49 protein-coding genes, 2 tRNA genes and 2 pseudogenes (1 of these 53 running past the window's edge) are annotated in these 57,671 nt (G+C 67.5%); 26 read left to right on the top strand and 27 right to left on the bottom strand.

The features are described from left to right. From A5745_RS03425 to A5745_RS03395, 7 genes are all read left to right on the top strand, one after another. A protein-coding gene (locus A5745_RS03425) for a hypothetical protein (RefSeq protein WP_139329429.1) crosses the window boundary here: on the top strand, positions 1-1,452 show its 3' portion. The gene continues 945 nt to the left of window position 1, outside the view; only the last 1,452 of its 2,397 coding nucleotides appear in the window; its start codon lies off the left edge, out of view; its stop codon occupies positions 1,450-1,452. Next, entirely contained in the window at positions 1,449-5,090 is a 3,642-nt protein-coding gene (locus A5745_RS03420; protein WP_076115100.1) for a lipid II flippase MurJ, read from the top strand. The genes A5745_RS03425 and A5745_RS03420 overlap by 4 nt, the downstream gene beginning before the upstream one ends. A 64-nt stretch (positions 5,091-5,154) precedes the next feature. Next, positions 5,155-5,742, top strand: a complete 588-nt coding sequence (sigM, locus tag A5745_RS03415; RefSeq protein WP_076115099.1) for an RNA polymerase sigma factor SigM — start codon at positions 5,155-5,157, stop codon at positions 5,740-5,742. Positions 5,743-5,797: 55 nt separating this feature from the next. Then, positions 5,798-6,547 (top strand): hypothetical protein, encoded by a 750-nt coding sequence (locus A5745_RS03410; RefSeq protein WP_076115098.1) that lies wholly within the window; start codon positions 5,798-5,800, stop codon positions 6,545-6,547. A 90-nt stretch (positions 6,548-6,637) separates the two neighbouring features. After that, on the top strand, positions 6,638-7,636 hold the full coding sequence (trxB, locus tag A5745_RS03405) for a thioredoxin-disulfide reductase (RefSeq protein ID WP_076060044.1): 999 nt from the start codon (positions 6,638-6,640) through the stop codon (positions 7,634-7,636). 13 nt (positions 7,637-7,649) lie between these two features. Continuing rightward, positions 7,650-7,997: a thioredoxin gene (gene trxA / locus A5745_RS03400; RefSeq protein ID WP_076060043.1), complete on the top strand. Its 348-nt coding sequence runs from the start codon at positions 7,650-7,652 to the stop codon at positions 7,995-7,997. Positions 7,998-8,131: 134 nt separating this feature from the next. Further along, positions 8,132-9,352 carry an N-acetylmuramoyl-L-alanine amidase gene (locus tag A5745_RS03395; RefSeq protein WP_076060041.1) on the top strand — a complete coding sequence of 407 codons (1,221 nt, stop codon included), beginning with the start codon at positions 8,132-8,134 and terminating at the stop codon, positions 9,350-9,352. 17 nt (positions 9,353-9,369) lie between these two features. Here the strand turns inward: A5745_RS03395 and A5745_RS03390 are convergent, their stop codons facing one another. The 9 genes from A5745_RS03390 to rpmH all read right to left on the bottom strand — a co-directional run bounded on the left by A5745_RS03390 (position 9,370) and on the right by rpmH (position 15,800). Then, positions 9,370-10,101: an acetyltransferase gene (locus A5745_RS03390; RefSeq protein ID WP_076060039.1), complete on the bottom strand. Its 732-nt coding sequence runs from the start codon at positions 10,099-10,101 to the stop codon at positions 9,370-9,372. 284 nt (positions 10,102-10,385) lie between these two features. Beyond that, positions 10,386-11,369, bottom strand: a complete 984-nt coding sequence (locus tag A5745_RS03385) for a ParB/RepB/Spo0J family partition protein (RefSeq protein WP_076115097.1) — start codon at positions 11,367-11,369, stop codon at positions 10,386-10,388. A gap of 17 nt (positions 11,370-11,386) precedes the next feature. Next, positions 11,387-12,370 carry a ParA family protein gene (locus A5745_RS03380; RefSeq protein ID WP_076115096.1) on the bottom strand — a complete coding sequence of 328 codons (984 nt, stop codon included), beginning with the start codon at positions 12,368-12,370 and terminating at the stop codon, positions 11,387-11,389. Continuing rightward, positions 12,367-13,110, bottom strand: a complete 744-nt coding sequence (gene rsmG, locus A5745_RS03375) for a 16S rRNA (guanine(527)-N(7))-methyltransferase RsmG (protein ID WP_076115095.1) — start codon at positions 13,108-13,110, stop codon at positions 12,367-12,369. The genes A5745_RS03380 and rsmG overlap by 4 nt, the downstream gene beginning before the upstream one ends. Before the next feature lie 60 nt (positions 13,111-13,170). After that, positions 13,171-13,743 carry a R3H domain-containing nucleic acid-binding protein gene (locus tag A5745_RS03370; protein WP_076060073.1) on the bottom strand — a complete coding sequence of 191 codons (573 nt, stop codon included), beginning with the start codon at positions 13,741-13,743 and terminating at the stop codon, positions 13,171-13,173. A 77-nt stretch (positions 13,744-13,820) separates the two neighbouring features. Continuing rightward, entirely contained in the window at positions 13,821-14,975 is a 1,155-nt protein-coding gene (yidC, locus tag A5745_RS03365; protein ID WP_076115094.1) for a membrane protein insertase YidC, read from the bottom strand. Continuing rightward, positions 14,935-15,282 (bottom strand): membrane protein insertion efficiency factor YidD, encoded by a 348-nt coding sequence (gene yidD / locus A5745_RS03360; protein ID WP_076115093.1) that lies wholly within the window; start codon positions 15,280-15,282, stop codon positions 14,935-14,937. The genes yidC and yidD overlap by 41 nt, the downstream gene beginning before the upstream one ends. Beyond that, positions 15,279-15,635: a ribonuclease P protein component gene (rnpA, locus tag A5745_RS03355; RefSeq protein ID WP_076115092.1), complete on the bottom strand. Its 357-nt coding sequence runs from the start codon at positions 15,633-15,635 to the stop codon at positions 15,279-15,281. The genes yidD and rnpA overlap by 4 nt, the downstream gene beginning before the upstream one ends. 21 nt (positions 15,636-15,656) lie before the next feature. Further along, entirely contained in the window at positions 15,657-15,800 is a 144-nt protein-coding gene (gene rpmH / locus A5745_RS03350; protein ID WP_076060026.1) for a 50S ribosomal protein L34, read from the bottom strand. Between the two features lie 604 nt (positions 15,801-16,404). On the opposite strand from rpmH, the gene dnaA reads away from it, so the two are divergent. From dnaA to A5745_RS03305, 9 genes are all read left to right on the top strand, one after another. Next, positions 16,405-17,928, top strand: coding sequence for a chromosomal replication initiator protein DnaA (dnaA, locus tag A5745_RS03345; RefSeq protein ID WP_076060025.1), 1,524 nt, complete (start codon positions 16,405-16,407; stop codon positions 17,926-17,928). Between the two features lie 471 nt (positions 17,929-18,399). Continuing rightward, a complete protein-coding gene (gene dnaN, locus A5745_RS03340; RefSeq protein ID WP_076060023.1) occupies positions 18,400-19,599 on the top strand; it encodes a DNA polymerase III subunit beta in 1,200 nt (399 codons plus the stop codon). Next, entirely contained in the window at positions 19,600-20,742 is a 1,143-nt protein-coding gene (gene recF / locus A5745_RS03335; protein ID WP_076115091.1) for a DNA replication/repair protein RecF, read from the top strand. Then, on the top strand, positions 20,739-21,302 hold the full coding sequence (locus A5745_RS03330; protein ID WP_076060020.1) for a DUF721 family protein: 564 nt from the start codon (positions 20,739-20,741) through the stop codon (positions 21,300-21,302). The genes recF and A5745_RS03330 overlap by 4 nt, the downstream gene beginning before the upstream one ends. Positions 21,303-21,523: 221 nt before the next feature. Further along, positions 21,524-23,554, top strand: coding sequence for a DNA topoisomerase (ATP-hydrolyzing) subunit B (gene gyrB / locus A5745_RS03325; RefSeq protein ID WP_076060018.1), 2,031 nt, complete (start codon positions 21,524-21,526; stop codon positions 23,552-23,554). Between the two features lie 33 nt (positions 23,555-23,587). Next, on the top strand, positions 23,588-26,104 hold the full coding sequence (gene gyrA / locus A5745_RS03320) for a DNA gyrase subunit A (RefSeq protein ID WP_076060017.1): 2,517 nt from the start codon (positions 23,588-23,590) through the stop codon (positions 26,102-26,104). A gap of 69 nt (positions 26,105-26,173) precedes the next feature. Beyond that, positions 26,174-27,058: a DUF3566 domain-containing protein gene (locus A5745_RS03315; protein ID WP_076060015.1), complete on the top strand. Its 885-nt coding sequence runs from the start codon at positions 26,174-26,176 to the stop codon at positions 27,056-27,058. A 71-nt stretch (positions 27,059-27,129) separates the two neighbouring features. Then, a tRNA-Ile gene (locus A5745_RS03310) sits at positions 27,130-27,203 on the top strand. A 145-nt stretch (positions 27,204-27,348) separates the two neighbouring features. Further along, a tRNA-Ala gene (locus A5745_RS03305) sits at positions 27,349-27,421 on the top strand. 5 nt (positions 27,422-27,426) lie between these two features. Here the strand turns inward: A5745_RS03305 and A5745_RS03300 are convergent. After that, positions 27,427-28,575 (bottom strand): PPE family protein, encoded by a 1,149-nt coding sequence (locus A5745_RS03300; protein ID WP_076115090.1) that lies wholly within the window; start codon positions 28,573-28,575, stop codon positions 27,427-27,429. A 428-nt stretch (positions 28,576-29,003) separates the two neighbouring features. Continuing rightward, a complete protein-coding gene (gene cwsA / locus A5745_RS03295) occupies positions 29,004-29,438 on the bottom strand; it encodes a cell wall synthesis protein CwsA (protein WP_076115110.1) in 435 nt (144 codons plus the stop codon). A 136-nt stretch (positions 29,439-29,574) separates the two neighbouring features. On the opposite strand from cwsA, the gene A5745_RS03290 reads away from it, so the two are divergent. Further along, positions 29,575-30,123 (top strand): peptidylprolyl isomerase, encoded by a 549-nt coding sequence (locus tag A5745_RS03290; RefSeq protein ID WP_076060011.1) that lies wholly within the window; start codon positions 29,575-29,577, stop codon positions 30,121-30,123. 9 nt (positions 30,124-30,132) lie between these two features. On the opposite strand, the gene A5745_RS03285 is transcribed toward A5745_RS03290, so the two are convergent. After that, positions 30,133-30,558 (bottom strand): PH domain-containing protein, encoded by a 426-nt coding sequence (locus A5745_RS03285; RefSeq protein ID WP_076115089.1) that lies wholly within the window; start codon positions 30,556-30,558, stop codon positions 30,133-30,135. A 155-nt stretch (positions 30,559-30,713) separates the two neighbouring features. Then, the gene (gene crgA / locus A5745_RS03280; RefSeq protein ID WP_044509095.1) at positions 30,714-30,995 is read right to left on the bottom strand and encodes a cell division protein CrgA; all 282 of its coding nucleotides are present in this window, start codon (positions 30,993-30,995) and stop codon (positions 30,714-30,716) included. Positions 30,996-31,133: 138 nt separating this feature from the next. Between crgA and A5745_RS03275 the strand changes: the two genes are divergently transcribed. Both A5745_RS03275 and A5745_RS03270 read left to right on the top strand, forming a co-directional pair. Next, positions 31,134-31,877 (top strand): DUF881 domain-containing protein, encoded by a 744-nt coding sequence (locus tag A5745_RS03275; RefSeq protein ID WP_076115088.1) that lies wholly within the window; start codon positions 31,134-31,136, stop codon positions 31,875-31,877. A 20-nt stretch (positions 31,878-31,897) separates the two neighbouring features. Further along, positions 31,898-32,584 (top strand): aminodeoxychorismate/anthranilate synthase component II, encoded by a 687-nt coding sequence (locus A5745_RS03270; RefSeq protein ID WP_076115087.1) that lies wholly within the window; start codon positions 31,898-31,900, stop codon positions 32,582-32,584. On the opposite strand, the gene pknB is transcribed toward A5745_RS03270, so the two are convergent. From pknB to A5745_RS03250, 4 genes and pseudogenes are all read right to left on the bottom strand, one after another. Then, positions 32,562-34,439 (bottom strand): Stk1 family PASTA domain-containing Ser/Thr kinase, encoded by a 1,878-nt coding sequence (gene pknB / locus A5745_RS03265; RefSeq protein ID WP_076060002.1) that lies wholly within the window; start codon positions 34,437-34,439, stop codon positions 32,562-32,564. The genes A5745_RS03270 and pknB overlap by 23 nt on opposite strands. Continuing rightward, the gene (locus A5745_RS03260) at positions 34,436-35,749 is read right to left on the bottom strand and encodes a serine/threonine-protein kinase (protein WP_076060001.1); all 1,314 of its coding nucleotides are present in this window, start codon (positions 35,747-35,749) and stop codon (positions 34,436-34,438) included. Before A5745_RS03260 ends, pknB begins: the two co-directional genes overlap by 4 nt. Next, the gene (pbpA, locus tag A5745_RS03255; RefSeq protein WP_076059999.1) at positions 35,746-37,230 is read right to left on the bottom strand and encodes a D,D-transpeptidase PbpA; all 1,485 of its coding nucleotides are present in this window, start codon (positions 37,228-37,230) and stop codon (positions 35,746-35,748) included. Before pbpA ends, A5745_RS03260 begins: the two co-directional genes overlap by 4 nt. After that, positions 37,227-38,399: pseudogene (locus A5745_RS03250) on the bottom strand (FtsW/RodA/SpoVE family cell cycle protein); the annotation flags it as partial. The pseudogene A5745_RS03250 and the gene pbpA, both read right to left, overlap by 4 nt. On the opposite strand from A5745_RS03250, the pseudogene A5745_RS03245 reads away from it, so the two are divergent. Next, positions 38,391-39,032 (top strand): annotated as a pseudogene (locus A5745_RS03245) (alpha/beta hydrolase); the annotation flags it as partial. The pseudogenes A5745_RS03250 and A5745_RS03245 overlap by 9 nt on opposite strands. Before the next feature lie 7 nt (positions 39,033-39,039). Here A5745_RS03245 and A5745_RS03240 read toward each other — a convergent pair. The 3 genes from A5745_RS03240 to A5745_RS03230 are packed head-to-tail and all read right to left on the bottom strand — an operon-like array spanning position 39,040 to position 42,577. Beyond that, positions 39,040-40,356, bottom strand: coding sequence for an amidohydrolase family protein (locus A5745_RS03240; RefSeq protein ID WP_076115085.1), 1,317 nt, complete (start codon positions 40,354-40,356; stop codon positions 39,040-39,042). Further along, on the bottom strand, positions 40,350-41,534 hold the full coding sequence (locus tag A5745_RS03235) for a CoA transferase (protein WP_076115084.1): 1,185 nt from the start codon (positions 41,532-41,534) through the stop codon (positions 40,350-40,352). Before A5745_RS03235 ends, A5745_RS03240 begins: the two co-directional genes overlap by 7 nt. Before the next feature lie 35 nt (positions 41,535-41,569). Then, the gene (locus A5745_RS03230) at positions 41,570-42,577 is read right to left on the bottom strand and encodes a MaoC family dehydratase (RefSeq protein ID WP_076115083.1); all 1,008 of its coding nucleotides are present in this window, start codon (positions 42,575-42,577) and stop codon (positions 41,570-41,572) included. A gap of 18 nt (positions 42,578-42,595) precedes the next feature. Here A5745_RS03230 and A5745_RS03225 point away from each other — a divergent pair, with 18 nt between their 5' ends. Both A5745_RS03225 and A5745_RS03220 read left to right on the top strand, forming a co-directional pair. Further along, positions 42,596-43,765 (top strand): acyl-CoA dehydrogenase family protein, encoded by a 1,170-nt coding sequence (locus tag A5745_RS03225; RefSeq protein ID WP_254848485.1) that lies wholly within the window; start codon positions 42,596-42,598, stop codon positions 43,763-43,765. A gap of 112 nt (positions 43,766-43,877) precedes the next feature. Continuing rightward, the gene (locus tag A5745_RS03220) at positions 43,878-44,324 is read left to right on the top strand and encodes a CD225/dispanin family protein (protein WP_076115081.1); all 447 of its coding nucleotides are present in this window, start codon (positions 43,878-43,880) and stop codon (positions 44,322-44,324) included. 4 nt (positions 44,325-44,328) lie between these two features. On the opposite strand, the gene A5745_RS03215 is transcribed toward A5745_RS03220, so the two are convergent. Genes A5745_RS03215 through A5745_RS03200 form a run of 4 tightly spaced genes read right to left on the bottom strand, consistent with a single transcriptional unit; the run spans position 44,329 to position 48,647 of the window. Beyond that, positions 44,329-45,300 carry an enoyl-CoA hydratase/isomerase family protein gene (locus tag A5745_RS03215; RefSeq protein ID WP_254848484.1) on the bottom strand — a complete coding sequence of 324 codons (972 nt, stop codon included), beginning with the start codon at positions 45,298-45,300 and terminating at the stop codon, positions 44,329-44,331. Further along, entirely contained in the window at positions 45,297-46,814 is a 1,518-nt protein-coding gene (fadD4, locus tag A5745_RS03210; RefSeq protein WP_076115079.1) for a fatty-acid--CoA ligase FadD4, read from the bottom strand. The genes A5745_RS03215 and fadD4 overlap by 4 nt, the downstream gene beginning before the upstream one ends. A gap of 34 nt (positions 46,815-46,848) precedes the next feature. Then, positions 46,849-47,934 carry an S-adenosylmethionine:tRNA ribosyltransferase-isomerase gene (locus A5745_RS03205; protein ID WP_083662674.1) on the bottom strand — a complete coding sequence of 362 codons (1,086 nt, stop codon included), beginning with the start codon at positions 47,932-47,934 and terminating at the stop codon, positions 46,849-46,851. Beyond that, positions 47,931-48,647 carry an SDR family oxidoreductase gene (locus A5745_RS03200; RefSeq protein ID WP_076115078.1) on the bottom strand — a complete coding sequence of 239 codons (717 nt, stop codon included), beginning with the start codon at positions 48,645-48,647 and terminating at the stop codon, positions 47,931-47,933. The genes A5745_RS03205 and A5745_RS03200 overlap by 4 nt, the downstream gene beginning before the upstream one ends. Positions 48,648-48,703: 56 nt before the next feature. Here A5745_RS03200 and soxR point away from each other — a divergent pair, with 56 nt between their 5' ends. Beyond that, positions 48,704-49,171 carry a redox-sensitive transcriptional activator SoxR gene (gene soxR, locus A5745_RS03195; protein ID WP_076058188.1) on the top strand — a complete coding sequence of 156 codons (468 nt, stop codon included), beginning with the start codon at positions 48,704-48,706 and terminating at the stop codon, positions 49,169-49,171. 10 nt (positions 49,172-49,181) lie between these two features. Here the strand turns inward: soxR and A5745_RS03190 are convergent, their stop codons facing one another. The 3 genes from A5745_RS03190 to A5745_RS03180 all read right to left on the bottom strand — a co-directional run bounded on the left by A5745_RS03190 (position 49,182) and on the right by A5745_RS03180 (position 53,863). After that, positions 49,182-51,011 carry a phosphoenolpyruvate carboxykinase (GTP) gene (locus tag A5745_RS03190; protein WP_076058184.1) on the bottom strand — a complete coding sequence of 610 codons (1,830 nt, stop codon included), beginning with the start codon at positions 51,009-51,011 and terminating at the stop codon, positions 49,182-49,184. 171 nt (positions 51,012-51,182) lie between these two features. Next, complete coding sequence (locus A5745_RS03185; protein WP_139329427.1) at positions 51,183-52,754, bottom strand: hypothetical protein; 1,572 nt, start codon at positions 52,752-52,754, stop codon at positions 51,183-51,185. After that, positions 52,748-53,863, bottom strand: a complete 1,116-nt coding sequence (locus A5745_RS03180) for a hypothetical protein (RefSeq protein WP_076115077.1) — start codon at positions 53,861-53,863, stop codon at positions 52,748-52,750. The genes A5745_RS03185 and A5745_RS03180 overlap by 7 nt, the downstream gene beginning before the upstream one ends. Before the next feature lie 149 nt (positions 53,864-54,012). Here A5745_RS03180 and trmB point away from each other — a divergent pair, with 149 nt between their 5' ends. The 3 genes from trmB to A5745_RS03165 all read left to right on the top strand — a co-directional run. After that, positions 54,013-54,831 carry a tRNA (guanosine(46)-N7)-methyltransferase TrmB gene (gene trmB, locus A5745_RS03175; protein WP_076058180.1) on the top strand — a complete coding sequence of 273 codons (819 nt, stop codon included), beginning with the start codon at positions 54,013-54,015 and terminating at the stop codon, positions 54,829-54,831. Positions 54,832-54,842: 11 nt separating this feature from the next. Next, the gene (locus A5745_RS03170; RefSeq protein ID WP_076115076.1) at positions 54,843-55,553 is read left to right on the top strand and encodes an NYN domain-containing protein; all 711 of its coding nucleotides are present in this window, start codon (positions 54,843-54,845) and stop codon (positions 55,551-55,553) included. Between the two features lie 49 nt (positions 55,554-55,602). After that, positions 55,603-57,671, top strand: a 2,069-nt coding sequence (locus A5745_RS03165) for an MMPL family transporter (protein ID WP_076115107.1), incomplete at its 3' end; no start/stop codon positions are given.

The following is a 57,671-nucleotide window of genomic DNA, read 5'->3' as shown; positions in this document are numbered from 1 at the left end:
GCTGCGACGGTGTGGATGAACCGGTTACGTGCGCTGGCGCACCGCACCTGCGTCACCCCGCTGCCCTACGCGCAAGCCGACCTCGACGCCTTGCAGCGCGTCAACGATCAGGGGCTGAGCGGGATCGCCACCAACGGCGTCGGCGACATCGTCGACCACATTCTCGACGTCCCCTCCGCCCGCGGGGCCACCCTGCTGCCCGACGGCCCGTTGACCAACCGAGCGGTCGACTTGCTCAGTGCCAACGACAGCACCGTCGCCATCGCGGCAGCCGACCTGGCCGCCCAGGACTCCGCCAGCGACTTGCCCACGACCGTCGACACGAAACCCCGGCGATTGTCGCCCCAGGTGGTGCTGGCGCCGTTCGACCCGGCCGTCGGCGCGGCGCTGGCCGGAGCGGGGACCGACCCCACGGTGCCTACCTATCTGGACTCGTCGCTGACGGTCCGGCTCGCGCACGACTCGGAGACCGCCCGGCGCCAGGACGCGCTGGGTTCCATGTTCTGGCACTCCCTGCAGCATGACGCCGCGCCGCGCACCCAGATCCTGGTTCCGCCGGCGACATGGCACCTGCAGGCCGACGACGCGCAGGTGATCCTGACCGCGCTGGCCACGACGATCCATTCCGGCCTGGCGATACCCCGCCCACTGCCCGCGATGATCGCGGAGGCCGCGGCCCACAACGAGGCGCCGGGGCCGACGGACGCCTACCTGTCGGCCCGTGGCCGCTTCGGCGACGACGTGACCGCCGACATCGGTCACCAGGTTGGCAGGCTGTGGGGGCTGACGTCGGCGCTGACGACCGACGAGCGCACCGGCCTGACCGGCATCCAATACACCGCTCCCCTGCGCGAGGACATGCTGCGTGCGCTCAGCGAAGCGGAACCGCCGGACACCCGCAACCAGCTGGCCGCGCAGCGCCTAGCGGTGGTCGGCACAACCATCAACGACTTGTTCGGTGCCGTCACGATCGTCAACCCGGGCGGCTCCTACACCCTGGCCACCGAGCACAGCCCGCTCCCGCTGGCGCTGCACAATGGCCTCGCCGTCCCCATTCGGGTGCGGCTACACGTCGACGCCCCGCCCGGGATGAACGTCTCCGACGTCGGGCAGATCGAACTGCCGCCGGGATACTTGCCGCTGCGGGTGCCCATCGAGGTGAACTTCACTCAGCGGGTCGCCATCGACGTGGCGCTGCGGACGCCGGACGGCCTGCGGCTGGGCGAGCCGGTGCGCTTGTCCGTGCACTCCAACGCCTACGGGAAAGTGCTGTTCGCGATCACGCTGAGCGCGGCGGCGATCCTGGTGCTGCTGGCCGGACGGCGGCTGTGGCACCGATTCCGCGGCCAGCCCGACCGCGCCGACCTGGACCGGCCCGACCCACCCGACCACCGACCCGCCCGTTCGCGAGGCGAGATCCCCGATCGGGTCGATCAAGAGCACCGAGTATGAAACCCGCCTACCGGCGACCCCAGCCGCGGCCGGGTACCCGCGGACCCGCCTCGCCGCCGACTGGGCCGCTGCCCCCGGTGCCGGAGCTGGCACGGCGACGACCCGAACTGTCCGACGCCGCGCTGGTGTCGCGCTCGTGGGCGATGGCGTTCGCCACGCTGATCAGCCGGATCACCGGATTCGCCCGCATCGTGCTGCTGGCCGCCATCCTGGGCGCCGCGCTGTCCAGTGCCTTCTCGGTGGCCAACCAGCTGCCGAACCTGGTCGCCGCACTGGTGCTGGAGGCGACGTTCACGGCGATTTTTGTTCCGGTGCTGGCCCGTGCCGAGCAAGACGACCCCGACGGCGGCGCGGCGTTCGTGCGGCGCCTGGTCACGCTGACCACAGCGCTTCTGCTGTTTGCGACGGCGCTGTCGGTGGTCGCCGCACCGCTGCTGGTCCGCCTGATGCTCGGCCGCGCTCCTCAGGTCAACGAACCCCTGACGACGGCCTTCGCCTACCTGTTGCTGCCGCAGGTGCTCGCCTACGGCCTTACCTCGGTATTCATGGCAATCCTCAATACCCGCAACGTGTTTGGGCCGACGGCATGGGCGCCGGTCGTCAACAACGTCGTCGCGCTCGCAACCCTGGGTGTGTATCTGGCGGTCCCCGGTGAACTTTCGGTCGATCCCGTTCGGATGGGCAACGCCAAGCTCCTGGTGCTCGGCGTCGGCACCACCGCGGGCGTGTTCGCGCAGACCGCGGTCCTGCTGATTGCGCTGCGGCGCGAGCGGGTCAGCCTGCGCCCCCTGTGGGGAATCGACCAGCGGCTCAAGCGATTCGGCGCGATGGCCGCCGCGATGGTGCTCTACGTGCTGATCAGCCAGCTCGGCCTGGTGGTCGGCAACCAAATCGCCAGCACCGCAGCCGCTTCCGGACCGGCGATCTACAACTACACCTGGCTCGTGCTGATGTTGCCGTTCGGCATGATCGGTGTGACGGTGTTGACCGTCGTGACCCCACGGCTGAGCCGCAACGCCGCCGCCGACGACACCCGGGCGGTGCTGGCCGACCTGTCGCTGGCCACCCGACTGACCTTGATCACGCTCATTCCGATCGTGGCGTTCATGACCGTCGGCGGGCCCGCGATCGGCAGCGCACTGTTCGCCTACGGGCACTTCGGGGGGGTCGACGCCGGATACCTGGGTGCCGCGATCGCGCTGTCGGCATTCACGTTAATCCCTTACGGGCTGGTGCTTTTGCAGCTGCGGGTGTTCTACGCGCGCGAACAGCCGTGGACGCCGATCGTGATCATCCTCGTCATCACGGCCGTCAAGATCGTCGGCTCGGTGCTGGCCCCGCACCTCACCGGCGACCCCAAGCTGGTGGCCGGTTTCCTCGGGCTGGCCAACGGCATCGGTTTCCTCGCCGGCGCGGTCGTCGGCTACCAGTTGTTGCGGCGCGCGCTGCTGCCCCGCGGCGGCCACCCGGTCGGCGTCCGGGAGGTGCGCACGGTCCTGGTGACGGTTGCCGCGTCGTTGCTGGCCGCGTTGATTGCCCATGTGGTCGACCGGCTGCTGGGGCTGAGCGACCTGACGGCCCACGGCGGCGCCGCCGGTTCGCTGCTGCGACTACTGGTCCTGGCGACCATCATGCTGCCGATCATGGCCACGGTCATGGTCCGCGCGCGCGTCCCCGAGGCCCAGGCGGCGATGGGCGCCGTCAGTCGCCGGATCCGGGCGCGCAGCGGGCGCTGGGAGCAACCGCCTGCGCGTCGCACGGCGGCTGTACCGGATCGATCGTCTCACCGCCGGCCCGTCACGTACCCTGAGCAGAGGAATTCGTCCCCGCCGGGGGTAGGTGCGGTCCAGGAGCCGATCCGGCGCAGGCCTCCGGAGCGGGCCGACAGCGTCCGGATAGCGAAAGGACCGGAGGTGACCGACCGCCCAGTAGACAGCGCCGCATCCGGCCCCGCGTCAGGCGGCAAGTTACCGCGTCCGGTTGCCGACGACTTCGAGCCCGACATTCCGGCCCCCGATATTCCGGCCAAACCCGATTCCGCGGCGCCGCGGCCGTCCGACCAGCGCAACGGCGATCTCAACAGCGAGGCCGCACGCGGGCCGATACCGTTCGATGCGCCCCGCGAACGAAGCGCGGAATCGTCGACGTCCACCGACGACGTCCACCTGGTGCCCGGCGCTCGCATCGCCGGCGGCCGCTATCGGCTCCTCGTCTTCCACGGCGGGGCTCCGCCCCTGCAGTTCTGGCAGGCGCTCGACACAGCGCTGGACCGGCAAGTGGCGCTCACGTTCGTCGATCCCGACGGGGCGCTGCCGCATGACGTGCTGCAGGAGGTCCTCGCCCGCACGCTGCGGCTGAGCAGGATCGACAAGCCCGGTGTCGCCCGAGTGCTCGACGTCGTGCACACGGGATTCGGTGGCTTGGTGGTCGCGGAGTGGATTCGCGGCGGCTCGCTGCAGGAGGTGGCCGACACCGCGCCGTCGCCGATCGGCGCCATCCGGGCGATGCAGTCACTAGCCGCCGCCGCGGACGCGGCCCACCGCGCCGGGGTTGCCCTGTCGATCGATCACCCCAGCCGGGTGCGCGTCAGCATCGAGGGCGACGTGGTGCTGGCCTACCCGGCGACCATGCCCGACGCCAATCCGCAGGACGACATCCGCGGAATCGGCGCCGCGCTCTACGCCCTGCTCGTCAATCGTTGGCCCCTTCCGGAGCACGGGGTCCGCAGCGGACTGGCACCGGCCGACCGCGATTCCTCGGGCCTGCCCGTCGAACCCACGGTCATCGACCGCGACATCCCCTTCCAGATCTCGGCGGTCGCAGTTCGCGCGGTTCAGGAAGACGGCGGAATCCGCAGTGCGTCAACACTTTTGAATCTGTTGCAGCAGGCGACCGCGGTGGCGGACCGCACCGAGGTGCTCGGGCCCGTCGACGACTCACCCATTGCGCCGAGCCCCCGCGAACCCGCCGGTCCGCTGGACGAGGCCACGTTCGCGCGACGACGTCGCAACGTGCTGATCGGGGTGGGCGCCGGCGTCGTCGTCCTCGTAGTGGCGCTGTTGGTGCTGGCGTCGGTGGTGAGCAAGATCTTCGGCAACGTCGGCGGCGGCCTCAACAAGGACGAGCTCGGCCTCAACGGGCCGTCGTCGTCGACCAGCTCTTCGGCCCCCAGCTCCGCTCCGGCGGGCACTGTCGTCAAGCCCACCAGGGCGTCCGTTTACTCCCCTGACGGTGATGCCGACAATGCGGGTACGGCCGGGCAGGCGATCGACGGCGACCCCACCACCGCCTGGGCTACCGAGGTCTACACCGACGCCGTTCCGTTCCCCAGTTTCAAGCAGGGCGAAGGGTTGATGCTGCAGCTGCCCAACCCGACCGTCGTCGGCCAAGTCACGATCGACACCCCGAGCAGCGGGACCAAAGTCGAGATCAGGGCGTCGTCCACCCAGACGCCGTCGAAGCTGGAGGACACCACCGTGCTCGCCCCGGCGTTCACGCTCAAACCCGGCCACAACGTCATTCCGGTCAAGGCCGGGTCGCCGACCTCGAATCTGCTGGTGTGGATTTCCACGCTGGGAACCACCAACGGCAAGAGCCAGGCCGGTTTCTTCGAGATCACCGTTCAAGCCGCATCCTGACGGCGCTCACAGACCCGGGGTGCGGTGAAGTGCCTCGCGATCACCTATTGGTTACTGTCCGGCCGTGGGTCTGGGGGGAGAGGTCGAGCGCGAACGCAGCGACGCCGAGCTGCTCGCCGCCCACGTCGCCGGCGACCGCTATGCGTTCAGCGAACTGTTCCATCGTCATAGCCGGCAGCTGCACCGCCTGGCCCGGTTGACCACCCGCACCCCCGAGGACGCCGAAGACGCGCTGCAGGACGCCATGCTCTCGGCCCATCGCGGCGCGGGTTCGTTCCGGCACGACGCCGCGGTCGGAAGCTGGCTGCATCGCATCGTGGTCAACGCCTGCCTGGATCGGCTGCGGCGCACCAAGACGCAGCGGACCGTGCCGCTCGAGGATGTCTACCCGGTGGCGGATCGCAGCGCGCAGGTCGAAACGGCGATGTTGGTGCAGCGCGCCCTGGGTCGACTCCCAATCGAACAACGGGCCGCGATCGTGGCGGTCGACATGCTGGGCTGTTCGGTTGCCGACACCGCACGGCTGCTCGGCATCCCCGAGGGCACCGTCAAGAGCCGATGCGCCCGCGGCCGGGTTCGCCTGGCCGAGCTGCTCGGCTACCTCAACACCGGTGCCCATGCCGCACCCGACGCTCCAGCCGGTCAGGCGTGACGGTTCAGTGGGCCGCATGTGGCCATCGGTCTGTGCATGACGGACACTGGGACGGATGGGTGAAGCCGAGAACGATCCCGCGGATCATGGTGCGGCGGCAGCAGATCCACCGCTGACGGTCGAGCGGCTCGCCGACTTGCAGGCCGGCCTGCTGGACGACGATGCCGCTGCCCGGGTACGCGGACAAGTCCGCGCCAACCCCGAGGCCGAGAACGTCCTTCGTGCGCTGAATCAGGTGCGCCGCGATGTCGCCGACGCCGGCGCGGCGGCCCCCGAGGCTCCCCCCGAGGTCGTCGCCCGGATCACCGCGGCGCTGTCGTCGGCCGACCCACGCGGCGCCCCCGCGGCACACTCCGCCCGGCCGCGGCCGCGCCGGCGCGGGGTCGCCGCGGGTGTGGCCGGTTTGTGCGCGGTGCTGGCGGCGATCGGCATCGGCACGGCGGCGCTGATCAACGCGCCCGCGCCGATACCGAGCACGGCGGTCACCGCCGAGCACATCACCGTGTCGACGCCGCCGATGGTGGTGCCGCTGTCGCAGGACGAGATCCTCTCCCTACTCGACCGCCGACCCGAGTACGGCCCGCTCACCGACCCGTCTCGTCGCGCGTCCTGCCTGAGCGGCCTGGGCTATCCGGCTTCCACGCAGGTGCTGGGAGCACGGCCGATCGACATCAACGCCCGGCCCGGCGTCCTGCTCGTGCTGCCTGGCGATACACCCAACAACCTGGCGGTCTTCGCGGTCGCACTGAACTGCAGCGCGGCCGATACCGGCCTGCTGGCCAACACGCAAGTCCCCCGCCCTTAGTGTGATGCCACGTGTTGCGCGCCCCAGCGGGAACAGCAATGCCTACGCTGGCGTTCGACACAACGACGCCCTGTACTCCGAAAGGCCCGCATGACCGCCGCCCCGTCCGCTCCTGACCCCATTCACGACGTCATCGTCATCGGTTCCGGTCCCGCCGGGTACACCGCGGCCCTGTATGCCGCCCGCGCACAGCTGGCACCACTGGTCTTCGAGGGGACCTCGTTCGGTGGCGCGTTGATGACCACCACCGACGTGGAGAACTACCCCGGCTTCCGTGACGGAATCACCGGCCCGGAGTTGATGGACGAGATGCGCGAGCAGGCACTGCGCTTCGGAGCGGACCTGCGGATGGAGGACGTCGAGTCGGTGTCGCTGGACGGACCGGTCAAGTCGGTCGTGACGGCGGAGGGCGAAACCCACCGCGCCCGGGCCGTCATTTTGGCGATGGGCGCCGCGGCGCGCTACCTGCAGGTCCCCGGCGAACAGGAGTTGCTGGGCCGCGGGGTGAGTTCGTGTGCCACCTGCGACGGGTTCTTCTTCCGGGACCAGCACATCGCCGTCATCGGCGGCGGCGACTCCGCGATGGAGGAAGCCCTGTTCCTGACCCGGTTCGCCACCACCGTGACGCTGGTGCATCGCCGCGAGGAGTTCCGGGCATCGAAAATCATGCTGAATCGCGCCCGCAACAACGACAAGATCAAGTTCGTCACCAACCACACCGTCGCCGCGGTGGAGGGCGACACGACGGTGACCGGATTGCGGCTGCGCCACACCGTGACTGGTGAACAAACCACGCTGCCGGTGACCGGCGTCTTCGTCGCGATCGGCCACGAGCCACGTTCGGCGTTGGTACGCGACGTCGTCGATGTCGACACCGACGGATACGTGCTCGTCAAGGGGCGCACCACCAGCACGTCGCTGGAGGGTGTGTTCGCGGCAGGCGACCTGGTGGACCGCACGTATCGGCAGGCGGTCACCGCCGCCGGCAGCGGTTGCGCCGCGGCGATCGACGCCGAGCGGTGGCTGGCCGAGCACGAAGAGTCAGACGCGGCCGGCGAGACACAGCAGCTGACCGTAGGAACACATTGATGGGAGCGTCACGATGACCGAAAACGCCGGCGGCACAATAGAAGTCTCCGACTCGTCCTTCTCAACCGAAGTGTTGTCCAGCAATAAGCCTGTGCTGGTTGACTTTTGGGCAACCTGGTGCGGGCCGTGCAAGATGGTCGCGCCCGTGCTCGAAGAAATCGCCGCCGAACGCGCCGAACACCTCACCGTCGCCAAGCTCGACGTCGACGCGAACCCCGAAACGGCGCGCGACTTCGAAGTAGTGTCGATCCCCACAATGATTCTGTTCAAGGACGGTCAGCCGGTGAAACGTATAGTCGGCGCCAAGGGCAAAGCCGCCTTGTTGCGTGAGCTTTCCGACGCCGTTCCCAACCTCGCCTGAACCCCGATCCGCGTCGCGGCACGAGGCCGCCGCTTAGCCTGGGGTTTTCCGAAAATCGAGAAGGATCTGCGACAATACCGGTTAGCTCTAACCCGTATTTCCAGCCTGTCAGTCCGTCCCGGAGGGCCCTTGGTATGCCGAGTCCGCGCCGCGAAAACGGCGACGCGCTGCGCTGTGGTGACCGCAGCGCTGCTGTGACCGAAATCCGGGCGGCGCTGGCTGCGCTGAACCTGCTGGACAATTCCGAGGAAGACCTGACCACCGGCAGGCATGTGGCCCTCGAACTGTTCGACTCCGAGCTCGACCAGGCCGTACGCGCCTTCCAGCAGCACCGTGGACTGCTGGTGGACGGCATTGTCGGCGAGGCCACTTATCGGGCGTTGAAAGAGGCGTCCTACCGGCTCGGCGCGCGCACGCTGTATCACCAATTCGGCGCCCCCCTGTACGGCGACGATGTCGCGACCCTGCAGGCTCGGCTACAGGACCTCGGCTTCTACACCGGCCTGGTCGACGGCTACTTCGGTTTGCAGACGCACAACGCGTTGATGTCGTACCAACGCGAGTACGGGCTCGCCGCCGACGGCATCTGCGGCCCGGAAACGTTGCGCTCCTTGTACTTTCTGAGTTCGCGGGTCAGCGGCGGCTCGCCCCACGCGATTCGCGAGGAAGAACTGGTGCGCCGATCGGGGCCCAAACTCTCGGGCAAGCGGATCATCATCGATCCCGGCCGCGGGGGCGCGGATCACGGCTTGATCTGCCACGGCCCGAACGGACCCATCAGCGAAGCAGACGTGTTGTGGGACTTGGCAAGCCGGCTTGAGGGGCGGATGACGGCCATCGGCATGGAGACCTTTCTATCCCGGCCGACCAATCGCAGCCCGTCGGATACCGAACGTGCCGCGACGGCCAACAACGTCGGCGCGGACCTGATGATCAGCCTGCGCTGCGAGGCTCAGCGCAGCCCTTCCGCCAACGGCGTCGCGTCATTTCATTTCGGCAACTCGCATGGATCGGTGTCTACCATCGGCCGCAATCTCGCCGACTTCATTCAGCGAGAAGTGGTGGCCCGCACCGGTTTACGGGATTGCCGCACACATGGCCGAACATGGGATCTGCTCCGGCTCACGCGGATGCCGACGGTTCAGGTCGACGTCGGTTACATCACCAATCCACGCGACCGGGACATGCTGGTGTCGACGCACACCCGCGACGCGATCGCCGAAGGTATCCTCGCCGCGGTGAAGCGGCTGTATCTGCTGGGCAAGAACGATAGGCCCACCGGCACCTTCACCTTCGCCGAGCTGCTGGCCCACGAATTATCGGTGGAACGCACAACCAGGCTCGGCGGTTCCTAACCCTGCTGGGGCGGCGGCTACGTATTCGTGGCCGTCGACCCGGCGCCGACCGGCTGCTCGAGCTGGGCATTGGCCAGCAAGCGCTCCAGCGCCGCCTCCACCTCAGCCTTCCAGCCCAGCCCCTTGTCGAGCTCGAGCCGCAGCCGAGGGAAGTACGTATGTGGCGCCACCACAACGAAACCCACGTCCTTCAAGAACTCCGCATCGATGACGCAGTGTTCAACGGTGCAGTCGCCGAGGGCTTCCAGCACCGGGCGCACACCGGGATCGACCATGCGGGGGTCCTGTAACTCCGACGCGGCGGGCGTGCGGCCGAAAGCTTCCAGCGCCCGCACCCCGCGCCGCACCAGCTCGTCGATGACGCGGGCCAACAGGCTGTGCGGCAAGTCGTCTGCGGCCTGTCCGGGCTCGATCCCCATCGACGTCAGCAACACCGCATCGGCGGATACCGGCGCGGTAGGAAACCGCTGTGCCCGCGGAACCGCTCGCGGCGGTGCGTAGAGGACATAGCCGAGGCACGGCGGCTCGGCGTGGCTGCGTTCGTCGGGCACCGCCGTCGCGACCTGACCGCACGAGCCCCACTCCAGCATCACCATCGACAACCAGGCTTCTTTTTCGAATTCCGGATCGGCGAGGTGGTCCTGGTTACCGAGAGTCGCGGGGTCGACCTCCCAGAAGACGCAGCGGCGCGCATGCTTCGGAAGATGCTCGAAGGCTTCGAGCCGCAGCGGTGAGATTCGAGCAGACACTAGCCTCCTGGCTTCCGTGCGTACCGCAGACCCGGATATCCCCAGGCTGACATGCACCGGCAACCCCTCCAGGATAGGAGAGTTTGCCTTCGCGGGGCCAGTGTTCGCGCAGCCTCGTGACCCGCCCGGCCCGGCCCGCGGTCCAGCCGGGTGCGCCGGTCCGTTCAACTCCGAAAATCGTTGTCGCCCAGTGGTTCTCCGGCACAGCGCCCTGGCCGCAGCGGGTTGATTCGAGCCGGGAACCCGGCCGGTGTCACAGTGACGTAATTACACCGTGTGGCTGATCATGGGTTGGGCGGGGTCATCACGTCGATGATCCGCTGCAGGTCTTCGACCGAGGCAAACTCCACGACGATCCGCCCCTTGCGTTTGCCAAGGCTGACCGTGACGCGCGTATCGAAGGTATTCGACAGCCGGTCAGCAACGTCCTGGAGGCCCGGCATCTGGATTGGTTTGCGCCGCGGAGGCGCAGGCTTGTGCCCCTCCCCGCGATTGGCCAGCGTGACCGCTTCCTCGGTGGCGCGCACCGACAGACCCTCCGCGACGATCCGGCTGGCCAGCTCTTCCTGCGCCTCGGGGCCGGCCTCGAGGGACAGCAGCGCCCGGGCATGGCCGGCCGACAGCACCCCCGCCGCCACTCGACGCTGGACCGCGATCGGCAGCTTGAGCAAGCGGATCATGTTGGTGATCAGCGGCCGCGATCGGCCGATGCGGGTCGCCAGTTCGTCGTGGGTGACATCGAACTCGTCGAGCAGCTGCTGGTAGGCCGCCGCCTCTTCCAGAGGGTTCAGCTGCACCCGATGGATGTTCTCGAGCAGGGCGTCCCGCAGCAGGGTGTCATCCGCGGTCTCGCGGACGATGGCCGGAATGGTGGCCAGGCCCGCCTCCTGGGCGGCCCGCCAGCGCCGCTCCCCCATGACGATCTGGTAGCGCGCGCCGCTCGTCGCCCCGGGCACCGCCCGCACCACGATGGGCTGCAAGAGGCCGAACTCGCGGATGGAGTGCACGAGTTCGGCCAGCGCCTCCTCGTCGAAGACCTGCCGTGGCTGGCGTGGATTGGCCTCGATGTCGGCCGGCGCGATCTCGCGATACACCGCCCCCACCCCGGCGGCGTCCGGCGCCGATCCACCGATCAACACGTCGGCGGCCGCATCCCCCATCCGGGGGCCAAGGGTCGCCGGGCCCGAGTCGCCCTCAGCCGGACCGGTGGGAATCAGCGAAGCCAAGCCCCGGCCAAGGCCGCCCTTCCTGCGTAACGGCTGCGTCATGATCGTCCCTTCGGTAGTCAGTCGCGTAGCGCGAGTTCGCGGCTCGCGTCCAGATAGCTCATCGCCCCGCGCGAGCCCGGGTCGTAGTCGATGATCGTCATGCTGTAGCCGGGCGCCTCCGAGACCTTGACGCTGCGCGGGATCACCGTGCGCAGCACCTTGCTTCCGAAGTACCGGCGCACCTCTTCGGCCACCTGGTCCGCCAGCTTGGTCCGCCCGTCGTACATCGTGAGGATCACGGTGGTCACGTCGAGCCGGGGATTCAAATGGGCCTTCACCATTTCGATATTCCGCATCAGCTGTGACACACCCTCGAGCGCGTAGTACTCGCACTGAATCGGGATCATCACCTCGGGCGCGGCGACGAGCGCGTTGATGGTCAACAACCCCAGTGACGGGGGGCAGTCGACAAAGACGTAGTCGAAGTCGAACTGGTCGAGCGCGGCCAAAGCGTTACGCAATCGGTTCTCGCGCGCAACCATGCTCACCAATTCGATCTCGGCACCGGCCAGGTCGATCGTGGACGGGACACAGAACAGCCGCTCGCTGTGTGGGCTGCGGCGCAGCGCGTCCTGCAGCGAGACCTCGCCGAGGAGGACCTCATACGACGACGGCGTGCCGGCCTGCCGGTCGGTGATCCCGAGCGCCGTGCTCGCATTGCCCTGCGGATCGAGATCGATCACGAGTGTCTTGAGCCCCTGGACGGCGAGCGCGGCGGCGAGGTTGACCGCCGTGGTGGTTTTACCGACGCCGCCCTTTTGGTTCGCGACGGTGAAGACGCGTCGGTGATCCGGCCTGCGCAACGGCGGGTACGTGGTGTGGAGGACCCGCATCGCGCGCTCGGCGGCGGCCCCGATCGGGGTGTCGTATTCCTCCGATGTTTCACGTGAAACATGCGGCACCGCGTCCGCCGGGTCGTCGTACTCGGTGGCGCTCGCCTGTCCAGGCGCGACGCCCGACGCGGGCGGCGGGGCGGCGGGCCAGTCTCGCGGAGAACTCATCGATGTCCCCTGTTCCCCGTTCGTGCCGACCCCTGCCGCGGCTGGCTTGCGCGTCGCGCTAAGACCACGGTTGCGGGCGGACGCAAATAGTTCGCGCCACATGTGACCACCCTGGCATCAACGGCGCCGGACGCCGCCATCACACGCCGATGCGCCTGGAGTTCGTCCGGGGCGCGCTCACCCTTGATGGCCACCATCCGACCGCCGGGCCGTAGCAACGGCATACTCCACTTCGTCAACTTGTCCAATGCTGCAACCGCTCGCGACACAGCCGCGTCCCTTCCCCCGTACCGTTCCCGCACCCAAGGTTCCTCGGCCCGGCCGCGCACCACCTCGACGGCCAACCCTAGTTCGGCCACCACCTCATTGAGAAACTCGCTCCGACGCAATAGCGGTTCGAGGAGAACGACCCGGAGGTCGGGCCGCGCAATCGCCAACGGGATCCCCGGCAGCCCGGCGCCGCTGCCGATGTCCACCACCCGATCCCCCGGATCCAGGAGCTCGCCGACGGCGACACTGTTGAGCAGATGACGGTCCCACACCCGGCCCACCTCGCGCAGTCCGAGGAGGCCTCGTTCCACCCCGGCCGACGCCAACAGTTCGGCGTACCGCTGTGCAATAGATATATGTGGCCCGAAGATCGCGGCGGCGTCCGGCGGCGGTAACGACTCGGCAGGGGTTGCCGGCGCGGCAGGATCTAGCGTCCCCTCGCAACGGCCGACATGTTTCACGTGAAACATCCCTCTGGTCTTCGTGCCGCCGCGGCGCAATCGCCGCGGCGAACTACACCGCTGTAACTCCTAGTCGAGCAGGACCACGACGCGGCGCGACGGCTCCGCGCCCTCGCTCTCGCTGTGCACCCCGGGGACCGCCGCGACGGCGTCGTGGACGATCTTGCGCTCGAACGGAGTCATCGGGGCGAGCTCCTCCCGCTCGCCGCTGTCTAGCACGCGTCGCGCGACCTTGTCGCCCAGCGCGGCCAACTCCTCGCGGCGCCGGCGACGCCAGCTCGCGATGTCGAGCATGAGCCGGCTCCGCACACCGGTCTTCTGGTGCACGGCCAGCCGGGTGAGCTCCTGCAGCGCGTCGAGCACCTCGCCGGTCCGGCCAACCAACTTGTTCAGGTCGTCGCTCCCGTCGATGCTTACCACCGCGCGGTTGCCCTCGACGTCCAGATCGATGTCGCCGTCGAAGTCCAATAGGTCAAGCAACTCCTCGAGGTAGTCCCCGGCGATTTCCCCCTCGGCGACCAACCGCTCCTCCAAGGCGTCGCCTTCGTCGGCGGCCCCTTCCGCTGGCGCCCCGTTCTCGTTGACGTCCTCAACCGACGGTTCGACGTCAACGTCGGGCTCGGTGATGTGTGCGTCCGTCATGCCTTTCTCTCCCTCATCCACGGGTCCCCGTTTTCTCTCGCCAGTCCGAAGCGGTCCCCTAGCCTGTGGAACCCTCGTCAGCGTTTGCGTTTCTTCGGTCGCGCTCCCGGCCGCGGAGTGCGATTGCCCGGAGCGTTGTTTCGTGTGCCGGGCTTCGATTTGTCTGCCTGTTCCGTTGTCTCGGCTTGCCGATCTTCGGCGCCATCGGAGTCCGCCTTTGGCGCCGCCGGCTCCGCGTCGTCATCGGCGACCGTCGCCGAGCCATTAGCGCTTGGCGGGGTCGGCTTCGGGTTGCGCTTGGGCTTCGCGCCGGGCGCCGGCGCGTTGGCCGCCCGGCGCTTGATGACTTCCTGCTTCTTGGCTTCGTCCTCTTTCTCGATCATGCCGAACACGTAGTGCTGCTGGCCGAAGGTCCAGATGTTGTTCGAGAACCAATACAGGATGATCGCGAGCGGCAGGAACGGCCCACCGACCACCACACCGAGCGGAAACACGTACAGCGCAAGCTTGTTCATCATCGCGGTCTGCGGGTTGGCCGCCGCCTCTGCGCTCTGCCGCGCGATCGATGCCCGGCTGTTGAAGTAGGTTGCGATGCCGGCGAGGATCATCACGGGGACGCCGACCGCGACTACCGCGGGGCGACTGAAATCGGTGAAAGCCTCCATGCCCGTGCGCTGTGTCATGGACGCACCGATCGGCGCACCAAACAGGTTGGCGTCCAGGAAGTGCTGCACCTCGAGCGGGCTGAACATGTAGTTGCCGGTAAGCCGGTTTTGGATCACCGAAAGGTGGGGCTGACCGAATCCGCCCTGCGTTCGGTTGAACGACCGCAGCACGTGATACAGCCCCAGGAACACGGGGATCTGCGCCAGCATCGGCAAGCAGCCCAGGATCGGATTGAAGCCGTGCTCGCGCTGCAGCTTCTGCATCTCGAGCGCCATCCGCTGGCGGTCCTTGCCGTACTTTTTTTGCAGCGCCTTGATCTGTGGCTGCAGCTCCTGCATCTGCCGGGTGGTGCGGATCTGACGCACGAACGGCTTGTACAGCAAGGCTCGCAGGGTGAACACCAAGAACATCACCGCCAGGGCCCAGGCGAAGAAGTTCGATGGGCCCAGCAGCGCCGCGAACAACTTGTACCAAACCCACATGATCCACGACACCGGGTAGTAGATGATGTCGAGGCTGAAAAAATCAAACAAAAGATCCGCTCTCCCCTCGCGCCCCTGGCGCATCCCGGACGTCGCTCGCGTCCTCGAAGTTCGCCCGGCATCCGCGGCGCTCCGGTATCGGGTCCCATCCTCCCCGATGCCATGGGCCGCACTTGGCGAGCCTGACCGCCGCCAACCAGCTGCCGCGAATCAAGCCGTACTCGGTGAGCGCATCGACCGCGTACTGGCTACACGTCGGAACGAAACGACACGTCGGCGGTCGCAGCGGCGAAACCATGTGCCGGTACGTCTGGATGAGAAAAATCAGCAACCACGCGGCGGTCCTGCCCGAACCCCCGACTACCGCGCGCGCCGGCGCCGCCCGATTCACCGCCGCGTCCCTGCCAGCTCAGAACCGCGTCGCAGAGCGGTTCGCAGCTCCTGGGTCAGCCGCGCCGATGACGCTTGCCGACTACTCGGGAGCGCACGGATCACCACCAGATCGGATTGATCGAGATCGCCCAGCAGGCTTCGCGCCACATGCCGCAACCGGCGCGCGACCCGGTGACGGTCGACGGCCGACCCCACCGCCTTCCCGATGATCAGCCCCACCCGCGGGCCGCTATTGCCGTGGGTGCGCCGGCGGAAGTAGACGACGACGTCGGACTGCACCAGGCGCGCCCCGCATTTGACGGTCGCGTCGAACTCAGTCGACCGCCTCATACGGTTGCGTGCGGGAAGCACCGCCAAAACCTGACGTTGCGATCAGGCAGACAGCGCGCGTCGGCCCTTACGGCGCCGGTTGGACACGATCGAACGCCCCGCACGGGTCCGCATCCGCAAGCGGAAGCCATGCACGCGGGCTCGGCGCCGGTTGTTCGGCTGGAAGGTCCGCTTGCCCTTGGCCACGGCGTTCTCCTCGTTGTGTCTCGCTCAAAGCTTTCCCAACCATCCGGCCGCTCACGATTCGCAACCGCGGGGGTTCGTGTGTCGGTCGAAGCTGGTCTCGCTACTGGCCGGCGCGGTCCCCAGGCAGGTTCACCTAGGTCGCAGCCGTATCGCCGACTTTCGGGCGACTGTTTGAGGGTACTGATGCGCCTTCGCTGGGTCAAACTTGGCCTGCCCCAACGGACCCACACCCAACCGGCGCGAAAACATTCGTTCTCGGCGGCCCGATCCCGACCGAAACCGCACCGGATCGAAGCACGCCCCAAAGAACTTTAAATAACCCGATTGGAATGCAGCAGAACGGTTGGCAGCCGCACGGAAAACTGTTAGCTTCGGGCATGCCGTTTCAGCGTGAGGCGGCGCTCGACAACGAAGCGAGGATGGCGGATCAACTAGCTGCCTAGGCGACCCACGTGGGTTGCCACCAGCATGGAGATCGCGGGCCGTCGCCGTAAGGCTGTGGCTCGTTTACGCTCATCCTGTCCACACCTGTGTATAACTATGTGGACAGCTGCTTTGTCGCCAAGCTGGCAGTTCCTCGACGTCGGACCAGGGAGATACGTCGTTGACCGATGACCCCGGTTCAACTTTCACGACAGTGTGGAACGCGGTCGTCTCTGAGCTCAACGGCGAACCCACCGCAGACGGCGTCGCCACCAATCGCACGACGCTTGTCGCCCCCCTGACCCCTCAGCAAAGGGCATGGCTGAACCTGGTCCAACCACTGACCATCGTCGAGGGGTTTGCTCTGCTGTCGGTGCCGAGCAGTTTCGTCCAGAACGAGATCGAACGTCATCTGCGCGAACCCATCACCGACGCGCTGAGTCGCCGGCTCGGCCAGCAAGTCCAACTTGGGGTGCGCATCGCCCCGCCCGCGGAAGACGGCGACGACGCCGTCCTGCCTCAAACCGACATCTTCGTCGACGACACCGACCTCGAAACGTCAAGTGACATCGACGAGGCTGACGAAAACGGGGAACCCGTCATCGACGACGAGCAGGGTTGGCCCAACTACTTCACCGAGCGTCCCCACATCATCGACCCGGCCATCGCGGGCGGAACCAGCCTCAACCGCCGCTACACCTTCGACACCTTCGTCATCGGTGCTTCCAACCGGTTCGCGCACGCGGCGGCACTCGCGATCGCCGAGGCGCCCGCCCGCGCGTACAACCCGCTGTTCATCTGGGGCGAATCCGGCCTCGGCAAGACACATCTGTTGCACGCGGCCGGCAACTACGCGCAGCGGCTGTTCCCGGGGATGCGGGTCAAGTACGTCTCCACCGAGGAATTCACCAACGACTTCATCAACTCGCTTCGCGACGACCGCAAGGTCGCGTTCAAGCGCAGCTACCGCGACGTCGACGTGCTGCTGGTCGATGACATCCAGTTCATCGAAGGCAAAGAAGGTATCCAGGAGGAGTTCTTCCACACCTTCAACACGCTGCACAACGCGAACAAGCAGATCGTCATCTCGTCCGACCGCCCGCCCAAGCAACTCGCGACGCTGGAAGACCGGCTGCGGACGCGGTTCGAGTGGGGCCTGATCACCGACGTGCAACCGCCCGAACTGGAGACCCGCATCGCCATCTTGCGGAAAAAGGCGCAGATGGAGCGCCTCGCGGTGCCCGACGACGTACTCGAGCTCATCGCCAGCAGCATCGAACGCAACATCCGCGAGCTTGAGGGCGCCCTGATCCGGGTGACGGCGTTCGCGTCGTTGAACAAGACCCCGATCGACAAGGCGCTGGCCGAGATTGTGCTTCGTGACCTGATCGCCGATGCCAGCACCATGCAAATCAGCGCGGCGACGATCATGGCCGCCACCGCCGAATACTTCGACACCACAGTCGAAGAGCTCCGCGGCCCGGGCAAGACCCGCGCGCTGGCTCAATCACGACAAATCGCCATGTATCTGTGCCGCGAACTCACCGACCTCTCGTTGCCCAAGATCGGCCAAGCGTTCGGCCGTGATCACACCACGGTCATGTACGCCCAGCGAAAGATCTTGTCCGAGATGGCCGAGCGTCGCGAGGTGTTCGATCACGTCAAGGAACTCACCACGCGCATCCGTCAGCGGTCCAAGCGCTGATTCCGGCCGCTTCCCGTCATCTTTTTTCAAAAAACTTCTCGCTCCCCTGTAACACCAGCCACACGTCGAAGTTGTGCGCAGCGCTGTGTACAACCCCGTCAAACACCGGTGCACCGATCGCGCCTCGGTCCACACCCGTCATTCATCCCCACCGGCCCAACACACGCCACACAGTTCTCAACGCTGTCATCCACACCCCGGCTCGCGCCCTAGCTGCTTGAAGCCCACGCTGTCCCCAGAATCCACACCCCTTATTACTGTTACTGAGTTATCTCCGTTGTTTCTTCTTTGAAGTACAGCGCTGGGGAGGCTTCGTTACGCTGGGCTCGCAAGGCCCGCGGTGACCGGGCTTGTCGGGCTTTGCGATTAGCTTTCAAGATGGCCTCCGAAGATCTACGGTTGTTCTTCGACTGCTAGCGACGGGCGGCTAGCCAACCTTGGTTTCGAACACTCGGCAGGTGAAGGGACGCTATGGACGCGGCGACGACAACAGCTGGCCTCACCGATCTGAAGTTTCGTGTGGTGCGAGAGTCTTTCGCCGACGCGGTGTCGTGGGTGGCGAAGAACCTGCCGACCAGACCTGCGGTTCCTGTGCTTTCGGGCGTGTTGTTGACGGGCTCGGATGAGGGCCTGACAATCTCGGGCTTCGACTACGAGGTGTCCGCCGAGGCACAGGTTGCGGCCGAAATAGCTTCTCCCGGAAGCGTTTTGGTGTCTGGGCGGTTGTTGTCGGACATTACCCGGGCGTTGCCGGACAAACCGGTGGACTTCTACGTGGACGGTAATCGCGTCGCGTTGACGTGCGGAAATGCCAGGTTTTCGCTGCCGACGATGGCGGTTGAGGATTACCCGACGCTGCCCGCGTTGCCGGACGATACCGGGAGCCTTCCGTCGGAACTGTTCGCCGAGGCGATCGGTCAGGTTGCCATCGCGGCCGGCCGGGATGACACGCTGCCGATGCTGACCGGGATTCGGGTCGAGATCTCGGGCGACACCGTAGTTCTGGCCGCGACCGACAGGTTCCGGCTGGCGGTTCGCGAGCTGACATGGACGGCATTGTCGCCCGATGTCGAGGCCGCGGTGTTGGTCCCGGCGAGAACGTTGTCCGAGGCCGCCAAAGCCGGCATCGACGGCTCGGATGTCCGCTTGTCGTTGGGTGCTGGGTCGGGCGTCGGAAAAGACGGGCTGCTGGGCATCAGCGGTAACGGCAAGCGCAGTACCACCCGCCTGCTGGATGCGGAGTTCCCGAAGTTTCGTCAGCTGCTACCGGCCGAGCACACGGCCGTCGCCACCATCAACGTGGCCGAGCTAACCGAAGCGATCAAGCTGGTCGCGCTGGTCGCTGACCGAGGCGCGCAGGTACGCATGGAATTCGCCGATGGCATGCTGCGGCTCTCCGCGGGCGCCGACGATGTCGGCCGGGCCGAGGAAGACCTGGCCGTTGACTTCGCCGGCGAGCCGTTGACGATCGCCTTCAACCCGACCTATCTGACGGATGGGCTCGGGTCGGTCCATGCCGACCGGGTGTCGTTCGGTTTCACCACCCCGGGTAAGCCGGCGTTGTTGCGGCCGGCATTCGACGACGACAGCCATCCGACGGGCAACGGTCCCTTCCCCGCTCTGCCGACGGATTACGTGTACTTGTTGATGCCAGTGCGGCTGCCCGGGTAGGTGTACGTCCGGCATTTGGGACTGCGTGACTTCCGGTCCTGGGCGCAGGCCGACCTCGAATTGGAACCGGGCCGGACGGTGTTCGTCGGACCCAATGGCTTCGGGAAGACGAATCTCATTGAGGCACTGTGGTATTCGAGTACATTGGGTTCGCACCGCGTGGGTACCGACACGCCGTTGATCCGGGCGGGCAGTACGCGCGCGATAGTTTCGACCATCGTCGTCAACGACGGCAGGGAATGTGCGGTCGATCTGGAGATCGCGGCGGGGCGGGCGAACAAGGCGAGGCTGAACCGCTCCCCCGTGCGCAGCACGCGCGAGGTGGTCGGGGTGTTGCGGGCGGTGCTTTTCGCCCCGGAAGACCTGGCGTTGGTCCGCGGCGATCCGGCCGACCGCCGGCGCTACCTCGACGATCTGGCGACGGTGCGCCGTCCGGCGATCGCCGCCGTGCGGGCGGACTACGACAAAGTGTTGCGCCAGCGCACGGCGCTGTTGAAGTCGTTGTCCGGTGCGCGACATCGAGGTGGCGCGGTGGACACCCTCGATGTGTGGGACGGCCGATTAGCCGAGCACGGCGCGGAATTGATGGCCGCCCGCATCGATCTCGTCAATCAACTGGCACCCGAGGTGGAAAAGGCCTACCAGTTACTGGCGCCGGGATCGCGGCAAGCCTCGATCGGCTACCGCGCGAGCATGGATGGCGTCGGCGCCGAAGGTACCGACCGAGAGTTCCTGGAAGCCGCGTTGTTGGCTGCGTTGTCGGCACGCCGCGACGCCGAGGTGGAACGCGGAATGTGTCTTGTCGGCCCACATCGCGACGACCTCGAGTTGCGACTCGGCGATCAGCCCGCCAAAGGCTTTGCCAGCCACGGCGAGTCGTGGTCGTTCGCCGTCGCACTGCGCTTGGCGGCCTACGAGTTGCTGCGGGCAGACGGGAGCGAACCGGTGTTGTTGCTCGACGACGTGTTCGCCGAACTCGATGCGACGCGTCGCCGCGCCTTGGCTTCGGTGGCCGAAGCGGCAGAACAGGTGTTGGTAACCGCGGCGGTCCTCGAAGACATACCGGCCGAGTGGGACGCTAGGCGGGTGCACATCGATCTGCGCGACGAAGACGGCGGGCGCGTATCGGTGGTGCAAGGATGACCGGCCCCGGCGGCGGATCGCCTTCCGACCGCGGCACACCGCCCGGCGACCTTACGGGCATCGACCTGGTGCGGCGCACCCTCGAGGAAGCGCGCGCGGCCGCCCGCGCGCAGGGAAAGGACGCCGGCCGTGGACGGGGCGCGCCTCCTCCGCCGCGCCGCGTCGCGGGACAGCGGCGAAGCTGGTCGGGCCCCGGGCCCGACACGCGTGATCCTCAACCCTTGGGCAGGTTGGCGCGCGATCTGGCGAAAAAGCGGGGCTGGTCGACGCACGTCGCCGAGGGCACGGTGCTCGGCCATTGGTCGTCGGTGGTGGGACACCAGATCGCCGACCACGCGACCCCGACCACCCTGAACGACGGGGTGCTCAGCGTGGCGGCCGAATCGACCGCATGGGCGACCCAGCTGCGGATGATCCAGGCGCAAATTCTGGCCAAGATCGCCGCCGCGGTCGGCAACGGCGTAGTGACATCGCTGAAAATCACCGGGCCGGCCGCACCGTCGTGGCGGAAGGGCCCGCGGCATATCGCCGGCCGAGGCCCCCGTGACACCTACGGTTGACCGAGCGGGCGACCCGCTTCAGCGCCGCCACAACGACGGAAACCGGCTCGTCAAGCGTCCTGACGCGGCCTTCAGCGAAAAATTCCGCACACGGCGCAGATAGCTGTGCAGAAACACCCTCACAGAATCGGTCCTGGCGCCCCTTATCGGTAGACTGGCGTGGAACCAGCGCAATGTCCCGGAGACTACCCGCGCGCAACCCCAAGGAGAGCCTTCCGCCCGTGGCTGCCCAAAAGAAGAAAACGAAAGAGTACGGCGCCGACTCGATCACCGTCCTGGAAGGGTTGGAAGCGGTCCGCAAACGCCCAGGCATGTACATCGGCTCCACCGGGGAGCGCGGATTGCACCATCTGATCTGGGAGGTCGTCGACAACGCTGTCGACGAGGCGATGGCGGGTTACGCCACGGAAGTCGACGTCAAGATTTTGGAGAACGGCGGCGTTCAAGTCACCGACAACGGCCGCGGTATCCCGGTGGGCATGCATGCCACCGGCATGCCGACGGTCGACGTGGTGATGACCCAGCTTCATGCCGGCGGAAAGTTCGGCGGTGATGACAGCGCCTACGCGGTGTCCGGTGGTTTGCACGGCGTGGGCGTGTCGGTGGTCAATGCATTGTCCACTCGACTCGAGGTCGAGATCTCGACCGACGGCTACGAGTGGTTCCAGCATTACGACCGCTCTATCCCCGGCACGCTGAAGCAGGGCGACAAAACCAAGAAGACCGGTACGACGGTCCGTTTCTGGGCCGACCCGGGCATCTTCGAGACCACGGACTACGACTTCGAGACCGTTGCCCGCCGGCTGCAGGAAATGGCGTTCCTCAACAAGGGACTGACCATCCACCTGACCGATGAGCGGGTGAGCAACGAAGAGGTGGTCGACGAAGTCGTCAGCGACACCGCAGAAGCGCCGAAGTCCGCACAGGAGAAGGCCGCAGAATCCGTTGCGCCGCACAAAGTCAAGCACCGCACCTTTCATTACCCGGGTGGTTTGGTCGACTACGTCAAGCACATCAACCGCACCAAGAACCCGATCCACTCCAGCATCGTCGACTTCTCAGACAAGGGGCCCGGCCACGAGGTGGAAATCGCGATGCAGTGGAACGCCGGTTATTCGGAGTCGGTTCATACGTTCGCCAACACCATCAACACCCACGAGGGCGGTACCCACGAGGAAGGGTTCCGCGCCGCGCTGACGTCGGTGGTGAACAAATACGCCAAAGACAAGAAACTGCTCAAAGACAAAGACCCCAATCTGACCGGCGACGATATCCGCGAGGGTTTGGCCGCGGTGATCTCGGTCAAGGTCAGCGAACCGCAGTTCGAGGGCCAGACGAAGACCAAACTGGGCAACACCGAAGTCAAGTCATTTGTGCAGAAAGCATGCAACGACAAGCTCTCGCACTGGTTCGAAGCCAACCCCAGTGACGCCAAGACGGTCGTCAACAAGGCGGTGTCTTCGGCGCAAGCTCGCATCGCGGCGCGCAAGGCACGGGAGTTGGTGCGCCGCAAGAGCGCCACGGATCTCGGCGGCCTACCGGGCAAGCTCGCCGACTGCCGATCCACCGACCCGCGCAAGTCCGAACTGTATGTCGTGGAAGGCGATTCGGCCGGCGGCTCGGCGAAGAGCGGCCGCGACTCGATGTTCCAGGCGATCCTTCCGTTGCGCGGCAAGATCATCAACGTCGAGAAGGCCCGCATCGACCGGGTGCTGAAGAACACCGAAGTCCAGGCGATCATCACCGCGCTGGGTACCGGGATTCACGACGAGTTCGACATCACCAAGCTGCGCTACCACAAGATCGTGCTGATGGCCGACGCCGACGTCGACGGCCAGCACATCTCCACGCTGCTGTTGACCCTGTTGTTCAGGTTCATGCGCCCGCTCATCGAGAACGGGCACGTGTTTCTGGCGCAGCCGCCGTTGTACAAGCTGAAGTGGCAGCGCAGCGATCCCGAGTTCGCCTACTCCGATCGCGAGCGCGACGGCCTGCTCGAGGCGGGGCAGAAGGCCGGCAAGAAGATCAACAAGGACGACGGCATCCAGCGCTACAAGGGTCTGGGTGAAATGGACGCCAAGGAATTGTGGGAGACCACGATGGACCCGACCGTGCGGGTGCTGCGCCAGGTCACCCTGGATGACGCGGCGGCCGCCGACGAGTTGTTCTCCATCCTGATGGGCGAGGACGTCGATGCACGCCGCAGCTTTATCACCCGCAACGCCAAGGACGTTCGCTTCCTGGATGTCTGACGAATCAGGCACGCCAACTAACACGAGGGACCGATGACTGATACGACGCTGCCACCCGGCGAGGGGCCAGCCGACCGGGTCGAGCCGGTTGACATTCAGCAGGAGATGCAGCGCAGCTACATCGATTACGCGATGAGCGTGATCGTGGGCCGCGCGCTGCCCGAGGTGCGCGACGGTCTCAAGCCGGTGCACCGCCGCGTGCTGTATGCGATGTACGACTCGGGGTTCCGCCCGGATCGCAGCCATGCGAAGTCGGCGCGGTCGGTCGCCGAGACGATGGGTAACTATCACCCGCACGGCGACGCCTCGATCTACGACACGCTGGTGCGCATGGCGCAGCCGTGGTCGCTGCGCTATCCGCTGGTCGACGGGCAGGGCAACTTCGGCTCGCCGGGCAACGACCCGCCGGCGGCGATGAGGTACACCGAAGCGCGGCTGACCCCGTTGGCGATGGAGATGCTGCGCGAAATCGACGAGGAGACAGTCGATTTCATTCCCAACTACGACGGTCGGGTGCAGGAGCCAACGGTACTGCCAAGCCGGTTCCCCAACCTGCTGGCCAACGGTTCGGGCGGCATCGCGGTCGGCATGGCCACCAACATCCCGCCGCACAACCTGCGCGAGCTCGCCGACGCGGTGTTCTGGTGCCTGGAAAACCACGAGGCCGACGAGGAGGCGACGCTGGCCGCCGTCATGGAGCGGGTCAAGGGGCCCGACTTCCCGACGTCCGGGCTGATCGTGGGCTCCCAGGGCATCTCCGACGCGTACAAGACCGGGCGTGGCTCGATCCGGATGCGCGGCGTCGTGGAAGTCGAAGAGGCCAGGGGCCGAACGTCTTTGGTCATCACCGAGTTGCCGTATCAGGTCAACCACGACAACTTCATCACTTCGATCGCCGAGCAGGTCCGCGACGGCAAGCTCGCCGGCATCTCCAACATCGAGGACCAATCCAGCGACCGGGTGGGCTTGCGCATCGTCATCGAGCTCAAGCGCGACGCCGTGGCGAAGGTAGTGCTGAACAACCTCTACAAGCACACCCAGCTGCAGACCAGCTTCGGCGCCAACATGCTGGCGATCGTCGACGGGGTGCCGCGCACGCTTCGGCTCGACCAGTTGATCCGCCACTACGTCGCGCACCAACTCGATGTCATCGTGCGGCGCACCACGTATCGGTTGCGCAAGGCCAACGAACGCGCACACATCTTGCGCGGCCTGGTCAAGGCGCTCGACGCGCTGGACGAGGTCATCGCCTTGATCCGGGCGTCGGAAACCGTCGACATCGCCCGGGCGGGGCTGATCGAGCTGCTCGACATCGACGACATCCAGGCCCAGGCCATCCTGGACATGCAGCTGCGGCGCCTGGCCGCCCTAGAGCGCCAGCGCATCATCGACGACCTGGCCAAGATCGAGGCCGAGATCGCCGACCTGGAGGACATCCTGGCCAAGCCGGAGCGGCAGCGCGGGATCGTGCGCGACGAACTCGGCGAGATCGTCGAAAAGCACGGCGACGACCGTCGCACCCGGATCATCGCGGCCGACGGAGAGGTCAGCGACGAGGATCTGATCGCGCGCGAGGAGGTCGTCGTCACCATCACCGAAACCGGGTACGCCAAGCGCACGAAGACCGATCTGTATCGCAGCCAGAAGCGCGGCGGGAAGGGCGTGCAGGGCGCGGGGCTCAAGCAGGACGACATCGTCCGGCACTTTTTCCTGTCCTCGACGCACGACTGGATCCTGTTCTTCACCACGCAAGGACGGGTGTATCGCGCCAAGGCGTACGAGCTGCCGGAGGCGTCGCGGACGGCGCGCGGCCAGCACGTCGCCAACCTGCTGGCCTTCCAGCCGGAGGAGCGCATCGCGCAGGTCATCCAGATCAAGGGCTACGAGGATGCGCCGTACCTGGTGCTGGCCACCAAGAACGGCCTGGTCAAAAAGTCCAGACTGACCGACTTCGACTCCAACCGCTCGGGTGGGATCGTCGCCGTCAACCTGCGCGACGGCGACGAGCTGGTCGGCGCCGTGCTCTGCTCCTCCGAGGACGACCTGCTCCTGGTGTCGGCCAACGGCCAGTCCATCAGGTTCTCGGCAACCGACGAGGCGCTCCGGCCGATGGGCCGCGCCACGTCCGGCGTGCAGGGCATGCGATTCAACGAGGACGACCGACTGCTGTCGCTGAACGTAATCCAGGAAGGCACCTACCTGCTGGTCGCCACGGCCGGGGGTTACGCCAAACGCACCGCGATCGAGGAGTACCCGGTGCAGGGCCGCGGCGGCAAGGGCGTGCTGACCGTTCAGTACGACCGTCGGCGTGGCAGGCTGGTAGGGGCGTTGATCGTCGACGAGGAGAGCGAGCTCTACGCGATCACCTCGGGTGGGGGCGTCATCCGCACGGCCGCACGTCAGGTCCGCAAGGCGGGACGGCAGACCAAGGGCGTTCGGTTGATGAACCTGGGTGAGGGTGACACTCTGTTAGCCATCGCACGAAACGCCGAAGAAAGCGCCGAGGAAGAAATCGGGGCGATCGACGGCGTCGAGGAGTCGGACGGCTAATAGACTCGGCCCGACCGCACAGTCGACAGCCAGCGCCGGGCGGCCTTGGTACATACGTAAGGAGTCGGGGTGACTTCACCCAACGAGCCGGGGGCCCCCAACAAGGGTGACAGCCTGAACGGGGACGGTTCGGTCGAGCGAGCCGGTGTACACCGCGCGACGCCCGCCCAGGCTGGCCGCATTCCGGATGCCGCGGACGTGCCGCCGCGGGGGCGCGGCCCCGGGCGGCCCCCTCAGCCACCGCATCGCCAGGCGGAACCCCACGCCGAGCCGCGGCCGTCGGGCCCGCCCTCCGGGGTGGATGCGCGGCTGAACCGTTTCATCTCCGGCACCGCGGCTCCGGGGGCGTCGGCGCATCCGAAGAGCCCGCCGCAGGACTTCGATGCCCCGCCCCGCGGCGACGGGCCGCCCGCCGAGGCGTACGCCAGCGAATTGCCCGATCTGTCCGGGCCCATCCCGCGGGCCTCGCAACGCAAACCCGCGCCCGATCGCACCGCGGAGACGTCGACCACGACGGGATCGGGCCGCTCGGCAACCGATGAAGCCAGAGAAAGCCGCGAAAACCGGATGCGCGTATCGCGGCGAAACCGTGGCCCAGTTCGGGCCAGCATGCAGATCCGCCGGATCGACCCGTGGAGCACGCTGAAGGTGTCGCTGTTGCTGTCGGTGGCGCTGTTCTTCGTCTGGATGATCGCGGTGGCGTTCCTGTACCTGGTGCTCGGCGGCATGGGTGTGTGGTCGAAGCTCAACAGCAACGTCGGTGACCTACTGAACAACACCAGCGGCAGCAGCGGCGAGCTGGTCTCCAGCGGCACCATCTTCGGTGGCGCCGTCTTGATCGGCCTGGTGAATATCGTGCTGCTGACCGCGATGGCCACCATCGCCGCGTTCGTCTACAACCTGACCACCGACCTGATCGGCGGCATCGAAGTAACCCTGGCCGACCGCGACTAGCGCCGATTCCCGGGATTTTGGGGGTGGGGCGGCGATTGCGGTAATCTCGTCGCTCGGCCGTACGCGCGTACGGGCCTATAGCTCAGGCGGTTAGAGCGCTTCGCTGATAACGAAGAGGTCGGAGGTTCGAGTCCTCCTAGGCCCACAACCATGTGCTCGTCCAGACGTTACGTACGACTCGCAGTGCCGCTGGCATTGATCGCTGCGGTGGCCGCGGTGGTGTGGTCGCGACGTGGGGTCGAGGTCTGGCACATGGCCCCGGTTGATGCGCCCGCAGCCGATCAGCCAGAGGGGCCTTAGCTCAGTTGGTAGAGCACTGCCTTTGCAAGGCAGGTGTCAGGGGTTCGATTCCCCTAGGCTCCACGGCATCATCCGCCTGACGGAGGCCGCCGCATGATGGTGCCGAAGATCGGCGGTCCGTAGCCTTTCTCATTGGGTTTGTCCCGCTGGGCCTTTCGTGCTCCCGGCGGCATCGGCGGGACGAACATCGGAACTAGTGGGGCGCCCTCGGCTGTTGTTGCCGCCGCCAACGGTGCCTGTGCGGCAGCCAGCTGGATCGGCGAAGTGACCGCCGACGGCGGGACCACCAGGTTGCCGACATACATTCCCCTGCCCAGAGTGGCGGTGACATTAGCCTCCACCGCGCCGGCTGTAGCGGCGGGTGGGGCAAAGAAATTGGGGGCCCCTCCCACGGCCTCGGGACCGGTGAGGTTGTAGGCAATGGCCAGGTTACGGGGGGTCGGGGCCAGGACGTCCGGGTATTGGCCGGGCATGAAATCGTGACCACCCGTGAAGAGACCGATCGCGTTGAACGGGAGCCCGCCCTGGATCAAGTTGGCGGGGGCTAGCTGGCTGATCAACCACGCGAGGGTCGGATTCGTGAAAATCGGATCCGTCGGAAGGTTGATGTCAGCGGCGGCGGCGGCGGCTTGCGGGGCGGCCTGTGCGGCGGCTTGTGTAGTGGCGGTGGCGACCGCCGCACGCTGCGTTGCCTCGCCGGCCGGGTTGGTGGTGGTGGGTGGAGGCGTGAACGGCTGTAGCGCCATGGTCTGCAGGCTGGTGGCCTGGTAGCCGAGCATGGCGGTCGTGTTATCAGCCCACATCTGCAAGTACTGCAGCTCGGTGGCGGCGATGGCGGGGAAATTGATGCCGAAGTAGTTGGTCGCGATCAGCTGAGCCAGCAGCGTGCGGTTGGCGGTGACCACGCTGGGATGCACGATGGCTGTCTGGGTGGCGACGAAGGAGCCGGCCATGCTGGTAGCCGCCATCGACAGTTGAGCGGCCTCGGCCGCGGTGGTTTGCATCCAGCTGACGTAGGGGATGGTGGACAGGGTCATCGCCGTCGCTGCTGGTCCCTGCCAGGGAATGCTCGCCACGGTCGCGGCGTAGTCGGAGGCGGTCTGCCCCAGCTCGATCGCCAGCTCGCGCCAGGCGTTGGCGGCGGCGAGCCACGATTCGGGCCCCGGCCCTGAATGAATCAGCGCCGATGTGACCTCGGGAGGAGCCCAGAAATCCACGCTTATCCTGTCAATGCTCGCGGTCGATAGCGGTTGCGACGAAGCCCTGTGCGGTAGCCATGCTCTTGTTCCTTCAACATAGGCTAATCAATACGGCGGGCACTGTCGGTGGTCTATCACAAGGAATGTTCAGGGTATTGAATATTCGGCAAACTTTCTGGCTGTCGGGCACTTTTGTCAACGGCATAAAAACGTCCCCCGTGCCGACCTATCCGATTTCTTATTGAAGTCTATTCCTTCACGCGCCTTCAACGGCGAACCTCAAGGCTCGAACGTCGTCCTGCTGAGCTCCCTTGCCCGCCGGGTGCCCGCATCCGACCGCAGTTGCACGCAACTTCGGTTAACCGCGGCGAAGCGTGTCCAGGCCCAATAGACGTCAAAAGCGGTTACTCGCAGCATGATTCGAGCTTCAGGTGCCACAAAGCCGCTCAGGGGCGCGGTTGCACGTCGACACTGGGCGGACGCGGCGATGGCTCAGTGCGCCGCCTTGCGGAGCGCCGGGCGATGCTGAAGGCGGCAGCGCCACCGGCCAACACCCCGACGACAACCCCCGCGATCAGCCATGGGCGCTTGCCGTGACGCCGTTGGGACCGGCGCGCGTCCTGCAGGGCCTGCGGCAGGTTCGCGACCACTTGCTGCGCTGCGGCAAGCTCTTGGGCGAGAGTTTCTTGCGCCGCGCCGATTTCGCGAGCCAGCCGGCCCTCCCGGTAACGGCGACGCAATCCCGACGCGGTCGCTTGCGCGGAGTGCGCCCCCAGCCCGACAACCCCTCGCGTGACGTCCACCGGTCCCAACGCCGAATAGGCGAGGCCGCGGGCCAATCGCTCACGGGGGGTCAACCGGTGGTCCGCCTGTGCGCTCATCCGCTGCCTTTCTGTGCCGTGGGTGGAACCTACAGACTGCCACCAAAAAGACGCCCGCGGCACCATCGCCTTCACGACGTGTTCGGCCCTACCCGCTTCGGTCGATCGACACCGGGTGCGGGCATGCCCGCGGGTGATGGCAGACTGTGACCTCGTGACTAACAGCCCCTTTCAGACTGCTACCGCCACGCTGCACACCAACCGTGGAGACATCAAGATCGCCCTGTTCGGAAACCATGCGCCCAAGACTGTCGCCAATTTCGTTGGCCTGGCGCAGGGCACGAAGGAGTACTCGACGCAGAACGCCTCGGGTAGCCCCTCCGGACCGTTCTACGATGGCGCGGTCTTCCACCGGGTGATCAAGGGATTCATGATCCAGGGCGGCGACCCGACCGGTACCGGTCGCGGCGGCCCGGGCTACAAGTTCGCCGACGAGTTCCACCCCGAGTTGCAGTTCGACAAGCCATACCTTTTGGCGATGGCCAACGCGGGCCCGGGCACCAACGGCTCGCAGTTCTTCATCACCGTCGACCAGACACCGCACCTGAACCGGCGGCACACGATCTTCGGCGAAGTGACCGACCCCGAATCGCAGAAGGTCGTCGACACGATCGCGACGACGGACACCGACGGCAACGACCGTCCCACCGAGCCGGTCGTGATCGAGTCGATCACCATCTCCTGAGGCCGCCGGCTAGCCTTCCCGCGGCCCGGCGTAGCCGGCATCGGTAAGTGTGTCGAGCACGTCCAGGGGTTCGGTCCCGAGGTCCCAACGGGAGAAGACGACCAACCCGCCGTCGACCGTTTCGACTTCGAGCAACCGCATTTTGCGGGCCATCCGACGAAACTCGGTGATCCGGATGATCTTGATGTCGGAGCGCTGCAATTGCTGCGTTCGGAACCAGCCCCGGATCACCAGGCCGTCGGGCGTGATTGCCAGCTTCGGTCGCGCGCGCCACGTCGCGCCCGCAAACAAGATCAGACCGGCGGCGGCAATCCCCGTGATAACCCGCCCCGGCGGATCTGTGACCAGGGTCACACTCGCGATAGCCATCAAAACGCCGGCAACGCCGCAACCAGCGATTCCGGCCGCAGGAGGCTCCCATTTAGTTTGCTGCACTAGGCCTCCACCCCCTCCCACCACTGCCTATGCAGTTATCCACAAGCGCTATCAACAGTGGGGATAAATCACACGCGTGTGATTGGGTGGTCACAACGTTGCTGGCTCAGTAACGCAGCGACCCCAAGATGAATTCATTCCGGATTTGATCTTGGTCAGTGCCAACGCATTGTGAGCAACAAGCCGGTGATCATGAAAGCGAACGCGATCGCGTAGTTCCACGGCCCCAATTGCGCCATCCAGTGCAGCGCCGTCGGGGCTTGGCTGCCGACAGCGGCCAATTGAAACACCATCAGCCACACCAGCCCGATCAGCATGAGGCCGACGAACAGCGCGACGAACCACACACTCGACGGTCCGACCTTCACCTTCACCGGGGTACGGCTGACCGCGCTGACGGTGAAGTCGTTCTTCTTGCGGACCTTGGACTTGGGCATGGTTACCTCGGGGATATCTCGGAACTACCTCAACGACACGGTGAGCGGGACGGGTGCAACGATAACGACTGATGCTGCACGCATAACTTGGCTACGAGACTAACCCACCTGGCGCGTTCGCCAGGAAATGGAGAGCCGATGAACGATACGCGCAGCTCGCCGTGGCGCTTCGGCGTGCCATTGGTCTGCCTGCTGGCGGGATTGCTGCTGGCCGCCACCCACGGCGTGTCCGGCGGCACCGAGATCCGCCGCAGCGACGCCCCGCGTCTGGTCGACTTGGTCCGCGAGGCGCAGTCGTCGGTGAACCATCTCAAAGCGGAACGCGATGAGCTGGCGGGCAAGATCGACTCGATGCACGGCAAGTCGTCGAATGCCGCGTTGGCCGCGATGCTGCGGCGGTCCGCCGAGCTGGCCGGTGAGGCTGGGATGGATCCGGTGCACGGCCCGGGTCTGGCCGTGACGCTGCAGGATGCCCAGCGTGACGCCAATGGCCGGTTTCCCCGCGATGCCTCCCCGGACGACCTGGTGGTGCACCAGCAAGACATCCAGGCCGTGCTGAACGCGTTGTGGAGCGCCGGCGCCGAGGCGATCCAGATGCAAGACCAGCGCATCATCGGAACCTCGGTGCCCCGCTGCGTCGGAAATACGCTCCTGCTCAACGGCCGTACCTACAGCCCGCCCTACACGATCACCGCGATCGGCAACGCCGCGGCGATGCAGGCCGCGCTGGCCGCCGCTCCCCTGGTGACCCTCTACAAGCAGTACGTGGTCCGATTCGGGCTGGGCTATCGCGAAGAGGTCAAGCCGGACGTGCAGATCGTCGGCCACACCGAACCGGTCCGGATGCATTTCGCGCAACCGGCGGGCCCGGTCGGGTATTGAGCGAACGGTACCCTGGCACGATGCGGATCCTGGTTGTCGACAATTACGACAGCTTCGTGTTCAACCTGGTGCAGTACCTAGGACAGCTCGGCGTCGAGGCGCAGGTGTGGCGAAACGACGATGCGCGACTGTCCGAGGAATCCGCGGTCACCACCGAGTTCGACGGCGTTCTGCTGAGCCCCGGCCCGGGCACCCCGGAACGGGCGGGTGCGTCCGTCGCCCTGGTCCGCGCGTGCGGAGCGGCGCGCACCCCATTGCTCGGAGTCTGCCTGGGACACCAGGCAATCGGCGTCGCATTCGGCGCCACCGTCGACCGTGCGCCGGAATTGTTGCACGGCAAGACCAGCAGCGTGTACCACACCAATGCCGGTGTCCTGCAAGGGCTTCCGGATCCGTTCACCGCGACTCGGTACCATTCGCTGACGATTCTGCCTGACTCGCTGCCGCCGGTGCTCGAGGTCACGGCGCGGACTCGCAGCGGCGTCATCATGGCCGTGCGGCACACCGAGTTGCCCATCCACGGCGTCCAGTTCCATCCCGAGTCGATCCTGACCGAGGGCGGCCACCGCATGCTGGCCAACTGGCTCGCCTACTGCGGGTGGGCGCGCAACGACACGCTGGTCCGCCGGTTGGAGAACGAGGTGCGCGCCGCGGTGCGGCCGCAGTTGCCGGCAGATCCCGCCGCTACTGGCCGAACTTCAGCGTGACGACCCCGTCGCGGTTGCAGCCGGCCCCGGCGGGCGGATTCTGGTAGACCACCCGGTGGGCCTGGGAACCGCCGGCGTCGACGTCGGGCCCCTTGTCCAGGAACCCCGTCCAGCCCAGCGCCCGCAGCCGTGGTTCCGCATCGGTCCAAAACATGCCCGACAGGTCGGGCATGACGAACTGGTTGCCCTTGGACACCTGTAGTTCGATGACGGAGTCGACCGGGACCGTCTGGCCCTTAGGCGGATTGGTGCCGACCACTTCGCCCGCCGGGCGGGTGCTGTCGACCGAGGCCTGGCTGAACTTGGTGAAGCCATAGACGTTGAGGTTCTTTTGCGCCGCGTCCACCGTCTGGCCGGCGACGTCGGGCAGCTGCTTGGTTTCCGGGCCCGAGCCGACGATGATCGTCACCACGTTGGTGATCGCCGAGGTCTGGTTGGCCGGGGGGTTGGTCCCGATGACCTTGCCGATGAGGTCGGGCGTCGACGGCGAGTTGGCTTGCTTGAACTTGCTGAAACCGGCGGCGGTCAGCTTCTTGACCGCATCGGAGTAGCTCAGCGAGGAGACGTCCGGCAGTTCGCGTTGCTCTGGACCTGTGGAGACGTTGATGGTGATCTCGTCGCCCGCGCCCACCGAGGCATTGGCGCCGGGGTCGGTGCTGATGACGTGGTCGGGCGGGATCGTCGAGTCGGGCTTCTGCAGGGTGCGCGTCTTGAAGCCGCGATTCTGCAGCGCGGCAATCGCGTCCGCGGAGACCTGGCCCCGCATGTCGGGCACCTGAACGTCGCGGGTGCCGCCGCCGAAGGTGTTGAAGGCGATGACGACGACGATCGTCAGCACCGCCAGCACGGCGACCGCGACGACCCAGCGACCGATCGAACCGCCCATCCGATCGTCGTCGGCGCGGTCCAGCGCTTGGCGAGGTAGTGGGTCGGTGCGCGGGCCGCCGAGGTTCGGACCCGTCGACGTCAGCAACGAGCTCCGGTCGGCGTCGGTGAGGACCTTGGGCGCCTCGGGTGGCTCGCCGTTGTGCACGCGAACCAGATCTGCGCGCATCTCCGCGGCGGTCTGATAGCGATTGTCCGGATTCTTGGCCAATGCCTTGAGGACGACGGCGTCGAGGTCGGCGGAGATGCCTTCGTGCCGCGCCGACGGTGGAATCGGGTCCTCGCGCACATGCTGGTAGGCGACCGAGACGGGCGAGTCACCGGTGAAAGGTGGCTCGCCAGTAAGGATTTCGTACAGCACACAGCCCAACGAGTACACGTCGGATCGAGCGTCGACCGTATCGCCGCGGGCCTGCTCGGGTGACAGGTATTGGGCGGTCCCGATCACGGCGGCGGTCTGGGTGACGCTGTTGCTGTCGGCAATCGCGCGCGCGATGCCGAAGTCCATCACCTTCACCGCGTTGGTCGTGCTGATCATGATGTTTGCCGGCTTGACGTCGCGGTGAATGATGCCGTTCTGATGGCTGAAGTTCAGCGCCTGGCAGGCGTCGGCGATGATCTCGATCGCGCGGCGGGGTGGGAGCGGTCCGTCGGTGTGCACGATGTCGCGCAGGGTTACGCCGTCGACGTACTCCATGACGATGTAGGGCAGCGGGCCCGCGGCGGTCTCCGCCTCGCCGGTGTCGTACACCGCGACGATCGACGGGTGATTCAGCGCCGCGGCGTTCTGCGCCTCCCGGCGGAACCGCAGATAGAAGCTGGGGTCACGGGCCAGGTCGGCGCGCAGCACCTTGACCGCGACGTCGCGGTGGAGGCGAACGTCGCGGGCCAAGTGAACCTCGGACATACCCCCGAAACCGAGGATGTCACCGAGTTCATAGCGGTCGGACAGGTGCTGCGGGGTTGTCATTGCGGTATCTCGTACTGGGCCGGCGACGCGCTGGGTGTGAAGGGGATGTCCCAGCCGGGTTCGGGCCGCCCGCTCCGCAGTCCAGAATTACCTATCGTCGGTCGATCCGTCCAATTAAGCCGCAGGCCGGGGCCCGCACCGCTCGGGGTCTTCGTCGCCGGCGGGGTCCCGGTGTCGGTGACGGTCGGGGCGGGTGTCTGCTGCTGCTCGTTCTCCGTGCGGGAGTTGATGACGATGAGCACCGCGATGATGATCGCCAGCGCGCCAAGCACCCCGGCCGCCCACAGCAGCGCGCGCTGACCCGATGAGAACGTTCGCCGCGGCGCGGGCGTCCGGTGCCCGCCCGTCGACGGCCGGGATCGGCGGGGCGGCGGCGTCCGGCCGGTGGCGGTGGCCGCCCTGGTTGTCGCACCGGAGGAGATCGCGACCGGCGCGGCCCGACCGGGCGGCGGTGACTGGCTCGGCCGAGGCGGGCGTCGTCCGGCCCGCACGGCAGCCACGGCGTCGGCGAAGGGTCCCCCGCTGCGGTAGCGCATACCGGGGTTCTTGACCAACGTGATCTCGATGAGTTCTCGCACGTTGGGCGGAAGCTCGGACGGGAGCGGCGGCGGGGGCTCCTTGATGTGCTTCATCGCCACGGTCAGCGCGCCGTCACCGGTGAACGGCCGCTTGCCCGAAACTACTTCGTACCCAACGACTCCCAGCGAGTAGACGTCGCTGGCGGGGGTGGCGTCGTGGCCCAGGGCCTGCTCGGGCGCGATGTATTGCGCGGTGCCCATCACCATGCCGGTCTGGGTCACCGGCGCGGCGTCGACGGCCTTGGCGATGCCGAAGTCGGTGATTTTCACCTGACCGGTGGGGGTGATCAAGATGTTGCCCGGTTTGACGTCGCGGTGTACCAGGCCGGCGGCGTGCGCGACCTGGAGGGCGCGGCCCGTCTGCTCGAGCATGTCCAGCGCGTGCCGGAGCGACAGCCGCCCCGTGCGCTTGAGCACCGAATTCAGCGGTTCGCCGTTGACCAGCTCCATGACCAGGTAAGCGGTGCGGCCCTCCCCGTCCATCTGGCTCTCGCCGTAGTCGTGGACGCTGGCGATTCCGGGATGGTTGAGCATCGCGGTGGTGCGCGCCTCCGCGCGGAACCGCTCGATGAACTCGGGATCCTGGGAGAATTCGCCCTTGAGCACTTTGACCGCAACGCGCCGGCCCAGCCGGCTGTCGACCGCCTCCCACACCTGGCCCATGCCACCGGTGGCGATCAGGCGCTGCAGGCGGTATCTGCCAGACAGCGTCACACCAACTCGCGGGCTCATGGTCCTCCCTGCAGCGCGGCCTCGATGACTGCCCGCCCGATCGGTGCTGCGAGTGCACCGCCCGTCGCGGACAGGCGGTCGGCGCCGTTCTCCACTAGTACCGCCACGGCCACCTTCGGTGATTGCGCGGGCGCGAAAGCGATATACCACGCGTGCGGCGGAGTGTGCCGCGGGTCGGTGCCATGCTCTGCGGTACCAGTTTTGGATGCGATCTGCACGCCGGGAATGGCCCCTTTCTGTTGTGCGACCTTCTCGGCGCCGACCATCAGCTCTGTTAGCTTAGCGGCGACCTGCGGCGACACGGCGCGGCGCTGTTGATAGGGCGCGGTGGTACTGATGTTGGCCAGGTCTGGACCCTTGAGGCTATCGATCAAGTAGGGCTGCATCGTCACCCCGTTGTTCGCGATGGTCGCGGCGACCTCCGCATTTTCCAGCGGCGTCAGCGCGACGTCCTTCTGACCGATGCTCGACATTCCCAGCGCGGCGGCATCCGGGATGATGCCGACCGTCGACTCCGCGACCTGTAGCGGAATGACACTCGGGGTGCTGTCCAGGCCGAACGACCGGGCCATGCTGCGCAGCGCGTCGGCGCCGGTGAGCATTCCCAACTGGACGAATGCGGTGTTGCACGACAGGGCGAAGGCCTCGCTGAGCGGCACAGTCGACGCGCCGCCGTTGCCGCATGGCTTGCCCCCATAGTTCTCCAGGGTGGCGGTGCTGTCGGGCAACGAAATTGTCGGCGCCGCGGTCAACTGCTCGGAGTCGGTAGCTCCGGCCTGCAAGGCCGCAGCGGTGGTGATCACCTTGAACGTGGAACCAGGCGGGTAGGTCTCGGAGATGGCCCGGTTGGTCAGCGGACTGTCGACGTCGTCGCGCAGTCGCTGCCACGCCTGCGCCTGCACCTCAGGGTCATGCGACGCCAGCAGGTTGGGGTCATAGGACGGCGACGACACCATGGCCAAAATCTTGCCGGTCGACGGCTCGAGGGCGACGACGGCTCCCTTGCACGGCGGCCCACCGCAGCCCTGCTGCATCGCGTCCCACCCGGCCTGCTGGACGTGCGGGTTGATAGTGGTGTCGACGTTTCCGCCGCGCGGATCGCGCCCGGTGAAGAAGTCGGCCAGCCGTCGCCCGAACAGCCGCTCGTCGGACCCGTTGAGCAGCGGGTCCTCGGCTCGCTCCAGGCCCGAGCTGGAATAGCGCAGTGAGTAAAAGCCGGTGATCGGGGCGTACACAGCGGGATTGGGATATACCCGCAGGAATCGGAAGTGGCTGTCGGTGGCCACCGAATAGGCCAGCAGCTGGCCGCCCGCGATGATCTGGCCGCGCTGACGCGAGTACTCGTCGAGCAGGACGCGCTGATTGCGCGGGTCGGCGCGCAGCCCGTCGGCGGCGAAGACTTGCGTCATGGTGGCGTTGAGCAGCAGCAGCACGATCAACGCCATCACGGTCACCGAGATCCGACGCAGAGAGGTGTTCATACCCGCTCGATCACTTCGGTGCCGGCCGCCGCGATGGGCGACTTGTTGAGTGCGCGTGTGCGCAATGGACGCCGGGCGCTGTGCGAGACGCGCGCCAGAATCCCCAGCAGCACATAGTTCGCCAGCAGCGAGGAGCCGCCGTAGGACATCCACGGAGTGGTCAGCCCGGTCAGCGGAATGAGCTGGGTTACCCCGCCGACGACGATGAACAGCTGAATGGCCAGCGTCGACGCCAGGCCGGCGGCCAACAGCTTGCCGAAGCTTTCCCGTGTCGCGATCGCGGTGCGCAGGCCACGGACGAGGACGATCGTGTAGAGCATCAAGATGCTGGCGAGCCCGACGAGTCCGAGTTCTTCACCGAACGCGGCGATGATGAAATCGGTGGACGCCGCCGGCACGGTGTCGGGTTGACCGTTGCCCAGCCCGGTGCCGAAGATGCCGCCGGTAGCAAAGCTGAATAGCGACTGCACGATCTGATAGCCGTGCCCGTCGGGGTCGGCGAAGGGGTCCCACCACGTCTGCACGCGAACCCGGACGTGCTCGAAAATGAAATACGCCACAACGCTTCCCGCCGCGAACAGCACCAGGCCGATGACAACCCAACCGAACCGCTGGGTGGCGAGGTATACCACCACCAGGAACGACGCATAGAGCAGCAGCGAAGTACCGAGATCTTTCTCGAAGACCATCACACCTATCGAGATCACCCATGCCGCGAGCAGCGGGGCGAGGTCGCGTGCGCGGGGCACGTTCAAGCCCATGAAATGCCGGCCGACGCTGGTGAACAGGCCGCGCTTGGCGACCAGCACCGCGGAGAAGAAGATCAGCAGCAGAATCTTGGAGAATTCGGCGGGCTGAATCGAGAAGCCCGGGAAGCGAATCCAGATCTTGGCGCCGTTCTCCTCGGACAGCGACGCTGGCAGCAGCGCGGGGATTATCAAGAAGACCAGGCCCGCGAACCCGCAGACGTAGCCGTAGCGCGCGAGTTGTCGGTGGTCCTTCAAAAAGGTGACGACGAGCGCGAACGCGGCCACCCCGACCAGCGTCCACAGCATCTGCTGGGTTGCGCTGGGGTGATGGCGACCGCTCGACTCGTTGTTGACGATGTCCAGCCGGTGGATCATCACCAAGCCAAGTCCGTTGAGCAACGCCACAATTGGCAGCAGGACGACCGGTTGTGCCGCCGGTTCAGCTCCAGGTTGGGGATCACGGTCGCATCGGTGGATTACCGGCTGGCCCCCGAACATCCCTATCCCGCACCGCTCGAGGACTGCTATACCGCTTTGACCTGGCTGGCCGGGCAGCCCGGTGTGGACCCGGGACGGATCGCGATCGGCGGTGCCAGCGCCGGCGGCGGGCTGGCGGCGGCCCTGGCCCTGCTGGCGCGCGACCGCGGCGATGTCGCACCCGCGTTCCAGCTACTCGTCTACCCCATGCTCGACGATCGCAGTTCCACCACCGCGGACCAGCCGCACTACCGGCTGTGGAACCCGCGCAGCAACCACTTCGGCTGGACGGCCTACCTCGGCGATGCCGACCCCTCGGTAGCCGTGCCGGCGCGGCGCGACGACCTGAGTGGCCTGCCACCCGCGTGGATCGGGGTGGGCACCCACGACCTGTTCCACGACGAGGATCTCGCCTACGCCGAACGGCTGCGCGCCGCCGGGGTGCCGTGCGAGGTCGAGGTGGTCCCCGGCGTATTCCACGGGTTCGACCTGTTCGTGCCGAAAGCCCAAGTGTCGCAACGTTTTTTCGACACTCAGTGCGACAGTTTGCGCGCCGCGCTCGCCCCCGCCGGCTGATCGCCCGTCACATCGCGAAATACACCAGCTCGCCACCGATGATCGTGGCGGCCACCATGCCGGCGTCCAGCTCGGCCAGCGCCGTCGCCGGCGGCTCGTTCAGCACGCACAGGTCGCCCGGCTGCCCGGGTTCGACGGCGCGGGCCCGGTCCGGTCGCTCGGCGGCGCCCAGGAACATGGTCAAAGCCTCTCGCGCCGAGACACATTCGTCGGCGCCCAGGACGGCGCCGCTGGGTGTGGTGCGGTACACCGCGGCGCGCATCGCGGTCCACGGATCGCCGTGACCGAAGGGCATGTCGGTCGACAGCGCCACGCGCACTTGAGCTTTCAGCAACGACGCGACCCGCCACAACTGACCGTGCTCGGCGGCTGGGACGTCGGCGAGGTACTGATCGCCGCGCTCGGCGACGAAGTTGGGCTGCGTAACCACCGTCAGGCCCCCCGACGCGGAGAGTTCGGCCAGGTCGGCCAGGGTGTCGTCCGGCACAACCGCCGCGTGCTCGATGCGGTCGCGCGGGTGGCTGCCGGCGGCGCGCAGGGCGGCGATGGCGACCACGAGTTGGGCGGCGGTCACGCAGTGCAGCGCGATTGGCCGGTCGGCCGCGTGGTGCTCGGCGATCCAGTCCGTCAGGGCGTCGAGGTCGAGGCGGTCGTCGTGCAGGATCTTCTTTCCCGGCGACAGGAAGTGCAGCCGCGGCCGAAATTCGCCGCGGCGCTGCGCCACCACCAGCGAGACCATGTCGTCGGCGCCGAGGTCGGGGGTGGCGTCGGTGACACCCGTGACGCCGGTCGCGGTGATTCGGCGGCTGAGCTCCGCGAGGTCGGTTTCCCGGCGCGCCAGCGCATCCGACCAGCCCCGGTCGGCGCTGCGCAGCCGGCCGTCGGGGTGTTCGGCCAGGCCGACGCGGCCCAGCGCGGCCGAGTTGAGGATCCACAGCGCGCCGCTGCGATGCTGGACGCGTACCGGGACGCGCGGCACCACCGCGTCGAGGGCGGCCCGGTCCAGCTCGCCGGCGACGGACTCGTGATAGCCGACGGCGCGAATCCACCCGTCGGGACCTGGCGTGGCATTCGACAGCAGTTGCATCAGTTGGGTTTTGGTGGTGACGCCGGGCGGGCCGACGAGAAACGAGTCCAGGGCGGACGCGGCCGAGCGGACGTGCACGTGGTGGTCGTGCAACCCGGGCAGTACCGTCCCGCCGCCGGCATCGAGCAGACCCTCCCCCGGTCGGGCGGTCAGCCCGTCGCCCATCTCCTCGATCCGTTCGGAGACCCGGATGCACGTGGTCGTCCCGTCCAGCAGGGTGGCCCGCCGAATCAGCATGACAGGCAACGCCTTTCGGCTACCAGGCGCCGCACCGCCTCGTTGTGGGCGCCGAGTTCGGGCGCCGGCGCGGCCGCCGGCGGCGCGGTCGGCGGCGGGGCGGGGTGCCCCGAGGCCGACGGCTGGGTGGGCAGCGCCGCGTAGGTCGCGGCGACCGCGGCCAGCGACACGTGGATCGACTCGCCGCCGCCGCGGACCAGCGATTCGGTGACCGCGCAGGCCGCCTCCAGCCCCGTCAGCGGATCGGCGATGGCGTCCCCGCAGAACACCGGTTCGCCGTGGCCGGTGCCGACCAGGCCGCCCGCCACCGCGGCATCGTCGCCGAACGCCGGCCGCGGTGAATGCTCGTCGTACCCGGTGATCTGCAACCAGATTCGGCCCGCTCGCGGCGCAACGTCGCCCGGGCTGAGCCGGCGCCTGGCCAGCGCCGCGGGCCGGGAGCCCTCGATCACGACGTCAGCGACCGCGAGCAGGTCGCGCAGTTCGCCGGCGTTGTCGAAATCGACGCAATACGACAGCTTTCCGCCGTTCATCCAGTCGAAGAACGCGCGGTTTCCGCTGCGGGTGCCGTCCGGGCGGCGCGGGCTCTCGACTTTGACGACGGTCGCCCCGGCTCGGGCCAGCAGCTGTCCGCACAACGGGCCCGCCCACATCGACGACAGGTCGGCCACCAACAGGCCGGCGATCCGGTGTGCCTCCGCCCGGAATCCCATCCGTTCGATCCGCGGCGACGTGGCCGCGACCTCGTCCAGGGCGGCCGCGGGAAGGTCGAGCAGAACCGCTCGCTCGATGATCGCCGCCACCGGTTGCGTTGCGGCCCAACGCCCCAGCGTGGGCCAGGGGTCGGCGGGCACGTCGTCGGCGTGGACGAGCGCGGGCACCGCGGCGACATCGTCGGGGCGCGACAGCGTGATCGCGCACCAGCCGTCCCGCGCGGCAAGCAATCGGGTGGCGCCACCGCACGATACCGCCCCGCCGCGGGTCAATCCGAGCAGCGCGGCCCGCCCGGTCAGCAGCGGGGCGGCGGCAACGCGGATGCCGGCTCGGTGGGCGATGTCCGCGGCGACCCCCTCGGCGCGGGTCAGCACGTGGGCGCGGGAGAAGTCCGCCGGCCCGTCGGGCGGCCCGGTCAGGTAAGCCAACCCGCTGTTTCCCCAGTCGGCCGCCTCGCTGCTCACGACACCATTGTGCGCGTGGCGTGCCGCGCCGCGGGTCAGAACTGCAGGGCGCTGAAGCGCCAGTCCAGCACCGGCCGGTCGGGCTGGCCCGCGTCGTCGCTCACCGAGTAGACCAGCGAGCGAAGGTTCAGCACGCCGCCCTGCTCGGTCGGCTGCGCGGACTCGACGTGTAGTTCGCTGTAGAGGGTGTCGCCCTCGTGCACCGGGCCGGTGTGGTCGCAGGACTCCCAGCCCAGCACCGTCACCAGATTGGGCAGCAGCCGGCTGGCCTGCGCGAGCGCCAGCCCGATGGTGTGCCCGCCGTACACCAGCCGGCGCCCGCCGACCCGCGAATCATGGTGTGTGGCAGCGATATTCAAGGTCAGCCGGGCCAATTCCGGTGCGCCGCTGACAACGTCGCCGGTGCTGTGCAACACCGCGCCCGCGATCCCGGGGTCGAAATGCGGCCCGGGCACCTTGGCCCGGAAAGCCTCGCCGTCCCAGTGGGCGGTCGGATCGGCGGCGGGCGGGGCCGCGTCGGCGCCGATGGCCGACAGATCGTCGGCGGGACGATCGTCGGGACGAAAGTCCGGGCTCGCGGGCAGCATGGCGCAGCGGTAGAAGTCGAGGACCAGCTGATCGGCCTGGTCGATCGTGATCATCCGCAGCGCGGCCAACCCCGTGGGCGCCCGTCCGGGCTTGAGCGAATTCGGCCGCAGCCCAACGACTTCGGTGCGCGTGTAGATCGTGTCACCGAGGGCGGGAAAGTGGTGAAACGTGAGTCCGCGATAGAACAGGTTGGCCTTGACTCGCTGGGTCACCAGCGTCGACTGCCCGATCGCCACGTCGCAGACCAGGGCGGGATGCGCCAGCGCGCCGGGCAGGCCCGTGACCGCCGCACACAGGTCGGCGTCCAGCGCCAGGCGCAGCCGGTCTCCCACGATCGCCTGATGCGCCGCGGCCAGACCCGGCGACAGCGTCGCCGACGGCGCCCAGTCGAACACCTGGCCCACCGAAAGGTCGTCGAAGTAGGGTCCACCCTCGCGTATGTCGGCATAAGTCACGGGGCCAATATGGCATGGGTGAGCAGAGAGCACAGCGACGACTCCCAAGACGAAGAAGACCTGCTGGTTGCCACCGTGCGGGCGTTCATCGACCGCGACGTGAAACCGACCGTCCGGGAGGTCGAGCACGCCAACACCTACCCCGATGCGTGGATCGAGCAGATGAAGCGGATCGGCATCTACGGCCTGGCCGTTCCCGAGGAATACGGAGGGTCGCCGGTGTCGATGCCCTGCTATGTGCGGGTCACCCAGGAGCTGGCGCGCGGCTGGATGAGCCTGGCCGGCGCGATGGGCGGACACACCGTGGTGGCCAAGCTGCTGACCCTGTTCGGCACCGAGCAGCAAAAGCGCACGTACCTGCCGCCGATGGCCAGCGGCGAGCTGCGGGCCACGATGGCGCTGACCGAGCCCGGCGGCGGCTCCGACCTGCAGAACATGTCCACCACCGCGCTGCCCGACGGATCCGACGACCTGGTGATCAACGGTTCCAAGACCTGGATTTCCAACGCGCGCCGCTCCGGGCTGATCGCCCTGTTGTGCAAGACGGACCCGAACGCCCAGCCCCGGCACAAGGGCATCTCGATCGCGCTCGTCGAGCACGGCGCGGGCCTGTCGGTGTCGCGGGACCTGCCCAAGCTCGGCTACAAGGGCGTCGAGTCCTGTGAGCTGTCGTTCGACAACTACCGATTGCCGGCGACCGCGATTTTGGGCGGCCGCCCGGGCGAGGGCTTTTCGCAAATGATGAAGGGGCTCGAGACGGGCCGCATCCAGGTAGCTGCGCGGGCCCTGGGGGTGGCGACGGCGGCGCTCGAGGACGCGCTGGCCTACGCGCAGCAGCGGGAGAGCTTCGGCCGGCCGATCTGGAAGCACCAGGCCGTCGGCAACTACCTCGCCGACATGGCGACCAAGCTGACCGCAGCCCGTCAGCTCACCCGGTATGCCGCGGAGCGCTACGACAGCGGCGAACGCTGCGACATGGAAGCCGGGATGGCCAAGCTGTTCGCCTCCGAGGTCGCGATGGAGATCGCGCTCAACGCCGTGCGCATCCACGGCGGCTACGGCTACTCCACCGAATACGACGTCGAACGATACTTCCGCGACGCGCCCCTGATGATCGTCGGCGAAGGCACCAACGAGATCCAGCGCAACGTGATCGCCGAGCAGCTCGTCGCCCGGGGCGGGATCTGAAGGGAGGGAGCCGAAATCTCCCGGTCCGACGCCGATGTGTGCTGTATATTTGCCTGACTTCACGTGCCAGCAAAGCCTGGAACCGAGGGAACCACACGGAAAGGGAGTCGTCATGAGTTATCCCCCAGGGCCGTACGAGGGTTCCCCAGAATGGCAGGGCCAGCAGCAACCGGGTTGGCAGGGCCAACCGCCGGAATGGCAGGGCCAGCAACCGGGTTGGCAAGGTCAGCAACCGGGTTGGCCGGGCCAGCAGCCGGGCTGGCCGGCCCAGCGCGAACCGGACAACTACCTCGTCTGGGCGATCCTGACCACGGTCCTGTGTTGTCTTCCGCTGGGAATCGTCTCGATCGTCTACTCCACCAAGGTCTCTGGGCTGTGGACGCAGGGGCGGTACGCCGAGGCCCAGTCCGCTTCGGAGAGCGCCAAGAAGTGGGCGATCATCGCCGCGATCGCGGGCGGGGTCATCGGGCTGATGTCCGCGATCGTGTACTTCTTCATCTTTGCCTTCGCCATTTCCAACCTGCCGTCGACCACTACGACGACGTTTTCGGGTTACTGAGTTTCTACTGGGAGAGGCCTTGGGCGCCAACGTGAATGGCGTCCACCAGGCCCCACTCCAGCGCCGTATCGGCGCCGACGGTCCGTCCGGACAGCACGAGATACGCCGTGCGCCAGCGGCCGATTCGGCGCGTAACGCTGACGGTGCCGCCGGCGCCGGGGATCAGGCCCAGGGTCAATTCGGGTAGCCCGAAGACCGAATCGTCGCGCGCCTCAATCCATCCGCAGAACGCCGCCATCTCCAGTCCGCTGCCCATCACCCGGCCGTGCACCCCGGCGCGGCAGGACCGGCCGAGCCGGGCGGTCAGCGCGTCGAGCGCAAGCGCTGGGCTGTGCCGGGTGCGCGCCAGGTGCGCGCTGGCCGGGTCCGCGAAGGTGCCGAACTCGGCGAGGTCTCCGCCGCTGCAAAACGATGGGCCGTTGCCGCTCAACACGATCCCGGTCACCGACGGGTCGAGTTGGGCCACCGTCAGCGCCTCCAGCAGCGCCGCGCGCGCGTCGGTGGAAAACGCGTTGTGGCGTTGCGGCCGGTTGAACGCGATGAGCAGGGTGTCGCCGTCGCGGCGCGCCTGCACCGGGTCTCCGATCTCGGGCATGCGGGCGGGGCCGCGCTCGTCGAGCCAGCGCGCGAACTCCGGGCCGGCCTGCAGCGTGGAGTAGGCCAACGACTCGGTCACCACCGCGGCCAGCGTCGGGCCATCGGGGCTGACCGCGCGCAGCACGTCGTCGCAGACGCTGCTGGCATGCGGCCAGCGTTGGCAGCGCCGCGTCAGCTCGGCCAGCGTCTCGGGCACCGAATCGACGGTGACCACCCGGCGATCGGTGCAGGATTCCTCCGTCAGGGTGAAAGTCGCTGCGTCGAGCCATGTTTCGGACTTCGCGATGTCAGCGGCCGAGCCGACGGCGACGGTCACCCCCGGCGGCACGTCGACGCCGGCGTCCGTCGCGCCCGACAGGTCGACCACCCGGAGAGTCACACCGAATACTTCTCGATCAGCCCGTTCTTGTAGAGCTTTCCGGTGTCGGTGCGCGGCAGCTGCGTCTCGAACGCGATGGATCGCGGGCATTTGTAGTGCGCCAGGCGGTCTCGCAGCCAGCCGAGCAGCTCGGCGGCGAATTCGTCGGTGGCGTCAGCAGGGTCGACGGTCTGCACGGCGGCCACCACGCGCTGGCCCATCTCGTCATCGGGAATGCCGAACACCGCCGCGTCGAGCACCTTGGGGTGGGTGACCAGAAGGTTCTCGGTCTCCTGCGGATAGATGTTCACCCCGCCGGAGATGATCATGTGGTGGCGCCTGTCGGTCAGGAACAAGTAGCCCTCGTCGTCGAGATAGCCGACGTCGCCGACGGTGGCCCAACCGTGCTTGTCATGTGAGGCAGCGGTTTTCGTCGGATCGTTGAGGTATTCGAAGGAGAAGCCGCCCTCGAAGTAGATCTCACCGGGCTGCCCCGCGGGCAGCTCTGTTCCGTCCTCGCCGAGGATGTGGATCTGGCAGTTCATGGGCCGGCCGACCGAACCGGGATGGGCCAGCCACTCCTCGGCGCTGATCAACGTCGACCCGATCGCCTCCGAGGACGCGTAATACTCGTCGACGATCGGCCCCCACCAGTCGATCATCTGCTTCTTGATCTCCACCGGACACGGCGCCGCGGCGTGCATCACCCGCTGCAGGCTGGATATGTCGTACGAATCACGAACCGCCTGAGGCAGTTTGAGCATCCGGGTGAACATGGCCGGCACGAACTGGCCGTGGGTCACGCGGTAGCGCTGGATGGCGTCCAGCGTGCCCTCGGGATCGAACTTCTCCAGAACCACGGTCGTGATGCCGCCGGCCTGCGCGGTCATCGACCACACCGACGGCGCCGTGTGATACAGCGGGGCCGGGCTCAGATAGATCGAGTCAGGCGTCATCCAGAATTCCACCAGCGCCGCCATCATGCCCGCCGCGTCCGCCGGCGGGACGTGCGGCAACTCGCGTTTGATTCCCTTGGGCCGCCCGGTGGTGCCCGAGGAGTACTGCAGCAGGTCGCCCTCGAGTTCGTCGTCGATCGGTGTGTCGGGTTGGCCCGCAACGCATTCCGGGTAGCGCTCCCAGCCGTCGAGATCGCCGTCGGCCATCATCAGCAGGGCCGGTAGCCCGCCCGGCAAGTGTTGCGCCAGGCCCTCGCAGGTTTCACGCAGTGCGCCCGATCCGACGATCGCCCGGGCGCTGCTGTTGTCGATGATGTACGCCGCCTCGGCCGGGGTCAGGTGCGTGTTGATCGGCACGTAGTACAGGCCGCTGCGCCGCGCCGCCCACATGACCGCGTGGATGTGTTCGTTGTTCTCCATCAGGATCGCGACGGTGTCACCCTCGCGCAGGCCGGCCTCGCGGAACCGGTGGGCCAGCCGGTTGGCGCGGGCTTCCAGGTCGTCGAACGTGACGACGGTGCCCGACGGGTGCAGGATCACGGCGGGCTTGTCGGCGCCGATGTGGGGGCGAATCTGCATGCGAGGACTGTACCGCCGCGCGTGTTGACGGGTGTCAAGTGGGCAGCAGCAGGGCGCTGTCGCCGAATTCATGCCACAAATAGCCGCGTTCGACGGCCTCGCGGTAGGCGCCGGCCACCAACTCCGGGCCGGCGACGGCCTCCAGCAGCAACAGGTGGGACGCGCCGGCGTCGTGCCATCCGGTGATCAAGCCGTCGACCACGCGGCTCGGGCGGGATGGGCCGAGCACCAGGTCCGTCCAGCCCGCCACCGGCCGCACCGTGCCGCCGCGGTCCGCGGCCGATTCCAGAGCGCGGGTCACCGTGGTTCCGGCCGCGATCACCCTGCCGCCGGCCGAGCGCGTGGAGTTCACCAACCGCGCGGTCGCGGGTGGCACCCGGAAAAGCTCGGGCGTGGGCGGCTCGCCCGCCTCCGCCGAGGACACCCCGGCGTGCAGCGTGATCGGCGCGATCGCGACCCCGCTCGCCACCAGAGCTGTCACCAATTCCGTGCTGAAAGGACGTGCCGCGCTGGGCATTTCGGCGCTGCCGGGACGACGGGCGAACACGGTTTGGTAGTAGCGCAGCGGCCACTGCCGCGATACATAGGCGTAGCGGATCGCCCGGCCGTGCCGGCCGAGGTACGCCCCGACGTTGCCCTCGATGATCACCCGCGCGGTCCACAAGCGGGCGCCGCCGACGCCGGGCCGCGGATAGGACGACTCGATGACGAGCGCGGCGCCGCCGGGCAGGTCGATGCGTTCGCCGGGCCGGACGTCGGTGAGGTGTCCGGTCGCGTTCGCCGCGGGCCGCAGCTCCACCACCCACACTTTCTCGGTGCGCACGGTGGAGAAGTGCACCGCGATCGGCTGACCGGCGCGGCGGCCGTCGACCGCGGCGGGCATGGTGGCGGAATCGTTCACCACCAATAGGTCGCCGGCCCGCAGGTACTCACCGAGGTCGCGGAAGTGCGCGTGGTCGATCCCGGTGGGCCGGGCGACCAGCAGCTTGACCGCGTCCCGGGCCAGGCCGCGCGCCTCGGGCGGCTCGGTGGCATCGGAGCCCGGGCGCCGGTGGAAGCGCGTGTGCGGCTGCGGGACAGGCGGGATGGTCGGGATTGTCGGGAGGCTCGGGAGAGTCATTGCCGCGCTCCGGAGAGCGCCAGGTCCGCGGACCGATACCGACCGGACTTCGGGCGGGTGTCCAGGAGCCGCAACACCGCGGGCACGACGGATTCCGGCTCGGCACGATCGGAGATGTCCTCGCCCGGGAACGCGGCCTGGTGCATCTCGGTGCGCATGTCGCCGGGGTCGAACGCATACACCGGCACGGCCGGGATCTCGGCGGCCAGCACGGCCGACAGCTGATCGAGGGCGGCCTTGGACGAGCCGTAGCCGCCCCAGCCGGGATACGGTTCGACGGCGGCGTCGGAGGTCAGGTTGACAACCACCCCGCCGTTCTCGGTGAGAGCCGGCAGCGCCGCCTGGATCAGCGCCAGCGGGGCGAACAGGTTCGTCTGGTACACGGCCGAAAACTCGGACGCCGGATAGTCGGCGAGCAGCGGTTGGGGGCTGGGACCCAACCGGCTCGCGTTGTTGACCAGCAGCCGAAGCGGCCCGGCGTCGATCGCGGCCGCGACCAACGCGTCACGATGCGACGCTTGCGTGACGTCTCCGGGTAACGCGATCAGTCGTGTCGAATTCAGCTCTGCCGCAGTGGTTTCCAGGTCGGGGTCGCGGCGGGCATCGCCCACGACGGTCCAGCCTCGGTCGAGCAGGGCGGCGGTCAGCGCCTTGCCGAATCCGCGCGAGGCGCCTGTGACGATTGCGACGGGACGGGTGTCGGATTGAGTCATACGCCCCATACTGATAGTTAAAGTAAACTTTAAGTCAAGTCCGGTAGGGAGGTCGTATGGATAAGCGGGATTTGTTCACCGTCAGCGAGATCGCGACGCGAAGTGGCTTCGCCGCGTCGGCCATCCGGTTCTACGAAAGCCAGGGCCTGATCACCGCGTCCCGGACGTCCGGCGGCCAGCGCCGGTTCGAGCGGCACATGTTGCGGCGCCTGGCGTTCATCCGGGCCGCCCGAAACGTCGGGCTAAGGCTGGAGGAGGTCGCCGACGCCCTGGCGAAACTCCCGGACGCCCGCACCCCGACGCGCGCCGACTGGGCCGCGCTATCGAAAACGTGGCGCACGCGCCTCGACGATCAAATCGCGGGCCTGATGGCGCTTCGCGACAACCTGGACTCGTGCATCGGCTGCGGTTGTCTGTCGCTGAAGCGCTGCGCCATCTCCAATCCCGGTGACACCGCGGCGGGCGCGGGACCGGGCGCGGTCTACCTGCCGAAGTCCTTGCGACGGCAGGCAATTGGCGGCTAGCGCCGGGGTGCTACGACGATTCGGACAGCCGCTGCTTGAGCGCCTCGAACTCGTCCTTGACGCCGGTGGGCAGCCTGTCGCCGACGAACTCGAACCACTCCTCGATCAGCGGCAATTCCTTGCGCCACTCGTCGGCGTCGACGGTCAAAGCCCGACCCACGTCCTCGCCGGTGACGTCGAGGCCGTCCAAGTCGAGGTCCTCGGCGGTGGGGACGATGCCGATCGGGGTGTCCTGGCCGCCGGCCTTGTGCTCGATGCGGTCGACGATCCACTTCAGCACGCGGCTGTTCTCCCCGAAGCCCGGCCACAGGAACTTGCCGCCCTCGCCGCGGCGGAACCAGTTGACGAAGAACACCTTCGGCAGCTTGGACTCGTCGGAGTTCTTGCCGAGATCCAGCCAGTGCTGGAAGTAGTCACCGACGTGGTAGCCGAGGAACGGCAGCATGGCCATCGGGTCGCGGCGCACGGTGCCGACCTTGCCCTCGGCGGCGGCGGTCTGCTCGCTGCCCATGGTGGCTCCCATGAACACGCCGTGCTGCCAGTCGCGGGCCTGGGTCACCAGGGGCACCGTGGTCTTGCGGCGCGCGCCGAACAGGATGCCCGAGATCGGCACACCCTGCGGGTCGTCCCACTCCGGCGCCAGGATCGGACACTGCGACATCGGCGTGCAGTAACGCGAATTCGGGTGGGCCGCTTTGGTTTCCGTCTCGCGAATGATCCAGTCCTGACCCTTCCAGTCGATCAGGTGATCCGGCTCGCCCTCCAGGCCTTCCCACCACACCTCGTCGTCGTCGGTCAGCGCGACGTTGGTGAAGACGGTGTTGCCCGCGGCGATGGTGCGCATGGCGTTGGGGTTGGACTTCCAGTTGGTGCCCGGTGCGACCCCGAAGAAACCGAACTCGGGGTTGACCGCGTATAGCCGGCCGTCCTTGCCGAACCGCAGCCAGGCGATGTCGTCGCCGAGCGTTTCGGCCCGCCAGCCCGGGATGGTCGGCTGCAGCATGGCCAGGTTGGTCTTACCGCAGGCCGACGGGAACGCCGCGGCGAAGTAGTAGGCCTTGTTCTCCGGGGAGATCAGCTTGAGGATCAGCATGTGCTCGGCGAGCCAGCCCTCGTCGTGGGCCATTGCCGACGCGATGCGCAGCGAGTAGCACTTCTTGCCCAGCAGGGCGTTGCCGCCGTAGCCGGAGCCGTAGCTCATGATCTCGCGGGTCTCCGGGAAGTGGGTGATGTATTTGGTGTCGTTGCAGGGCCACGGCACGTCCTTTTGGCCCGGCTCCAGCGGGGCCCCGACGGAGTGCAGCGCCTTGACGAAGAATCCGTCGTTGCCCATCTTCTCCAGGGCGGCCTTGCCCATCCGGGTCATCACCTTCATGGAGACGACGACGTATTCGGAGTCGGTGATCTCCACGCCCAGCTTGGGGTCGTCGGCCCCGAGCGGGCCCATGCAGAACGGCACCACGTACATCGTGCGGCCGCGCATGCAGCCCCGGTACAGGTCCTTCAGGGTGGAGCGCATCTCCGCCGGGTCCATCCAGTTGTTGGTGGGCCCCGCGTCGCTCTCCCGCTCGGAGCAGATGAAGGTCCGCGACTCCACGCGCGCGACGTCGGACGGATCGGACAACGCCAGGAAGGAATTGGGGTACTTCTCGGGGTTCAGGCGCTTGAACGTGCCCGCCTCGACGAGCTGGTCGGTCAGCCGCTGCCACTCTTCGTCGGAGCCGTCAGCGAACACCACCCGGTCCGGCTGGGTGAGCTCGGCGACCTCCTCCACCCACGACAGCAGCCCCTGGTGCTCGGTGGGCGGGTTGTCCAGACCCGGAATGGTCGCTGAGGTCATCGAACTCTCCTGAATTCTTCGTCTGCGTTCCTGGCGTTCGTCGTGCGTATGCGTTCGCCCACACAACTGTTGACATGGTGATGCGTTAACTACAGGTTATCGTGATCACCTTGCTGGGGATGGTTCGGGCGGGTATAAGCCTCCTCACAACAACGATTCAGAAACCGGCCGTCACGAATCGTCGCCGTCCGTGTCCGTCGACGCCGCTTCGGCGATTTCGTCCTCGCCGGCGGGTTCGGCCACGTTCTCGGATTCGTTCTCGGGTTCCTGCTCGGATTGGGGTATACCCGGTTCTCCCAGCTCTGCACGGACGGCCTCGAGCGCCGCGGCGATCGTCGGCATCTCCCGATCGCGCACCGCCGCGGCCCGCGCCGCGGCGATCGCGTGCTCGCGCAGTTCGCTGTCGATGGCGCTGACCTGCTCGGACACCCGCGCGTTCTCCGCCTCCTCGCGGGCGAGGAGCGCCGTGCTCAGCACCGACTCGGCGACCAGCACCCGGGTGGCGACAAACTCCTCGACCGCCGAACGCAGCGACGACGTCGCGTCGCCGGCCCAGCGGTCGAGCAAGGCGCGGTCGTGCAGCAGGCCGCGGAGATTGACCACCAGGAAGGTGACGGCCAGGCCGATCGCCACGCATGCCGCGGCCCCGGCGATTTGGGCCAGGGGGTTCAGGCCGTGGGCCAAACCGGCGACCAGCCGGCTCAGCGTCAGCGCGACGCCCAGCCCGAACCCGGCACCCAGCAGCATCATCAGCCAGGTTTCCTGCCGCCGCGATTTCAGGTGCGGGGGTCCCACGTCGACCGCCGGCAGCTTGTCGACGGCCGGCAATGCGACCGGCACCCCCATCTCCGTCGCGATGCCCGCCAGGTGTGTGGTGGTGTGCTCGCTCACCTCGGTGACTATCTCGTCCAGCCGCTCGCGGGTGTGCGCCTCGAACTCGGGAATCTTGCGCCGGGACAGACCGCCGACGTCCTCCTGCAGTTCACCGCGCAGCGCCGAGCAGCGGTTGCGCGCGAAGTAGGACAACTCGACCCGCGCCTGCTGGATCTGGCCGCGCAGCGTGATCGTCCGCTCGGATTTCGCCTGGCGCCGCTGGCGCAGGGCCGTGCCGCGCTCTTCGCGCAACGCCTCGACCCGGACCCGCCGACCGGCGCCCTCGGCGTCGCGTTCGACGCGCTGTCGCAGTGTCTGAAGCCGAGATTCCCACGCCCGCAGCCTATTTCGCCGCGCGATATCGGAATCGGCGAGCTGCGCCGACACGGTGTCCACCAGCTCGTCGACGGCCGGCTCACCGAGGTCGGGGGCCGCGGCCGCGCCCACCCACGGCACCTGGCCATAGCGCGGTGCGTGCGCGGCCAACGTCTCCCGATCGACCTTCAGCGTGTCGCGCCAGTTGAGGTGCACGTCGATCTTGGACACCACGCCGATCACCGCGTCGGTGTGTTCGGCGGCGCCGTCCAGCAGCACACAGTCGGATTCGGTCAACGGCGCGGCCGCCGACACCACGAACACCACCGCGGCCGGCGCATCGCCGGGTCCCAGATCCGTCGACTCGACGAACTTGTGCTGCGGCAGCCGTTCCCGCAGCGCCGCGACCACCCCGCTCACCCCGGACATCCACGGGCCGGTCACCAGTACGACGTCGAGCCGATTGACGGCGGGCGCGTCCAGCCGCGGGCCGATCCCCGCCACCAGCGCGTCCACCCGGGCGGCCGGGTCGTCGCGATCCTCGCCGCTCACCATGCCTGCCCGGCGGCATCGGGAAGTGATCCGCAGGTCTGCGACCACAGCCGCAGCGATCCCCTGGCGATGTCCGCCCCGCAGGCGCGGTGCACGTCGCTCACCGGTCCGCGGCTGTAGCGCTGCCAGAGGGCGGCCCGCGGCAGGTGCGCGGCCGGATCGGCGTCGGCGGACACGGGGCCGACCCGCAGCCCGGCCGCCTCGGCCAGGTCGACCGCGGCGGCCATCCGGGCGATCACCGTGTCGTCGCGGCGAAGGAATCGGCCAATCCGCTCGTCGATTTCGCTGTGGGAGACGGCCAGGGCCTCCAATTCCGCGACGGCGTCGAGCACCCGCCGGTAGCGCGCCTCGGCGCCCAGGGCCGACAGCTTGGTCAGGACCACGTCCAGGCGGCTGGTGCGGCGCAGCAGGGCGCGCAGCTGCGCCGGCGTCCTGCCCTGGCGGACCGCCGCGATCCCCAGCGCGGTGCCGAACAGATCCAGCGTGTGCAGCAGGAGCCGCCGAGCGGCGACGGGCACCGGGTTGTCGGCCGCCAGGAATCCGTCGAAGGACCCGTCGAGTGACGCAGCGCCGCCGGGCTGCGCGGCCAACTCCCGCAGCCCGGCCCACACCGTGGCGTCCAGGTCGTCGAGCGCGGCGACGGCGAGCAGGCCGATCATCGGCTCGACCGGGACACCGGCGAGCGTCGCGAGTTTCGCGCAGCGTCCGCGCGCGGCCGCGATTGGATTGTCGCCGCGGCCCGACAGCGAGCCGGCCAGATCGGCTTTGTTCAGCACCGCCAGCACCGGGCGCTCGGCCGCGCCGATCGCGTCGGCGTCCTCCGGCTTGATCACCTCGGCAATGACGTAGACAACGACGTCGACGTCGCGGTCGCCGGCGCGGTCCGGCGGGGCCACCGCGATCCTCGACGCGCGGCCGGCGCGGTCCAGGGCGCGCGCGACCGTGCCGCACCCCACGCCCCGACGCCCGCGGACCGCCACGCGCAGTGGCGCGGCGGCTCGTTCGGCGATCGCCATCACGCGCGGGTCAGCGTGCTCGGCGGCGAATCGCGTCAGCTCGTCGACGAAAATCTGGTGCCCCTGTCCCTCTGCCGGTCGATCGCGTTGGCCGATCCGCCGGCCAGCCCATTTTGCCCGGTGGCGGATCGAGTCCCACCGAATGGTGGCACCTGCGCCACCGAGATGCGAGCCACCTTGGTGTTACCAGCCGAAGGCAACTGTTGGGTATCAATCTGGACCAGGGGCGGCTACATCGGGCGTTCATGGGCCACCATGGACAAATGCATGCGCAACCCCGGGTGGGGACACGTCCCGACACACCGGTGGAGGCGAGGACCGGACTAGAGGTTGGCCAGCACGTGACCCCAGCACCGGAGCCGCACGATTCGGACAACCCGCAGCACGGCTACCTTCCGGCGTCGAGTTTTCGTTCCCGGCGCTCCGCCCTGTCCGACGCCCAGCGCCAGACCTGGGAACGCCTGTGGCCGCAGCTGGGCATGTCGGAGATACCCCGGCGGACCGAACCGCTGGACACCAGCGCGTGGTTTGGCCGCGATGCGCCGGTAGTGCTCGAAATCGGCTGTGGCAGCGGCACATCCACGCTGGCGATGGCCAAGAACGAGCCCGGCGTCGACGTGATCGCGGTGGAGGTCTACCGGCGGGGGCTGGCGCAGCTGCTGTCCGCGATCGACCGCGACCGGGTCGGCAACATCCGGTTGATCCGGGGCAACGCGGTCGACGTCCTGCACTATCTCATTGCGCCCGCGTCGCTGAGCGGGGTCCGCGTCTTCTTTCCCGACCCCTGGCCCAAGGCACGCCACCACAAACGCCGGTTCCTGCAACCGAGCACGATTGGCCTGATCGCTGACCGGTTACTCCCTGGTGGTGTCCTGCACGCCGCGACGGACCACCCCGGGTATGCCGAGCAGATCGCCCAGGCCGGCGACGCCGAAGCCCGGCTGTGCCGTGTCGAGCCCGGCAGCCGACTGCCGGTCTCGATCGTCCGGCCCACCACCAAATACGAGACGAAAGCTCGAGAAGCGGGCAGCGCTGTGACCGAGTTGATCTGGCTTCGACGATAGAGGCGATGAGCATGAGCCTGACCGAACAGACCGCAGCAGTACCCGAACCGCTCGAATCACCGGCGGTGCTGTCGGGCGGTCTGGGCAGTTTCGAAGCGCCGCCCAAGCGCGTACTGCTGGTGTGGGACGCCCCCAACCTCGACATGGGCCTCGGGTCCATCCTGGGCCGGCGCCCCACCGCCCTCGAGCGTCCACGCTTTGACGCGCTCGGTCGCTGGCTGCTGGCCCGCACCGCGGAGGTCAGCGCCGGCCGCCCGGGCGTCGTGGTCGAACCGGAGGCCACCGTCTTCACCAACATCGCCCCGGGCAGCGCCGACGTCGTTCGACCGTGGGTCGACGCGCTGCGTAACGTGGGCTTCGCGGTCTTTGCCAAGCCGAAGATCGACGAGGACAGCGACGTCGACCGCGACATGCTCGCGCACATCGAACAGCGGCGCCAAGAAGGCCTTGCGGCACTGGTCGTGGCTTCGGCCGACGGCCAGGCGTTCCGTCAACCGCTGGAAGAAATCGCGCGCAGCGGGGTTGGCGTCCAGGTGATCGGATTTCGTGAACACGCGAGTTGGGCGTTAGCGTCGGATACCTTGGACTTCGTCGACCTGGAAGACATTGCGGGTGTTTTCCGGGAGCCATTGCCGCGAATCGGCCTAGATTCGCTGCCTGACCATGGAGCGTGGCTGCAGCCCTTCCGGCCGCTGTCCGCCCTATTGACCACGCGTGTGTGAGACTGGGAACCCAATGCGCGGGTCCGTAGAGATCCAGTAAGGAGCTTACGTGTTCGCCTGGTGGGGTCGAACCGTGTACCGCTACCGGTACATCGTCATCGGAGTCACGGTGGCTCTTTGCCTTCTCGGCGGCCTGTTCGGGATGAGCCTGGGCAAGCATGTCACACAGAGCGGCTTCTACGACGAGGGCAGCCAATCGGTGAAGGCGTCGGTACTGGGCGACAAGACCTACGGCCGCGACCGCACCAGCCACGTGGTGGCCACCTTCACCGCCCCGAACGGCGGATCGGTCGACGACCCGGCGTGGCGGGACAGAATCGTCGGCGAGCTCAACAAGTTCAAGAACGACCATCCCGATCAGGTCGTCGGCTGGGCCGGCTGGCTGGCGGCGCCCGACAGCCCGAGCTCGCTGATCAAGGGGATGGCCACCGAGGATAGGAAGCACACGTTCGTCTCCATCCCGCTGAAGGGCGACGACGACGACAGCATCCTCAACAACTACAAGGCCATCGCGCCCGACCTGCAGAAGCTCGACGGCGGCACGGTTCAGCTCGCCGGCCTGGAGCCGATAGCCAACGCCCTGACCGGCACCATCGCCACCGACCAGGAGGCGCTGGAATACATCGGGCTACCGATAGTGACGGTGGTGCTGTTCCTGGTGTTCGGCGGCGCGGTCGCCGCCGGCTTGCCGGTCATGGTGGGCGGTCTCAGCATTGCAGGCTCGCTGGGCATCCTGCGGTTCGTCGCCATCTTCGGCCCGGTGCACTTCTTCGCCCAACCGGTGATCTCGCTGATCGGTTTCGGTATCGCCATCGACTACGGGCTTTTCGTGGTGAGCCGATTCCGCGAGGAGATCGCCGAGGGCTACGACACCGACGCCGCCGTGCGCCGCACGGTCATGACGGCCGGTCGCACCGTGACGTTCTCCGCGGCGCTGATCATCGCGTCGAGCGCCAGCCTGCTGGTGTTGCCGCAGGGCTTCGTGCATTCGCTGGTCTATGCGATCTTCGCCGCGGTCGGGCTTGCGGCGCTGCTTTCGATCACGTTGCTGCCGGCCTGCCTGGGGATCCTCGGCCGCCACGTCGACGCGCTGGGCGTGCGGACGGCGTTCCGGGTCCCGTTCCTGCGCAATTGGAAGTATTCGCGCGCCTACCTCAACTGGCTCGCCGACCGGCTGCAGAAGACCAAGACCCGCGAGGAGGTCGAGGCCGGGTTCTGGGGCAAGCTCGTCAACTTCGTGATGAAGCGGCCGCTGGCGTTCGCCATCCCGATCGCCGTCGGCATGATCCTGCTGGTCATCCCGCTGGGCAACCTGTCGTTCGGCGGCATGAGCGAGAAGTACCTGCCGCCCAACAATTCCGTCCGTCTGGCGCAGGAGCACTTCGACAAGCTCTTTCCCGGATACCGGACCGAACAACTGACGATGGTGATCAAGAGCGACAACGGCAGCAAGGTCACCGACCAGCAGGTTGCCGACATCCGCAACCGGATCTCCTCGATTACCGGGTTTACCGACAAAACCTGGCAGGAGCGGCCGTGCCCCACGATCGCCGGCAACCCCTGTGTCAGCGGGCCGAACGGGGCTGCGCAGCCCAAGGACGGGTCGGTGCGGGTGATCCAGAACGGCCTGTCCAATCGCAATGACGCCGCCAAGAAGATCAGCGAGCTGCGGGCGATATCGCCGCCGAAGGGCCTGACTCTTCTGGTCGGCGGCACGCCGGCGCTGGAGCAGGACAGCATCCACAGCCTGTTCAGCAAGGCGCCGCTGATGCTCGTCCTATTACTCGGCGCCACAACACTGTTGATGTTCCTGGCGTTCGGGTCGGTGGTGTTGCCAATCAAGGCGGTGGTGATGAGCGCGCTGACGCTCGGATCCACGCTGGGCATCCTGACCTGGATCTTCGTCGACGGGCACTTCTCGACGTTGCTGAACTTCACGCCGACGCCGTTGATGGTGGTGCTGATCGCGCTGGTCGTCGCGGTCGGGTTCGGCCTGGCCACCGACTACGAGGTGTTCCTGGTGTCCCGAATGGTCGAGGCGCGGGAACGCGGCATGTCGACCGCGGAGGCGATCCGGATCGGTACCGCGACCACCGGGCGTCTGATCACGGCCGCCGC

The organism is Mycobacterium sp. IS-2888 (genome assembly GCF_001954215.1).
Classification (GTDB): domain Bacteria; phylum Actinomycetota; class Actinomycetes; order Mycobacteriales; family Mycobacteriaceae; genus Mycobacterium.
The sequence above is the reverse complement of the archived record's forward strand: the minus strand, read 5'-3'. Positions and strand labels throughout refer to the sequence as shown.

What these genes read in the sequence shown, in the direction of transcription:
- rsmG (WP_076115095.1), bottom strand. Translation starts at nt 13,110, where the DNA reads ATGTTTCACGTGAAACATGTCGGCCGTTGCGAGGGGACGCTAGATCCT.
- A5745_RS03240 (WP_076115085.1), bottom strand. Translation starts at nt 40,356, where the DNA reads ATGCTGATTCGGCGGGCCACCCTGCTGGACGGGACGACCACGTGCATC.
- A5745_RS03260 (WP_076060001.1), bottom strand. Translation starts at nt 35,749, where the DNA reads ATGAGCCCGCGAGTTGGTGTGACGCTGTCTGGCAGATACCGCCTGCAG.
- A5745_RS03330 (WP_076060020.1), top strand. Translation starts at nt 20,739, where the DNA reads ATGACCGGCCCCGGCGGCGGATCGCCTTCCGACCGCGGCACACCGCCC.
- yidC (WP_076115094.1), bottom strand. Translation starts at nt 14,975, where the DNA reads ATGCGCCAGGGGCGCGAGGGGAGAGCGGATCTTTTGTTTGATTTTTTC.
- A5745_RS03270 (WP_076115087.1), top strand. Translation starts at nt 31,898, where the DNA reads ATGCGGATCCTGGTTGTCGACAATTACGACAGCTTCGTGTTCAACCTG.
- pknB (WP_076060002.1), bottom strand. Translation starts at nt 34,439, where the DNA reads ATGACAACCCCGCAGCACCTGTCCGACCGCTATGAACTCGGTGACATC.
- A5745_RS03205 (WP_083662674.1), bottom strand. Translation starts at nt 47,934, where the DNA reads ATGACTCTCCCGAGCCTCCCGACAATCCCGACCATCCCGCCTGTCCCG.
- fadD4 (WP_076115079.1), bottom strand. Translation starts at nt 46,814, where the DNA reads ATGCAGATTCGCCCCCACATCGGCGCCGACAAGCCCGCCGTGATCCTG.
- A5745_RS03220 (WP_076115081.1), top strand. Translation starts at nt 43,878, where the DNA reads ATGAGTTATCCCCCAGGGCCGTACGAGGGTTCCCCAGAATGGCAGGGC.
- soxR (WP_076058188.1), top strand. Translation starts at nt 48,704, where the DNA reads ATGGATAAGCGGGATTTGTTCACCGTCAGCGAGATCGCGACGCGAAGT.
- A5745_RS03410 (WP_076115098.1), top strand. Translation starts at nt 5,798, where the DNA reads ATGGGTGAAGCCGAGAACGATCCCGCGGATCATGGTGCGGCGGCAGCA.
- pbpA (WP_076059999.1), bottom strand. Translation starts at nt 37,230, where the DNA reads ATGAACACCTCTCTGCGTCGGATCTCGGTGACCGTGATGGCGTTGATC.
- gyrA (WP_076060017.1), top strand. Translation starts at nt 23,588, where the DNA reads ATGACTGATACGACGCTGCCACCCGGCGAGGGGCCAGCCGACCGGGTC.
- A5745_RS03420 (WP_076115100.1), top strand. Translation starts at nt 1,449, where the DNA reads ATGAAACCCGCCTACCGGCGACCCCAGCCGCGGCCGGGTACCCGCGGA.
- dnaN (WP_076060023.1), top strand. Translation starts at nt 18,400, where the DNA reads ATGGACGCGGCGACGACAACAGCTGGCCTCACCGATCTGAAGTTTCGT.
- A5745_RS03170 (WP_076115076.1), top strand. Translation starts at nt 54,843, where the DNA reads ATGAGCCTGACCGAACAGACCGCAGCAGTACCCGAACCGCTCGAATCA.
- trmB (WP_076058180.1), top strand. Translation starts at nt 54,013, where the DNA reads ATGGGCCACCATGGACAAATGCATGCGCAACCCCGGGTGGGGACACGT.
- A5745_RS03200 (WP_076115078.1), bottom strand. Translation starts at nt 48,647, where the DNA reads ATGACTCAATCCGACACCCGTCCCGTCGCAATCGTCACAGGCGCCTCG.
- A5745_RS03275 (WP_076115088.1), top strand. Translation starts at nt 31,134, where the DNA reads ATGAACGATACGCGCAGCTCGCCGTGGCGCTTCGGCGTGCCATTGGTC.
- A5745_RS03190 (WP_076058184.1), bottom strand. Translation starts at nt 51,011, where the DNA reads ATGACCTCAGCGACCATTCCGGGTCTGGACAACCCGCCCACCGAGCAC.
- A5745_RS03385 (WP_076115097.1), bottom strand. Translation starts at nt 11,369, where the DNA reads ATGACGCAGCCGTTACGCAGGAAGGGCGGCCTTGGCCGGGGCTTGGCT.
- A5745_RS03395 (WP_076060041.1), top strand. Translation starts at nt 8,132, where the DNA reads ATGCCGAGTCCGCGCCGCGAAAACGGCGACGCGCTGCGCTGTGGTGAC.
- cwsA (WP_076115110.1), bottom strand. Translation starts at nt 29,438, where the DNA reads ATGAGCGCACAGGCGGACCACCGGTTGACCCCCCGTGAGCGATTGGCC.
- trxA (WP_076060043.1), top strand. Translation starts at nt 7,650, where the DNA reads ATGACCGAAAACGCCGGCGGCACAATAGAAGTCTCCGACTCGTCCTTC.
- A5745_RS03290 (WP_076060011.1), top strand. Translation starts at nt 29,575, where the DNA reads ATGGCAGACTGTGACCTCGTGACTAACAGCCCCTTTCAGACTGCTACC.
- A5745_RS03380 (WP_076115096.1), bottom strand. Translation starts at nt 12,370, where the DNA reads ATGAGTTCTCCGCGAGACTGGCCCGCCGCCCCGCCGCCCGCGTCGGGC.
- trxB (WP_076060044.1), top strand. Translation starts at nt 6,638, where the DNA reads ATGACCGCCGCCCCGTCCGCTCCTGACCCCATTCACGACGTCATCGTC.
- A5745_RS03185 (WP_139329427.1), bottom strand. Translation starts at nt 52,754, where the DNA reads ATGGTGAGCGGCGAGGATCGCGACGACCCGGCCGCCCGGGTGGACGCG.
- A5745_RS03370 (WP_076060073.1), bottom strand. Translation starts at nt 13,743, where the DNA reads ATGACGGACGCACACATCACCGAGCCCGACGTTGACGTCGAACCGTCG.
- crgA (WP_044509095.1), bottom strand. Translation starts at nt 30,995, where the DNA reads ATGCCCAAGTCCAAGGTCCGCAAGAAGAACGACTTCACCGTCAGCGCG.